The organism is Nonomuraea sp. NPDC050451, from assembly GCF_044458585.1.
This window is the reverse complement of the sequence record NZ_JBITHZ010000018.1, coordinates 118,789-176,459: the sequence shown is the minus strand read 5'-3', so window position 1 is coordinate 176,459 and position 57,671 is coordinate 118,789. Positions and strand designations below refer to the sequence as shown.

Genomic DNA, 57,671 nt, shown 5'->3' with positions numbered 1-57,671 from the left:
GGCCGGGCCAACGCCTTCATCGGCGGCACGCCCACCATCACCTACCAGGCCGAGCAGTCCGGTGGCCGGATGAAGCAGGTGGGCGAGCCCTACCGCTTCCTGCCGTACGGGATCCTCGTCAACAAGGAGGACCAGAACCTCTCCAAGGCCGTGCAGCAGGCGCTGCAGAAGCTGATGGAGAACGGCTCCTACGCCAAGATCCTCGACAAGTGGAAGATGTCGTCGGGCGCCCTCGACAAAGCCGTGATCAACGGCGGCGAGTCGTGACCACGACCGGGCAGACCGCTCCCCCGGCTCCCCGGGAGCGGATCCAGGCCGTCCCGCTCCGACATCCGGGGCGTTGGGTGAGCGCGGCCGTCCTCGGCTTCCTGGTGATCTTCCTGCTGCAGGGCTGGCTGGCCAACCCGCGCATGGAGTGGAAGGTGGTCGGCGAGTACCTCTTCTCCCCCGCGGTCCTGAGCGGGCTCGGCACCACGCTGCTGCTCACGCTGCTCGCCATGGTCGTCGGCGTCGCGGGCGGCATCGTGCTGGCCGTGCTGCGCATGTCGCCCAACCCGTTGCTGGCGTCGCTGAGCGCGTTCTACATCTGGATCTTCCGCGGCGTGCCGCTGCTGGTGCAGCTGCTGTTCTGGTACTTCCTGTCCGCGGTGGTGCCGAGGATCGGGCTCGGCGTGCCCTGGGGGCCGACGTTCTTCGAGGTCGACACCAACCTGATCATCACCCAGCTCGCCGCCGCGGTGCTGGGGCTCGGCCTGCACGAGGCGGCCTACATGGCCGAGATCGTGCGGGCCGGCATCACCTCCGTCGACCACGGTCAGACGGAGGCGGCCCACGCGCTGGGCCTGACCCGCTTCCAGACCCTGCGAAAGATCATTCTGCCCCAGGCCATGCGGGTCATCATCCCGCCGACGGGCAACCAGGTGGTCTCGATGCTCAAGACCACCTCCCTCGTCTTCGCCATCGCCGTGCCTGAGCTCCTGACCTCGATCCAGGGCATCTACTCCAGGAACTTCCAGCAGGTCCCGCTGCTCACGGTCGCGTGCTTCTGGTACCTCGTGGCCACGACCGTGCTGAACGCCGGGCAGCACTACATCGAACGCAGGTTCAGCAGATGAAGACCCTCATCCGCGCGGAAGGCGTGCACAAGCGGTTCGGGACGCTCGACGTGCTCAAAGGCATCGATCTGGAGGTCACGGAGGGAGAGGTGCTGGCCGTGATCGGCCCGTCGGGGTCCGGCAAGTCCACCTTCCTGCGCTGCATCAACCACCTCGAACGCATCGACGCCGGCCGCCTCTACTTCCGCGACCACCTGATCGGCTACGAGGAGCGCGACGGGAAGGTCTACGAGCTGCCGGACAAGGCGATCGCCGCCCAGCGGGTGGACATCGGGATGGTCTTCCAGCGCTTCAACCTCTTCCCGCACATGACCGCGCTCGAGAACGTCATGATGGCGCCGATCATGGTCAAGAAGGAGCCTAAGGCCGAGGTACGCGAGCGCGCCCACGCCCTGCTGGCCAGGGTGGGGCTGGCCGACAAGGCGAACAGCCGCCCCGACCAGCTGTCCGGCGGCCAGCAGCAGCGCGTCGCCATCGCCCGCGCCCTGGCGATGCGGCCCGACCTCATGCTGTTCGACGAGCCGACCTCGGCCCTCGACCCGGAGCTCGTGGGCGAGGTCCTGGACGTCATGCGCGACCTCGTACGCCAGGACGGCATGACGATGATCATCGTCACCCACGAGATGGGATTCGCCCGGGAGGTGTGCGACACCATCGTCTTCATGGACGACGGGGTCGTCGTGGAGTCCGGGCCGCCCGGCGCCGTGCTCGGCGAGCCCCGGCACGAGCGCACCCGGGCATTCCTCAGCAAGGTTCTCTGACTCCCGAAGGAAAGATATCCACGTGTCCCGCGTCATCGTTCTCGGCGCCGGAGTGCTCGGTGCCTCCGTCGCCTACCACCTGGCCGTCGCAGGGGCCCAGGTCGTCGTCATCGAGGCCGGCGGCCCCGCCGCGGGAACCTCCAGCGCGACCTTTTCCATGGACGTCACCCATCTGAAGACCCCGCGCGCCTACTACGAACTGAACCGCGCCAGCTCCGCCCTGCACGCCACGCTGGCCGAGGAGCTCGGGGGCGCGTCGTGGCGGCACCCCATGCCCGCCATCCAGTGGGGCGACAGCGAGGAGAGCCGGCGGGGGCTCAGGGAGCGGGCCGAGCGCCTCAGGTCCTGGGGGCACCCCTGCCGCATCGCCGACCCGTCCGAGCTGCGCGAACTCGCCCCCGCCGTCGACCCGGCGGCGTGCACGGCGAGCGAGCTCGTGGTCCACGACCAGAGCGCCTGGTACGACGCCCCGCTCTTCGTCCAGCGCCTGCTCGACCGCGCCGCCACGCTCGGCGCCGACATCAGGTACGGCCTGCGGGCGCAGGCGCTGATCCGCCACGGCGACGCCGTCACCGGTGTCGAGACCGGCACGCGGCGCTGGGAGGCCGACTGGGTGGTCAACTGCACCGGCCCGGACGCCGACCGCATCGCGGCCCTGGCCGGCACCGACCTGCCCATGACCCGGATCCCCGGGCTGGTGGGAGAGAGCACCCCGGTCCCCGGCCTGCGTCTCGACGCCATCCTGGCCACTCCCGAGGTGGACCTGCGCCCCGCCCCCGGAGACCGGATCTGCTCCATCTCCTGGCCCGTGGACGCGCTGCTGCCCGGCCAGAGCGACGACGCCCTGGCCGAACGGTTGCACGCCGGCGGGCAGCGCGTCCTGCCCGCGCTGCGCACCGCCCGGCTGGCCGGTGTGCGCCTCGGCGTCCGGCCCGTGCCGGCGGACGGGCTGCCGCTGGCGGGCACGCACCCCGACGTCCCCGGCCTCTACCACCTCGTCACCCACAGCGGCGTCAACCTGGCGCCCGAGCTCGGCCGGCTCGTGGCTCAGGAGATCATCGACGGCGACGGCCCCGACCTCGCCGGATACCGCATCACCCGCGGCGTCGCGGCGTCCGTACAGGACGAGAGCCTGACCCTCATGACCACCCGCTGACCCCGCCCGAGGCCGCATGCGCAGTGTGCGGCCTCGGGGGCGTCCGTCATCCCCTTGACGGGGCGGACGAACGCTGGCCGGCGGGCAGGCGGACGAACTGATCCTCGGTGCCCGGCACCGCGATGACGTGCGCCGACGCCTCGGCCTCCGGCCGGTCGACGGAGATGCTCGCGACGTAGAACGGGGCCAGCACGGCTTGCGACCGGCGCCGGCCGAGCGCCAGGTAGCCGAACCGGAACCACTCCGGCACCAGCCGGACGTCCTTCAGCTCCTCCAGGTCGCCGAACGCCTTGACGATCCGGCCCGCGACCTCTTTCGCGGCGGCGGCCGGCCGCCGCGACTCGGGCGTCGCCACCGTCCGCCCGCCTCCGTCGTCCACGAACCGGCGGGCCGAGACGCTGACCGACGCCAGCCGGCCGGCGGCGGCCAGCTCGACCGTGGCCGAGGCCCGGCCGTACACGGGGAGGCCGCGCGTGACGTGGCGGAACGCGCCGATCGCGCGGCACAGGACGGCGCCGGACACCTTGCCGGACCGGTCACCGCCCGCCGCCTTGATCCGCCAGAGGCGTTCGAACTCGAGGTCGTCCTCGGCGGGCAGCAGGCCGGCGATCCCGAGACGCCCGCTGCTGTGCCCGAGCAGCGCGACCAGGTCTTCATCGCCGGGGTCGTCCTTGAAGACGTCCTCGAAGGGCGCCAGATTGAGGCGGACGGACATCGAGCCCGAGGCGTGGAACCCCGTGGCCAGCAGGCGGCCCGGCACGCGCATCGTCGTCCGTATGTCCTTGGTGACCACCTCGGGGCGCTGACGCTCGATGCCGGCGACGTCCGCCACCGTCCCCACGAGCTTCGCCAGGCGCTCCTGGATCACGCCCGGGTCGGGCTGGGCCAGCGCGACCACCTCTACGGTGTCGGGCACGTCCCCCGCCATGGAGGTGAGCTGCTCGGCCAGCTTGTCCGCGTATGCAGGCATGTCTACTCCTACCCTTCGGCCCAGCGCCAGAGCAGGCACGCCTGCTGCGCGGGAGGCAGATCAGGGGACACCGTGCCGTGACCCCACAGGTGGTCGCGGTTGTGCGGGCTGAGCTCCCAGCGGATGTCCCCGCCGTTCCAGGTGCTCGCGTCGCCGGGGCCGACCACCACCGGGTGGTTGTCCACCCACCAGTCGGACACCCCGTCGATCCACGAATCGGCCACGGTGTCGCCGTCCGTGAGGTTGTCGCCGACGTCTTCACCGCACTCGTCCGTCGTGCTGCCGTCGTACATGTTGTCGAAGGCGCCGCAGTAGAGGTGGAGGCCGTCGAAGATGTTCCAGAGCCCGGTGATCGTGGACAGCGGCGCGGTGTCGCACGAGTACGCCATGATCCATTCGGCGTTCCAGTTCTCCCCCAGCTGCCAGGTGCCGGAGAAGGTGCGCCACTGGTCGCGGGGCACGTCGTAGAGCAGCCGCGCCTGGCCGTCGCCGGTGTGGTTGCCGTGCGTCTCGATCCAGAAGATGTCGACGTTGTCGACCCAGTTGCGGTCGTCGCCGCCTGTGTCGGTGTCCTGGATGTCGTTCTCCCAGGCGTTCTGGTTGGCCCAGTAGAACGCCTGGGTGTGACCCGCCGCGGACAGTTCCCGGGCGAAGCCGTTGCTGCGGTTGAAGGTGTAAGTGAGGTCCTCCGCGGTGCTGATGCCGTTCGCGCGGGCGTTCCCGAAGTTCCTGATCGCCTCGATGCCGTACGTCGCCATGGCACTCCCTCGTCCGATTCGACGACGCTATGCGCGGCGGCCGGCCGTACGCGTCGGGGAGGCACCTAGGGATTACCCCAGCACGGCCTCCTCCTCGCAGCGGACCGTGACCACCGACTCGAACACGTCGCACACCGTGAACCCGTGGTCGAGCGCGTTCATCCCGTTCCACGTGCAATGAGGACCGGTCCTGTCCTCCTTGGCTGGCAGAGTATTCATCACCAGGGCAGCGGATAACCGGTCCCGCCCTTCGTACATCTGTGGAGTGAGCATGTTTCTGGTCACCGGCGCCACCGGCAACGTCGGACGCAACGTCGTCGAGCGGCTCCTCGACCGTGGTGAGAAGGTGCGCGCGCTGGTGCGGGATCCGCGGCGGGCGAACCTGCCGGCCGGCGTCGAGCCGGTGGAGGGCGACCTGTCGCGCCCGGACACCCTGGCCGCGGCGCTCGACGGCGTCACCGCGGTGTTCCTGTTCGCGGTGCCCGGCAGCGGGCCGGCCTTCGTCGAAGCGGCGCAGCGGGCCGGCGTGGAGCGCGTGGTCCTGCTGTCGTCCAACGGAGTCGACGACACCGCCGCCGAGCAGGCCAACCCGATCGCGGCCTACCACGCCGAGATCGAGCAGGCGCTGCGCGCCGCTGACCTGAACTGGACGTTCCTGCGTTCGGCGCACATGGCCACCAACGCCCTGCCCTGGGCGGGGCAGACCCGCGCCGGCGACGTGGTGCGCGCCCCCTACGCCGGCGCCACCAGCGCGCCGATCCACGAGGCCGACCTGGCCGAGGTCGCCGTCGTCGCGCTGACCGAGGACGGCCATGCCGGTCAGGTGTACGCGCTCAGCGGCCCGCAGTCCCTGACCGCCGCCGAGCAGGTCACGCTGATCGGCCAGGCGCTCGGCCGCCCGCTGGTCTACCAGGAGCTGACCCCCGAGGTCGCCCGGGAGCAGATGAGCCGGTTCATGCCGCCGTTCGTCCTGGACACCCTGTTCGAGCAGTGGGAGCAGTCGGTCGGCCGGCCCGCGCAGGTGTACGACACCGTCCAGCGGCTCACCGGCCGCCCGGCCCGTACGTTCGCCCAGTGGGCCCTCGACCGGGCCGCCGACTTCTCCTGAGCGGTCCCGTCAGTCCTCTCGAAGGGCTTGGCCGATGCGGGCGTGCAGCATCCTGAAGCGCTCGACGAGCTCGGCCGGTTCGTGGACGGTGAAGTCGAAGCCGAGCAGGGTCACGTGCAGGGCCAGCCCGTCGAGGGAGTTGGAGCCGGCGCGCAGGGTGCAGGTGCGCTCGTCGACGGCTTCGACCACCCCGGCGTCGGCCGGCACCCGCTCGGCGACCTGGGCCGCGGGGGCGTGCATGGTGAACCGCGCCTGGTAGCGGTACCGGTCCACGCCCACCTTCCAGGACGCGTACCCGCCGATGTCGTCGGCGGGCGGCTCGCGCGGCGTGAACCGCGGACCGGACGGGGTGCGCGGCCGCAGCCGGTCGAGGCGGAAGGTCCGCCAGTCGGCCCGGTCGAGGTCGTAGGCGACCAGGTACCAGCGGCGGCCGGCGTGGACCAGCTTGTGCGGCTCGACCGTACGGGTGGTCTCGGTGCCGTCGTGACTGCGGTAGTCCACCCGCAGCCGCTGGTGATCGCGGCAGGCGGCGGCGATCGTGGTCAGCAGCTCCGTCGAGACCACCGCGACCGGCCGGTGCTGGGCCACGGTGGCGGCGTCCAGCGCCGAGACCTGGTAGCGCAGCCGCGGCGGCAGGATCTGCTCCAGTTTCGCCAGGGCCCGCACCGACGTCTCCTCGATCCCGGCCACCGTGCCGTTCGCCGCGGTACGCAACCCCACCGCGACCGCCACGGCCTCCTCGTCGTCGAGCAGCAGCGGCGGCATGGCGGCCCCGGCGCCCAGCCGGTAACCGCCGATGTTCCCGATCGTGGCGTGCACCGGGTAACCGAGCTCGCGCAGCCGGTCGACGTCACGGCGCACGGTGCGCACCGTCACCCCCAACCGGTCGGCCAGCTGCGGGCCGGACCAGTCGCGGTGCTGCTGCAACAACGACAACAAACGAAGCAACCGAGCGGACGTTTCCAGCATGCCTGCATTGTGCCTCGCAACGAGGACCGTTTTCGTCCTCCTTTGACGCGCCTGTGGTGAATGCTCGTACGATCACTGGGCATGAAGATCCCCGACTCGCCCGAGACCGGACCCGAGGCGTTCGAGGCGGCGCTGCGGGCCGCGGACTGGACCGCGTTCGCCCCGGAACGCGACCTTGTCCCGCTGCGCGCCGCACTCGCCGAGCTGGAGCGACGCCACGGTGTCGTCGACGCGCACCGGTACGCGACCGAGCGGATCCGGGAGCACGGTGCGCTGCTGCGCCATCCGGACGTCCACCAGGTCGAGATCACCGCACAGGCGCTCAGCCCGTCCGGCCGGTATCTGGCCGTGGGCGACTTCGGCGGCGACGACTACGACCGTGGAGCCACCCTGCAGATCTGGGAGGTGACCACCGGGCGATGCGTCAACGTCATCGACTGGATCGAGGGCGGGATCGGGTGGCCCGGCTACGGCGAGGTCATCCAGTGGTCGGCGGACGAGTCGCGCCTCGCCCTGGCCTACCGGTCGAACAACGTGGGCGTCTGGGATCCGTTCGGCGAGGAGAACCAACCCGTCGGGACCGCTCGCCTCACCTACTCGGGACGTCCGGATCCGTTCGCCCTCGCGCCCGACGGCGTGCGCGCCTACGTGCTCCAGGAGGCCGACGCGAGCGCTCACGGCGCCGTCGTCCCGCTGGACGGCGGGGAGGTCTGGCCGGACGACCCCAGGATCGAGCCGCTGTCGGACGGCGACCGGTTCGTCCTCGATCGGGTCGTCTGGTCGCGGGACGGCCGGCGGCTCTACGGAAACCTGCACGACGGGCGGGTCTGCTCGATCGACGCCGCGTCGGGCCGCGTCACCTGGACGGCCGAGGGCGACCGGAACTACAAGTGGCCGACCGCCGAGTGGAGCCGTGACGAAAGCCTCCTCGCCTTCCACCACGACGGCCGCCTGGTGATCGCGGACGCGCTCACCGGCCGGCGGGTGTCCGAGGGACCCGGGTGCGCCAAGGTGACGTTCATGTCGTGGGGGACGCGCCTGGCGATCGTCGAATGCGGTTCGCGCGTCGCGGTCGTGGACAGGACCGGACAGCACCGCTACGACCTCGACGTCGCACCGCGGTCGCCGAGTTACGACCTGGACGTACGGTCCTGGGCCTGGGAGCCGGACGGCGAGCGTGCCGCGTGCCTGACCGTCGACGGCCGCGTCGAGATCTGGTCGCTCGGTGATGAAGGAGGCGAACGGCTGCGCTCCTTCGACGCGCCCGCCGAGGCCACGGGGGTGCACTGGGGCGCCGACGACGTGCTCGTGCTGCTGGGTGCGGCGGTGCTGCGCTTTCTGCGCGCGGACTCCGGCGAGGTGATCGGCGACTTCAGGCTACTGCGGCAGCCGTCCGCGCCACGTCCCCTCGCGCTCGACGACGAGGACTTCGGGGCGGACATGTACCCCGAGCCGAACCCCACGTTCGCGCTGGACGACGAGACCTGGGCCGCCGCCCTGCTGCCCGGGATCGTGATCGCCCCTCCCGGACGGGACGACGACCTGGCCGCGGCCCTCGCGTGGGCGGTCGCCGGGCGATTCGCCTGGCCCGTGCACTGGGGCGAGCTGGAGGTCGTCCCCGACGCGCCCGCCGCGGCCGAACGCGTGCCCGAGCCGCTGTTCGAATACCTGGAGCCGTTCCGGGGCCGGACGATGCCGGACCCGGGTCCTCAGGAGTGGCCGCCGCCCGACACCGCCACCGTCGACGACCTTTTCCGGGCCTTCCAGGAGGCGGTCGTGGCGTACGGGGTTGACCGCCGCAACACCTGGGCCGGTGAGGCGCTCCACGCCGCGGCCGTGATCAGGGCGCTGCGTGGGGAGACGGCCGGGGCGCTGGAGCTGATCGGGACGTTGCCCGAACATCGCCGGCCGCGTGTCGCCGCCGAGGTGGCGATGCTGCTCGCGGCCTCGGGGCTGGAGGACGACGCACGTTCTGTCTTCAGCCGTACCGACGGAATGTGGGGTGAGTCCGCCTCGACGGCGGGCTCCATGGGCGCCGTCCATGCGCTGCTGGGCGACGGCGCACAGGCCGACGCGTGGTTCGACCGGGCCCGGGAGAAGCTCCGCGAGAAGGGCGGCGGCTGGGACCACCGCCTCCCGGTCGTCCGGGCACTGATGGAATGCGGCCGTGGCGACGAGGCGCGCGCGCTGCTCGCCGAGGGCACCGGCGCTGCCGGCGACGACGTCGGCATCCCGTTCCTCGGCTACCTGCTGCGCAAGGGCAGGGTGGAGCTCGCCGAAGAGTTGCTCCGGTCCGGTGACGGCTGGTTCCGGGGCTGGGGCGCGCAGCGGCTCTTCGTCGAGCACGGCCTGCCGCGAATGCTCGTGGACTGGGGTGAGCGCCACAACTGCTGGGTGGAGGAGGCTGTGCCGATCGCGGAACGCAACGCCGCCCACGGCCGCCCGGCCGGGCCCGGCGACGCGGACATCGAGGCCCTCGCGCAGGCGCGTGCCGAGCTGCTCCGCATGCCTCTGGGACGCCGCCACAGCCCGACGGTCAAGCTCGCCGTCCAAGCCGCCGAATGCCGCCACCTGAGCGCCGTGCTCGCCCTGCTCCCCGAGCTGCCGATGCCGTCGTACGGTGGCATCAGCTCGCACGACCGCCCGTGGGTCGCCTCCACGGCCCTGCGAATCGTCACCACCGGCGTCGACGTCGACCCCTGGTGACGGGAAGGGCGTACCAAGGCTTCTTGAACAAAGCCGCTCCCGGCAGCGTCAAACGCTTCATGATCAGCGTGACACTCTCCTTCCTGCTGGCCCTCTCCCCGGCGGCCGTGACCGATATCCCGAAGAACTTCCTGCTCACCGAGAGCGAGGCGCGCAAGCCCCAGCCCGCCAATGTGGCGTCCGAACAGGGCTACAAGATCAGCGACAAGCTCACCGACCCATTGGAGCTGAACCCGTGCTGGCACCGGAACGCCGCTGACCGCGGCAGGGTGGCGGCCCGCACGATCACCCTCTGGACCAGCGCCCCCAGCAACTCCTCCGAACAGCTCGTCCTCTACAAGACCCCCCGTGCCGCCCATGCCGCGCTCACCCGCCTGCGCACCGAGGTCAAGCGGTGCGCGCGCAAGGGCGACCCGTCGTCGCCCGAGCTCGAGATCAGGTGGCGGACGAGCAAGGTCAAGGTGGGCGATGAGGCCATGGGGATGGGGTTCGAGACCGTGCAGGACGGGAGCGTGAACGACACGATCAGCGGTGTCGTGGCGCGCCGAGGCAGCGCCCTGATGATCTACACGACCACCTTGGGAGGCTACGAGCCCGGCGGGCTGACCAAGGCGGCCAAGAAGATGGCCGCCAAGGTGTGCAAGCTGCCTGGCGTCTGCTGACGGCTGCGGGGCCTACTCGGCGTCGGCCGGTGAGCCGTTCTCGGCGGGCGCCGGCCGGACGGCGAGCTCTCCGTAGGCCCTGATCCGGACCGGCGGAAGCGACCGTAGCCGGGCAGGTGTGATGCGGGAGGCATCGAAGCCGTCGGGCCAAACGGTGGTCTCGTCGAAGACCACGCGTTTCAGCGAAGCACCGGTCAGGACGGCGCCGGTCAGCGTGGCTCCACGCAGGTCGCCGTAGTCCAGGCGAGCGCCGCGCAGGTTCGCGTTGCGCAGATCGGCCTTGGTCAGGTCGGTGCCCCGCAGGTCGATGCCCTCGGCGATGACTCCGGTCAGGACCGCGTCGCGCAGGTCGGCCTGATAGAGGATCGCGTCGGCAAGGACCGCCCCGGCCAGTCGTACTCCGGTGAGATCCGCGCGAGTCAGGTCGGCTCCGACGAAAGAGGCTCCGGTCAGATCGCTGAAATGGAAGTCCGCGTCGCGCAGCCGTGCGGAGGCGAGGTTGGCCTTGGGTAGGACCAGGCGGTCGAGGCGGAGCACCTGGCCCCGGACCGTGTCCCGGCGGCCGAGGACGGTCAGTGCCGCGTGGATGTCAGGGGCGCGGAGGGAGAGGTTGACAGAGCTGCCCGCCGCTGTGGTGGCGTGACGCGCGTGCTGGGTGCCGCGTTGTGGCTCGCAGGCTCGGTTGCCGATGAACGCGGAGAGGATCTCCCCGATGGTCCGGCGGTCGGCCGTGGAGGAGCGGGAGATGCGTTCCAGGGCATAGATGCCACCCGCGGACGTCCACGCTCGGGTCACCCAGGTGTGCTATGGCGGCGGCGAAGGACTCGGTGGCCTGCCCGTGACGGCTGAGCTGTAGCTGGCGCCAGGTGAGATAGGGGGCGCCGTCCAAATGGCTTCTTCATCTGTCCGGCGGCTCTCCGATCGTCACCGACTTCTGCGGACCGTGGCGCCGTTCGGAGGGGAACGGCGCCACCCGCGCCTGGTACTTGCCTACTGCTCGTCCTGGGGCAGGTGGGCCTTGGCGTCGTCGTAAGAGGCGGCACCGCTCGCCCCGGCGGGCCGGTAGACCAGGTACAGCACACCCGTCGTGAACGTCTCGGACTTGATCAGCTCCAGAGGGATGGAGTCGTCCCCCTCGTCGAACAGGCGCTCGCCCTTGCGGACGGCGATCGGGTGCACCAGCAGGTGCAGTTCGTCCAGCAGCCCCGCGGCCAGCAGCTGGCGGACCACCGAGACCGAACCGCTGATGGCGATGCGGCCGCCCGGCTCGTTCTTCAACGCGGTCACGGCCTCGACCAGGTCGCCCTGGAGCAACTCGGAGTTCCGCCAGCTGAACTCCAGGGGCTGGCGCGACACGACGATCTTCCGCGCGTCACCGAGCGTCTTGGCGAAGCCGGCGTCTTCGCCGCCCTCCGCCTCCCGCTCCGGCCACGCTCCGGCGAAGCTGTCGTAGGTCTTGCGCCCGAGGAGCAGGGTGTCGGCCATCTGGCTGCCCACGGCGGCGCCCATCTCGTCGTTGAAGTACGGGAAATGCCACTGCGCCGGCTCCTCGACGACCCCGTCGAGCGAGATGAACAGGCTGGCAGCGATCGTCCTCATGATGGTCCTCCAAGGAAGGGGGCGGGGCCGTCCGCCCCGGCCGCTCTGATGTTCTGTAGCCTCGCGGAACAACCTTACGGATCTCTTAAGGTCTCCCTTCGGGACGCACAGCGACAAGACATCACAAACCCATGTTTTGCCGCCTGTACTCGGCAGCGCGAGGGACCAAAGCCGTGTAGACCAAGGCAGAAATGTCCTCGCCCAAGGCTTTTGACCCCTGTACGGTCACCCGCATGAACTGGCAGCACGACTCGGTAGCCGCGGCGAATGCGCTGACCACCCGATGGGTGAAGAACTGTTCGGGTGAGTCGGTCGTGATGGCCGGCGCAGGAGCCTGGCCACTGCTGGCCCACCTGGCATCGGCCGCCGAGGGACGAGGGCGCGCAGAACTGCAGGAAGCCGTCGGGACGGACGCCGCCACCGCGTCCCAGGCGGCCCGAGCCGTACTGTCGATCATGGACGGGTCCACGGCGATCCGGTCGGCGCTGGGCTTGTGGACCCGGCCGAACCTGCCGCTGCATCCGGCCTGGATCACCACGCTTCCCGCAGGCATGCACGGCGAACTGACCGCGGACACCACCGCGGACCAGCTCCGGCTCGACGCCTGGGCCAAGGAGCAGACCGGTGGGCTCATCCCCGACATGCCCCTCCAGCTGACCGACCACGTGCTCCTCGTCCTGGCCATGGCGCTGACCGTTCGCACCACGTGGCTACGCCCGTTCACCGACGGCATCGACCTGTTCGAGACCGGCCCGTGGGCCGGCCTCGAGATCCACGTCCTACGCCGCAGGACCCGCATACTCGACCGGGCCAGGGTCGCCGACACCCCCGCCGGCCCGCTGACCGTGCTTCGCGTCATGGGCACGGGTGGAATCGACGTTCATCTCGTTCTCGGTGACGAATCGATGAAACCCGGCCACGTCCTCACCGCGGGTATCGACGTACTGGCCGGACGCCACCCCGCCACCCCGGCCGGCCTCCTGCCTGCGGGCAGCCCCGGCCCCGGAATGACTGTCCGTCACGTCCGCGACCACGCCCCTGGCGACGTACTGAACGTCACGGTCCCCCGCTTCACCGTCACCTCCACGCACGACCTCCTGGACCTGCCCGAAGTCTTCGGCCTGGCAACGGTGACCGACGTAACCCGCGGGCACTTCCCCGGCATCAGCGCCCTGCCCCTCGCCGTCACCCACGCCCGGCAGAACGCCATCGCCAGCTTCCAGGCCACCGGCTTCGAGGCCGCCGCGATAACCGCCCTCGGCGCCGTCGCAGCCGGAATAGCCCCACCACCGCCCTACCGCGTCAGGCGCATCGACCTCGACTTCAGCCATCCCTTCGGATTCCTCACGGTCGACCGCCGAAGCCGCCTCATTCTGACCGCCGGCTGGATCGCCGAACCCGAAATCCAGCCCGAGGACCCCGGCAACTGAGCTCCGCACTGAGTCATCGGCCCGACGGTGAAGTCATTCGGAGACCGCGAACCCACATCCGCCCCGGACGTGGGAACAAAGGCAATCGGGTGACGGAAAGCCACTACCCGGACGCTACAACCTCGCCGGCCGTGACTTGAGGAGGGTTCGGATACAGGGAGGCAAGGCGGTCCCGCACGAAGTCCGCAGCCATCTTGGTTGATTCTTCGGCTCCAGCTTGATCTTCGAAGACGCTGGTGGAGACCATCACCCCATCCCCAGCGTCAACCCAGTAGTAAGCCACGAACCCGGGGACCGGGCGAATGAGCGGGACGAACTCTTCACTCACTCGGCGTCCGGCCTCAGCGGGATCGGTTATCCCCTCATATCGCCGCACCACTGCGTACATAGCCGATCTCCTCCCGGGGGCCCAAGATCGCCCCATAAGGGAGGAGGTACCCCCACCGTGGGCCCCATGAAGTCAAGGGTCTGTAATGAATGAACACGCTCAGGACCACCCGGCTGGCGGCGCGCGACGACGCTCGGTCGCCTGCTCTCGTGCGATCGACGGGTGTCACCTCACTCAGTACAGTGTCGGGATGTCAGGTGAGCAGGTGAGTGCGCGGGTGGACAGCTGGATCTGGTCGGTGCGGCTGACCAGGACTCGTTCGATCGCGTCCGACGCCTGCCGGGGCGGTCACGTCCGGGTCAACGGGGTGCGGGTCAAGCCCGCGCACGTCGTCCGGGTCGGTGACGAGGTCCGGCTGCGGCACGAGGGGCGTGAGCGCATCGTGGTCGTCTCCCGGATCATCACCAAGCGCGTCGGCGCCGCCGTGGCCGCCGAGTGCTACGTCGACAAGAGCCCTCCGCCCCCTCCGCGCGAGGAGGCCGTGACGGTGGCCGTTCGGGATCGCGGCGCGGGACGTCCCACCAAACGCGAACGCCGCAGCATCGACAAGCTGCTCGGGCGCCCGACGGTGGAGGAGCGGGGCCGCCGGACACGCCCGGAGTGATCGGTCCGCTCCGCCCGGGTCAAACGGAGGCTACCATCTAAATAACTTTTATAGGTAGCATAGCTTCATGGATGTGTCCGAGCTGCCGCTGGTGGGCGGTCACCCGGCCCTGGATCTGGTCAACACCGTGGAGCGGGGCGTCCCGGCCCCCGGCTCGGAGCCGCGCGACTACGTGGCGGAGCCGGCCACGCTGCTGCTCTGGGCGGGCCGCGCCGGTTTGATCGACGACCCGGACGCCCGGACGGTGGCCGAGACATGGGATCGCGACCCCGGCGCGGCGGCGGCCGCGCTGGACGCCGTCAGGGACATCCGGGAGGCGCTGCACACCGCGCTCCTGGCGGCGATCGACGGCGCGGACCCCGGCGCCGCGCTCGATCGGCTGCACGGCAGGTGGCTCTCCGCGGTGGGCCGGTCCAGGCTGGCGCCTGATCCTGGGGGCACGTACGCGGCGCGGCTCGTGGCCGGGATCGTCCCGGCCTCGCTCGTGCCGGACCGCGCCGCGCACGCCGCGCTCGACCTCCTGCGCACCGCCGATCTCGGCCGCGTACGCCGCTGCCCGACCGAGAGCGGCGGCTGCGGGTGGATCTTTCTCGACCGCAGCCGCAACGGCTCCCGCAGATGGTGCCGGATGGCCGACTGCGGAACGGACGCCAAGTCACGCCGCCTCACCGAACGCCGCCGGGCCGCCCGGCAGGGCACCACCACCCCCTAGCGCATCCGCTACCGGCAAAAGCCGATACAGGAGAAGCAGGATGGACAGACCCAGCACCGCACGGTCGATCGGCGCGCTGGTCGCGCTGTCGGTGTCGACCTTCATCTACGTCACCACGGAAACGCTCCCCATCGGCCTCCTCCCGCTGATCGCGGACGACCTCTCGACCTCGCCCTCGGCCGTCGGCCTGCTGGTGACCGGTTACGGGCTGATGGTCGTCTTCGCCTCCGTCCCGCTGACCCGGTTGACGTACCGGATGCCGCGCCGTCTCGTCCTGACGAGCCTGCTCGCCGTGTTCATCGCGGCCAACGCGCTCTCGGCCGCCGCGACGACCTACGGGGTCCTCCTCGGCGCCCGGGTGGTGATCGCGCTCAGCCAGGCGCTGTTCTGGGCCATCGTCGTCTCCACCGCCACCGGCCTGTTCCCGCCACGCGTGCACGGCCGCGTGGTCGCCGTGGTGTTCGCGGGGAACTCGATCGCCGCCGTGCTGGGCGTGCCCGCCGGGACCTGGCTCGGCCAGCAGGCCGGCTGGCGGGCGTCGTTCCTCGCGCTCGGTGCGGTCGGCCTGCTCGCCCTGGTCGCGATCGCGTCGCTGTTACCGGCCGCCCCGGCCGGGGCCGATCCCGTCACCAAGGGCACCGCTCCTGACGCCCGGGCGTACTGGCGGCTGATGGCGATGGCCACCCTCGCGGTCACCGGAGCGTTCACCGGGTTCACCTACGTTGCCCCGTTCCTGACCGACGTGAGCGATTTCCCCGCCGCGGCGATCGGGCCGCTCCTGCTGGTACGGGGCATCGCCAGTTTGCTGGGCGTCGCCGTCGGCGGGCACCTGGCCGACCGCGACGCCCGGGCGGCGATGGTCGTCCCCGTGGCCGCCCAGAGCGTGGCGCTGCTCGGGCTGTACGTGCTCGGTGACGTGCCGATAGTGGCGGCCGGGCTGGTCGCGCTGACCGGGCTGGCGTTCTCCGCCATGTGCACCGCCGCGGCCAGCCGGATCCTGCAGGTCGCCCCGGGCAGCGTGGAGCTCGCCTCGGCGGGCGTGAGCACCGCGTTCAACGTCGGGATCACCGCCGGGGCGTTCATCGGCAGTGTCCTGCTGCCCGGCTTCGGCGTCCGGAGCACCGCGCTGGTGGGCGGGGTGCTGAGCCTGGCCGCGCTCGCCCTGACGATCACTCCTCTTTACGCCAGCGGGCGCGCAGGTGGAAGGCGGCGGTCTTGGGACGGCGGTCGCGCGTGAAGACACCCTTCTTGTTGCCGTCGACGCGGAAGACGCCCGGCGTGGTGGCGAAGTCGGCGAAGTTCCAGACCTGCTCCCCCACCACCGCGTCGACCCGGTCGAAGACCCGGTGATACACGTCGAGCAGGTCGGTCTGGTACTCCTCGGTCCAGGGGGCGGGCACGATGCTGCGCAGGCCGGGGTAGGTGTCGGCGCCGTACTCGGTGATGACGATCGGCTTGTCGTGCGTCTCCGCCCACTGCCGCAGTTCGGCCTCCAGCGCGGTCTCGGCCGCCGCCAGGTCGCCGGGGCCGAAGTACCAGCCGTAGTAACGGTTGAGCAGGACGACGTCGAACAGGTCGGTGACCACGCACTGGTCCGGCGTCGCGAGCAGCGCGTTGACGTAGGCCACGGGCCGGGTCGGGTCGAGGCGGCGGGCTTCTGCGGCGAGCGGGGCGAAGTAGTCGCGCGCTTCGGGCTGGACGTGGTCGGGTTCGTTGGCCACGGACCACAGCACGACGCTGGGACGGTTCTTGTCGCGGGTCACCAGCTCCCGGATCGCCTGCAGGTGGATGTGCCGGGTGTCTTCGCTGATCGTGTCCGGGGAGAAGGTGGACACCCGTTCGCCGGAGTTGAAGACACCGCCGCCGATGTTGAGGTTGAGCCCGACGGCCGCGGTCTCGCCGATGACGACCACGCCGTGCCGGTCGGCGTAGTCGAGCACCTCCTCCGCGTACGGGTAGTGCGAGGTGCGGAAGGAGTTCGCGCCGATCCACTCCATCAGGGCGAAGTCATGCACCATCAGCACGTCGTCGTGCCCCTTGCCGCGCACCGCCGCGTCCTCGTGCTTGCCGAACCCCCTGAAGTAGAAAGGGGTTCCGTTGATCAGGAACTGCTTCCCGCGTACCTCCACCGTGCGCACGCCCACCGGCTGGCGGTAGCTGTCGGCGACCTCCCCCGATGTGCTGAGCAGCGTGGCCTCGAGTTCGTAGAGGTAGCCGTCGCCGGGCGCCCAGGGATGTACGTCGGGCACCCGCAGGGTGCCGGCCGCGCCGGTGGCGGCGGCCACCTCGGCGCCCGAAGCGTCGCGCAGCGACACGCGGAGGGAGCCCGTCTCCCCGATGCTGTCCACCCGGTAGCCGATCACGCCGGTGGTGTCGTCGAAGGCCGTGGTCACGGTGATGTCGCCGATGTACGCCTGGGGCGTGGTGTAGAGCCAGACCGGCCGGTGCAGGCCCGCGTAGTTGAAGAAGTCGTGGAAGTAGCGCTGCACCCGGCGGCCGTCGGGACGCTCCTCGATGGTGCCCGGCGGGATCGACGCCCAGCTCAGTTCGTTGTTGACCACGACGGTGACGCGGTTCTCGGCTCCCGGTCGCACGTATGCGGTGACCTCCGCCTCGAACGGGGTGTAGCCGCCTTCGTGCCGGGCGACCTCGGTGTCATTGACCCAGACGGTCGCGCGGTGGGTCGCGGCGTCGAAGCGCAGGACGATGCGCTGCCCGGCCCACGTGGCCGGCACCCACACATTCGCCTGGTACCAGGCGTCGCCCACGTGGTCACGGACCGTCGCGTCGGGGTAGATGTCGTTGTAGCTGGCCGGTACGGGGATGTCCACGGCCCCCGCGAGGGGCGAGCGCCACCAGCCTTCGGTGCGGCCGGCTCCCTCCGCGTCCAGCCGGAACCTCCACAAGCCGGCCAGAGAGCGGCGTTCGCGGGTGGGACCGTCCTGCGGGCGAAGCATGGTCGGTTCTCCTTTCCTGTTCGAGGCCTGCTATTTGAGGCCGGTGTTGGCGATGCCCTGGATGAACTGTTTCTGGAGGAACAGGAACAGCAGCACGATCGGGGTGACGACGGTGACCGCACCGGCGAGCAGCAGACCGTAGTTGGTGCCGTTGGCGCCCACCGAGAACAGGGCGAGCGCGACCGGCAGAGTGTAACGATCTTCGGTCTGGGCGATCACCAGCGGCCACAGGAAGTTGTTCCACTGGGCGAGGAAGGTCAGGATCGCCAGGGTCGCCAGAGCCGGTCGGCAGAGCGGAACGATGACCCTGAGAAAGATGTGTGTCTCGCCGGCGCCGTCGAGGCGGGCCGCTTCGACGAGAGAATCCGGGATGTCCCTGATGAATTGCCGCATGAGAAACACGCCGAGCGGTGTCACGAGGAAGGGCAGGATCAACCCGAGATAGGAGTTGCTCAGTCCCAGGTTGCTGACGAGGACGAAGAGCGGCACGAAGGTCGTGACGCCAGGAATGATCAGCATCGTGAGGACGAGGCCGAACAGCAGGCGTTTCCCGGCAAAGTCCATCTTCGCGAAGGCGTACCCCGCCATGGAGCAGAAGAGCAGGTTTCCCGCGACGCACGTCACGGCGACCAGCGTGCTGTTGAAGAAGTACACCGCGAAGTTCTGCTTCGACAGCAACTCCTCGAAGTTGCCGAGCGTCGGGGAGCGGGGAAGCCAGTCGCTCGGATGCGCGACGATCTCCCCCGTCGGCTTGACCGCCCCCAGGAACATCCACGCGAACGGTGCCAGCGTCGCGATGAGGCCCACGATGAGGGCGCCGTAGAGCATGATGCGGGCGTACCGGACGGGCCGGGGCGCGCTGAGGCCGGACGCGGCCGCAGCGGTGCTCGCGGTCGTGGTGGTCATGTCATGCCTTCGCTCGGAAGATGCGGAACTGCAGGATGCTGAGCAGCGCGATCGCGACCACCAGTACGTACGAGGCGGCCGAGGCCATGCCGTAATTGCCGAAGCCGAATTGCTCGTAGGCGTAGTAACTGATCGATGTGGTGCTGTCCAGCGGGCCGCCGCTCGTCATCACGAACGGCTCCTCGAAGAACTGCAGGTAACCGATGCTCAGCAGCACGGCGACCACCAGCGTGGCCGGCCTGAGCAGCGGCAGGGTGATGCTGCGGAAGGCCCGCCGGCGGGTGGCGCCGTCAACGCGGGCCGCCTCGCGCAGGTCCTCGGGGATGGACTGCAGTCCGGCCAGGAAGATCACCATCGGGATGCCGAAGTGGCGCCAGACGGCCATCAGGATGAGTGCGGGCATCGACCAGTTGGGGTCGTTCAGCCAGTCCGGCCCGTGGATGCCCACGACGGCGAGGATGGAGTTGATCATGCCATCCGGCTGGTAGAGGTACCTCCACACCACCGCTATCGCCACGACGCTGGTCACCACGGGCGCGAAGTACGAGACCCTGAAGAGTCCCTTCGCGCGCCGGATCCCGGAATTGAGTGCGACGGCGAGGGCCAGGGCGATGATCATCGTCAGCGGGATTCCCACGGCGACGAAGTAGAGCGTGTTGAGGGCCGCCCGCAGGAAGGTCGGATCCCCGAAGAGCTCGGCGTAGTGCGCAAGCCCCACGAAGTCGACGCTGAAGGGGGTCCGGATGTCCCGGCTCGTGATGTCCGTGACGCTCATCGACAGGGAGGAGAAGACCGGCCATACGCCGAAGGTGGCGAAGAGCGCGATGAAGGGTGCGCAGAAGCCCCACGCGACCAGGGTGCGCCGGGCGCGTTCCGGCACCGCCCGCGGTGGCCTCGTGCGCCGCGGTCCGGCAGCCCGGCCGGGTGCGGATTTCACGGAGGCGAGAGAGGTCATCCCTACGCTCCGGTCCCGATCGCCGACGCCTTCTTCTGGATCTCCCGCAGAGCCGCTTCCGGTGAGCTGACGCCCTTGGCGACCTTTTCGATCTCGCCGTCCAGCACCGCGGTGACCTGCCGCCAGGTCGTGGTGTTCGGTCCTGGCTGTGCCGTCGTCAGCTGGGTGCGGAACACGGCCAACGTCGCGTCGGTCGCGAGCTTGCCCTCGTTCCAGGCCGACTGGACGGCGGGCAGGTCTCCGGACAGGTCGTACCAGATCTTCTGGACCTCAGGACCGGCCAGCCACCGGATGAACTTCCATGCGCCCTCCCGGTTCTTGGCATCCTTGAACACCGCCCATTGGCCGCCGCCGATGTAGCCGGCGTTGGACTTCGGTCCCGACGGGAGCGGTGCGATGCCCACCTTGTCGTCGACGAAGGACGGGCCGCCGGCGGATTTCAGCAGGTTCACCTCCCAGGGGCCGGAGATCAGCGCGGCAGTGGACCCGGCGACGAACTGCGGCTCGATCTCCCCCAGGCTCACCGGGCCGTTCGGGCTGGTGATCTTCGAGGCGATGAGCGAACGGTAGAACTCCAGCCCCTTGAGCGCCTCCGGCGTGTCGAAGGTGAACGTGCTCCCGTCCTCGCTCGCGATCCGGGCTCCGGCCTGCCACATGAACGGCACGACGCTCTGCCAGGTCCCCGTGGCGCCGGTGGGCAGTGACAGCCCCCACTTGGCCCCTTGCTTCTGGAGGGCCTTGAGGAACGGGCCGTACTCGTCCCAGGTCTTGGGTGCGGAGACCCCGGCCGCCTGCGCGAGGTCCTTGCGGTAGAACAACGAGCGGGTTTCCACGTACCAGGGGACGCCGTACTCGGCTCCCTCGAAGGTGGTGCTCTGGACGGCGCCGCGGTAGAAGGCGCTGTAGTCGACGAGCTCGGACGGGACCTTGTCCAGCCCGCCCGTGGACGCGAACGCCGCGAGGTCCACAGCACCCACCATGGTGGCGTCAGGAGTGTCTCCGGAGGCGATCGCCGTCTGCACCTTCTTGGCGTAGTCCTGCCAGGGAACCGCTGTCACCTCCACCTTCGCGCCGGGGTTCGCCGTGCTGAACCGGGCGGCCAGCTTGGGCAGAAGCTCGCCCTCCGTTCCCATCGCCCACACGGTGATGGTGCCGGCGGCGGGTTCGGTGTCGATCAGGGCGCCCGCCGCGGCCTGCTCCGGCCGGGCGTCGGACCGGCCGCAGCCGGTCAGGAGTAGTGCGACGGCCAGACCGCCGACGAGTGTCTTGGCAACATTCGGGGTGAACATCGATGTCCCGTTCCTCTCCACCCGATTCGCTTCTTCCGCACGTCGTGGTGTGGGTGAGCGAGACGCTACCTCAAAAACCGAACAGTTGCTACATTTTCCTTGTCCCGAATTCACCGGCGGTAGCCGCGAGGGCCCATAGGGTTGATGCCATGACCGATGAGACGGTGAGCCGACCAGGCGCTCGGCGGGGCCCCTACGCCAAGAGCGCGCGCCGCCGAGCCGAGATCGTCGCCTCCGCGACCTCCGTCTTCTCGGCACGCGGATACCGGGGCGGGTCGCTGCGGGAGATCGCGAAGCAGCTCGACCTCAGCCTGACCAGCGTCGTCCATCACTTCCCCAGCAAGAGCGAGCTCCTCGTGGCCGTCCTCGAGAACGCCGACTCCGCGCACGCCGGCTCCTTCGATTCGGACAGCCGGAAGGAGGGGGTGGCGTACGCCGTGCTGCAGTACGTCCGCCGGAACCTCGAACGGCCCGAGATGCTGAGGCTGCTCGCCCTCATGGCCGCCGAGTCGTCGGCGCCGGACCATCCGGCGCATGAGTGGTTCCGTGACAGGTACGACAGGACGATCGGCCTGCTCGCGATCGCCGTCCGCCGGGACCAGGGCGAGGGCCGCATCTCCAACGCCAGGGACCCCAAGGGCCTCGCCGAGTCCCTCGTGGCCCTGTGGGACGGACTTCAGCTCCAGTGGCTCATCGACCCGCGCCGCGACCTCGTCGCGGCGATGACGGCGGCGTTGAAGGACCTGCTGGGACCGCACGTTCCCCTCAGCACGTAGGCACCTCGTCCGGGGCGCAGCCGTGCCGTGACGGGCGTCGCCGCCGGCACGCGAGAAGGCCGACAGCTCACCGGCCCGGCACACGCCGCCGCGTACCGGATTCGGCGGCACCGCCGCGCCGAGGGAGAAGGCGGCGCTGTACCCTGCCCGCCTCCGCGCAACATGACATCGCCAACGCGCTCGCCGAGGGCGATCCCAGCCTCTGAGCGCTGGTCAGACGGAGGTTTCCGCTGGTCATCGGCTGCGCGCCCCGCAGGATTCGAAGCTGTGACGCCTGGCGGGATGTTCCGAGGCGTGCGAGCATGCACCGTGCAGGGCGGCATCCGCGCCCCACCCCGAGATCCGCCCCTGAGCAGGGATATGGGGCACTTGTAACGTAGTGGGGCATGGGAACGTGGAACGGCATGAGCCCTGATCTCATGGCGAGACAGGGCGCGTCCAACGAGAGGAAAGCGGCGGCACCCGTCCCTGCTTGGCACGCGCCCACCGACATCGAACGCGGTCTGTACGAAGCCAAGATGCGGGGCGACTGGGCTGCGTACTTCGACGTCCTCGCCACCGCGAACCTCTATCACGCGATGTCGCGCGCCCATGCGGATTCCCGACCCGGCTGGGTCAGCTACACCCCCACATACTGGGGCACGCCGCCTGGTACCAAGTCTCTTGCGTTCTTCACCGACGGGATGCTTCCGGCGCCGGCGTCCGACCCGGTCTTCTTCCAAGACGACCTGGGCGAACTCGCCCAGAATTGGCCTCAGGACGACGAGTGGCTGGCCATCAACCCCGGCAGCCCTTGCGAAGCGTTCTTCCCCGCGACGGCCGCCCATCGGCTGGTGTGGCGTCGGCATGCCGAACGGATGCCCCACCCGCGCCGAAACGAACTGCGCACGCTGTGGGCCGGGGGCCCGCTGCACGGTCCGGTCGCCCATGGCCTCGCCTGCGGGGCGCTTCTCTGCGTGAGCAATGCCTCGCTCTGGAACGCGATGGGCTGGCATGGCACCGGCTACGTTCGCGAGCGGAAACGCCTCAAGGAGTGGTGGGAGATCACCAGCCGCGAAGGGTGGCTGCGTGCTGAGGAGAGGCTTCTCAACGGCCAGATGAGCAGCCCGTTCTGGGGATTGGTCCTGAACGTGCGCAGCGTCCTGGCCCGCGATTTCGGCGGCATGGTCGAGATCGACCACTGGCGCCAGGTTACCTCGCGAGTCATCCGGAACCGCGCGGCAGACAGGGACACCGCCTCCGACGGCGACTCCGAGACGGAGGCCCAAGTCGCCGGAGCGCAACGGCTCATCGGACGAATCACACGATACGAGGCGCGATTCCGTGCAGACGGGCTACTCGCCAAAGGGCAGATTCGTCCACACGGTGGAGGCGTGGGACTACGGGCGGGCTTCGAAGATGGCCCGCTGGGGACTCGGTGCCCGCTACTGCGACCTGGCGGAGGCCGAACGGGCGGTTCTCCGCGCCGGACGCCTCAGCCGGATCAACTACCGTTCATGGGAAGAGTTCTCAGCCGCCTACATCCTGGGACGTTGCCTCCATTTCGATGAGGAGGAATTCGGTGACTGGTACGGGGAAATGCTCAACGCACACAGAATCCTGACGACCGACCGGAACAGCCCGTGGCTCAACATCCCCTTCAGATGACCAAGCCACCCCGGCAAGGTACCGGGAGACCCGGGATCCGGAGCGACGCCCTGCTCGTACCACTTGACCTGCATGGACGGAGCCTTCGGCAGCCCAGGTGGCGCTGCAGAACCCGCCGTACCATCTGGGCTGGAAGCTGCTGGTCGCGCGCAACACGATCGCGCAGGCCTCCCGCTTCACGGTCTCCCTGGACATCGGCCCGGACGACATCCCGGCGAACGAGTGGCTGATCGGGCGTTACGGCGCGGTCGCGGAGACCGTGCTGGAGTGGTGGAAGAACGACATTGACGACGAAGGGCGCGCCTGGCTCACCAAGCGCACCCCGCTGATGGTCACTCAGGTTCCACGCGCACCGTGCCCGCCGTACCGTCGATCGTTATCAGCTGCCCGGTCCTGATCTCGCGTGTGGCACCGCGGACGCAGATGACGGCGGGGATACCGTACTCGCGGGCCACGGTGGGCCCGTGTGCCACCGGCGAGCCGGTCTCGGTCACCAGGCCGGCCGCGGTCATGAACAGCGGTGTCCAGCCCGGGTCCGTGGTCGGCGCCACCAGGATCTCGCCCGGTTCGAGATGCGCGCCGACAGGGTCGTGGATCACCCGCGCCCTGCCGGTTGCCTGCCCGGCGGCTCCGGACATCCCGGTCAGCGTGCCGTCCTGCACCGGCTGAGCGGGGGCGAGCGTCTCCACGTCGGTCCCGTCCGACAACAGGGCGCCGGGAACGGTGGGCCGCCGCAGCTCCCGCTCGTATTCCGCGCGCCGCGTCGCGGCCGGTTCCCGATGGTCGATCCCGTGGTGTACGGCCGCCCAGGCTTCGCCGAGATTCAGGAACATGATGTCGTCGGCGCGCTCCAGCCGACCGCGGCCGGCCAGGTCCGCGCCGACCAGGAGGAGTTGCCGCCGGGCCGCCTGGATCGCCGGCAACCAGGCGAACTTCCCGATCTCGCGCAGCCCGGTGAGCTCGCGCGAGCGGCGCATGAAGAACACCGCCAGCCGGCCACGTACCGGCCGCCTGCGCCGCGCCCGCCGCGACAGCGTCTCGATCATCCGCTCCGCCCTCGCCGCCGCGGCCTTGAACCGCGCGTCGGGCGCCTGATCGGGATCGTCGACCTGGAGGTAGTTGGCGATGGTCGAGAACAGCGGTGCCGGGTCATCGTCCCAGTGGGGCACGCCGACGTCGATCTCGGCCGCCGCGCGCATGCCGTACCTCTCCAGGAAGTCCGCCATCCCGATGTCCGGGAGCTCACCGGCTAAGTACTCGGCGGCAAGGTCCTCCGGTGGCGTGTTGAGGAACAGGTCACGGTGCTCGCGGGCCTTCACGGCGAGATCCCAGAGCTTGAGGTCCATCTCCGTGGTCACGTTGTACGGCATGCCGCCGAGGACGGTGTCGAGTTCCTCGTCCGTGGCGACGCCCTTGAGCAACGCGGCCGGGATCATGCCGCTGATCATCCCGGCCACCAGGGGCCCGAAGATCCCATGCATGTCGGGGCTCATGATCCCCTTGTGGGAATCCTCGATCACCCAGCGCAGCCGCTCGGCGGACGTGGCGGACTCGCCCGGTGGAGTGATCAGCCGCTTGATCTCCGCAACGCCACGATGGGCGCGAGCGCGAGCGCGAACCGGGTGGGCCAGGCTCGACACCACTCCGGCGATCGCCGCGGGCAACAGCCGAAAAGTGCCCTTGAGCGCGGTGCCGGCATGGAACGGCAGGCCGGGTCGCGGCGCGAACCGCGGATCGTCCAGCATGCGCAGCACGGCACCCTGCACCCTCGGCCCGTAGACCTCCAGGGAGGTTCCTATCCGCTTCCGCATGGCCTTGCTGCGCATGAAATCGGTCACATCGAAGAAGAGCCGGCCACCGACGGGGACCAGCCGGGGCAGCGGGTCACGCCGATCGATCTTGGCCCCTACGGCCTCGAACCACAGGGCCGCACCCGTCTTGAGCAGGGAGACACCCATCGGGGTGCACGGGCGAAGCATGCCCTGCGTGTGGCCGAACTCCAGGTAGAGCCGCGTATCACCGGTGTCGGGCGGCAGCGGGAAGAGGGTGGTGATCGGCCGCGACTGGAGCAGCCAGAGTGTGCCCTCGGCGTCGATCGCCCACTCGATGTCCTGCGGCGAGCCGAAATGCTCCTGCAGGCGGGATCCCGCCGCGCGCAGCTGTTCGAGCTGCTCTTCGTCGAGGCACCCGTCAGGGTTCGGTACGGCCGGCGCCCGCCGATCGAGAACGTGATGGTCCGGCACGACCGTGCCCTCGACGATGGCGGTGCCCAGGCCCGGGGCGGCGTCGACGACCATTTCCGCGCGGCAGCCGGTGATCGGGTTGGCGGTGAAGAGCACGCCGGCGGTCGTCGGGTCGATCATGCGTTGCACCACCACGGCCATGGCCGCCTCGTCGATGCCGGCGGCGGCGCGGTAGGCGACGGCGCGCTCGGTGTACAAGGAGTCCCAGCAGCGGCGGACCGCGTCGATCAGTTCGCCGGCGCCTTCGACGTTGAGGTACGTATCCTGCTGGCCGGCGAAACTGGCGTCCGGCAGGTCCTCGGCGGTGGCGCTGGAGCGAACCGCCACCCGCCCGCCGCCGAGCTGCTCGTAGGCCTCGACCAGGTCCTTCTCCGGGAGCTCCCTCGACCGGTAGGACTCGACGGTCAGGCAGAAGCCGTCCGGGACACGCTCGCCCGCCTTGATCATCTCCCCGAGCCCGGCGCCCTTACCGCCCACGAGGTCGAGCATGGAGGAATCCACGTCGGACAACCGGATCAGTTTCATCGCGCCTGCTCTCATGGCCGACACCAGAACGACATTGCCGACCAGGCTTCCCGGCGCTCCACCTTCGACGCTAACACCGTCAAGGTGCGCGCACCAGGCCACGCCTTCGCCGCTTCCACTGATGTCCCGCAGAGCCTGCACGTATAGGTGCCGCGGATTGGGTAGTGGCACTGCGCAACGTCTGCCCTCGGTCACGCAGCGGCCGGCAGCGCAGCGAACGATCGCCAACGGGCCTCGACGGCCCGATGCCTAGAAGAGATTGCCGGGGAGCACCCATGACGCTCACCGATCAGATCAAGAAGATCACCAAGTCCAAGCCGTTTTACGCAGTCGCGGGCGCGGGCGGCTACGCCGTCGACAACGTGCGCACGTTGCGTGGTCGGCTGAGGACCAAGCTCAGGGCCCGCCGGGACGAGGTCCGCAAGCACGCGGGCACCACATCGACCAGGGCGAGCAGGGTCTACGACGATCTCGCCGCCCGCGGGCGCAAGATGGTCACCCGTGCAAGCCACGAACCCGCTCAAGGGCGCGATGAGGTCTCCGGGACGGCCGAACCGGAGCCCGTATCGAGGGAGAGCAGGGTACCGTCCAGAAGGATCACACCACGCCCGAAGAAACCCACGAGCGCGTGACCCCAGGCCATGCGGCCCCGTACCCGATGCTCGGAGTGCGGGGCCGCTCGCGTTCGACCAGCACCCGCGCCACCCACGGGACGGCCGCAAACCGGCCACGGCGGAGGTCACCGGCCCCTGACGTCGGGCATGCGCAGGAGGACGGCCGCAAGAGCGGTTCGGGAGGAGACCTCCAGTTTGCGGTAGACGCTGGCGAGATGGGCCTCCACCGTCCTGGGACTCAGGAAGAGCCGGTCCGCGATCTCGCGGGAGCGCTTCCCCTCGGCCGCGAGCTCCGCGATCTCCCGTTCGCGTTCGGTGAGCAGGCCCAGCCGTCGTGGCGGTGCGACGGCCGCCTCCGCGTCGTCGGCGGAGCGGCCGGCAGTGTCGCGGTCTCCGCACCGCAGCGCCGCCGTGGAGAGCAGGGCCAGCAGCTCCGCACGGAACTGCGGCTCGGCCAGCGGCAACCACGTGCCGCCTCCTGCCTCCAGCAAGATCTGGACGCAGCCCCGCGCGTCCCCGCTCATCAGCCGGATCTGGGCGAACTGCGCTCGCACAGCCGGCCCCGTTACCCGGCCAAGGGTGCGTGACAGGCCACTAGCGGTCCCTGGCCGCGCGGCGGGCTGTGTCGATGGCCTCGGCGGGCACCGACCGGGCCGGGCGGGTGAGGATGCGGCGGATGGTCTCCGCGGGCACCTTGGGCTCGCGGTCCTCGGTCAACAGCCCGTTCCGCTCCTGCTCGGTGTCCGTCAGCTGGGTCCAGCACAGACCGGCCAGCTCCGGGTTGTCCAGCACCGCGTCCACGAGCTGCCGGAACTCCTCGGCCAGCTCCTCGGTGGAGCCGACGGTGCCGTACCCGTACCAGGGCGCGTCCTGTGCCGGGCGGAGGCTGGTCCCGCCGATCTCGGACAGCACCACCGGCTGCCCGCGCCGGACCGGGTCGCCGAGCAGGGCGACGTGCCGCGCGGGCGGGCGGTCGCCGAGGATGCGCGCGAGTGCTTCGGGACCGGCGTAGCGCTCTCGGATCGACTCGCCGGTCGGCGCGTAGTCGTGCAGTCCCCAGATGTCGCTCTCCGTGTGCTCCCACCCGTCGTTGGAGATCACCGGCCGGGTGCCGTCGAGCGCCTTGGTGAGGTGGTAGAACGCGGTGGTGGCGTGCCGCTGCTCGGGTACGTCCGCCGCGTGCCAGACGCCCCAGCTCTCGTTGAACGGCACCCACGTCACCACGCACGGATGGCTGCGGTCGCGGGCCACGACCTCCAGCCATTCACGGGTCAGCCGCTCGACGGTGCGGGGCGCGTACTCGTACGCGCTGGGCATCTCGCTCCACACCAGCAGGCCGAGCCGGTCGCACCAGGCCAGGAAACGCGGGTCCTCGACCTTCTGGTGGATCCTGACGCCGTTGAACCCCAGCTCCTTGGCCAGCTCGACCTCCCGGCGCAGCGCGGCGGCGTCCGGCGCGGCCAGGTGCGAGCGGGGCCAGTAGTTCTGGGCCAGGACCAAACGCAGGAAGCGGGGCTGGCCGTTGAGAAGGAAACGGCCGTCCCTGACGTCGGCGCTGCGCAGGCCGACGTACGAGGTGACCGCGTCGATCGGCGCGCCGTCGCCCTCGGTCACCTCGACCCTGGCGGCCAGCAGGGTCGGCCGCTCCGGCGTCCACAGCAGGCGGCCCTGCTCCATCTGGTGCCGGGCTGCCGGGACGGCGATCGCCCACCGGCCGTCCCGCCGGTCGGCGCGGCACGTCTGCTCCGCCAGGACCTCCTCACCCAGGCTGAGGACCACGCGGACGTCCACGGCGGGGTCCGGCCGGCGGGACAGCTCGACCTCGACGGTGACGGACGCGCCGGGGACGTCGGGGGTCCAGTGCAGGCCGCGGACGTGTAGGTCGGGCACGACCTCCGCCCAGACGGGCTGCCAGATGCCGGTAGTGCGGTGGTACCAGATGTCATGGGGCTCCCCGCGCCAGTCCTGCTTGCCGCGCGGCTGGGTCGCGTCGTCCCACTCGTCCTGCGAGCGGATCACCACGACCTGTTCCTCGCCGGGGACGATGGCCTCGGTGACGTCGAAGGTGAAGGGCGTGTGGCCGCCCTCGTGCTCGCCGACGTACTCGCCGTTGAACCACACCCGCGCCCGGTAGTCCACCGCGCCGAAGTGCAGCAGGAGCCGCTCGCCCGGCCCCGGCTCGTGCTCAAGACGCAGCGTGCGGCGGTACCACACGATCGGGTGGGGCTCAGGGTCGTGGATGCCCGACAGCTCGCTCTCGGGCGGGTACGGCACGGTGATCGCGCGGGTGAAGGCCCCGGCATCGCGGTGCCAGCCCTCGGCCAGGCCGCGATCGCGGTCGTCGGTCGCGTAGCCCCACTGGCCGCACAGGTCCTGCCAGTGCGGGCGGACGAGGAGGGGACGGGGGTAGTCAGGATCGTGGGTCACGCAAGTTCCTCAAGAAGGGTCAGTACGGTCACCGAATGTGGCGCGACCTCCCACGCCCCGCCGCTCGCCTCGACCTCGCCCAGGTCCCGCACGGCGATCGTGTCCTGCGCGCCGAGCGTGTTGACCGCGCCGAGGCCGGGGGCGTCGCCGCCGACGGTGCGCACCCGCGCACGGGCGGGGGTGGCGCCGGCGCTGCCGTCGAGGACGAGCCGCACACGGATGGTCTCGTCGCGGTGCCGGTTCACGACGGCCACCCGCACCGAGCCGTCGTCGGCACGGGTGGCCGACACGTCGATGTACGGGACGGTCATGGGCGCGGTGAGCAGCCGGCCGTCCGGGCCCCAGCTGTCGCCGAGCCGTACCGCTGCTGTCCTGGCCGGGCCGTCCACCTCGGACGGCAGCACGATCCTGCCGGTGTGATGCCGGTAGAGGTGCCAGACGTGGTAGATCGCCGAGCGCAGGGCGCCACCGGGGCGGGCTACCACCAGGCCGTTGGCATTGACCAGGTTGACCGGGTTGGCCATGGCCACGGGCGCGGGCAGGCCGGCGGAGCGGTGGACGGCGTGAAACACTCCGGCGCAGAAGACCAGGTCGGCGACCGTGCGAGGGCTCCACCGGTTCACCCGCACCCGGCGTCCTGGGCCGTCGCCTGCCTCGGGCAGCTCGCGCTCGGCGACGCCGCCGTCGTCGCCGGGCAGCGACTGCGGCCAGTCCTCGGGTTCGAGGTGGCGCATGGTCCACTCGTCGAGCGCGAGCGCGGGCGGGCGCTCCAGGCCCACCTCTGCGGCGAGCTCGGTGACGAGCTGGGAGTAGGCGTGGATCTCCCGCTCGAAGTACAGCGCCTGGGCGACGACGGCGTCGTAGTCGTCGCCGGTCCACAGGTGAGTGCTGGCGCCGTACAGGTGCAGGGACAGGTAGTCCAGCAGCTTGCCCGCGCGGGCCAGTACCGGGCGCGTCCACTGCTCCTGCTGCCAGGGGATGCCGACGCCGACCAGGCGGATCTCGGGGTCGACCAGGCGCATGAACAGGGCATGCTCGCGGGCGGCGGCGGCGTACTCCTCGGCCGTGCGGTGGCCCATCTGCCACGGGCCGTAAACCTCGTTGCCCACGCCCCAGTAGCGCACCTTCCACGGCTCGGCCCGCCCGTTCCCGGCGCGGCGGCCGGTGAGCGTGGTCGCGCGGGCGGAGTTGGTGTACTCGACCCAGCGCACCGCCTCGTCCACGTTCCGGCAGGAGTGCACCAGGTACGGCTCCGCACCCGCCGCCTCGCACCAGGCCAGGAACTCGTCGGTGCCGAAGCGGTTGGACTCCTGCCCGCCCCAGGCCAGCTCCAGCCGGCTCGGCCGCGTCTTGCGCGGGCCGATGCCGTCCTCCCAGTGGTAGGCCGAGGTGAAGTTGCCACCCGGCCAGCGGACCGGCCCGGGGCCCAGCTCGCGGACCAGGGCGAGCACGTCGGCGCGGATGCCGTTGAGCAGGCCGGGCTCGGCGACGGACAGCGGTGAGCCCTCGTCGAACACGCCGCCCTCGATGTTGCCGAAGAACGCCGATTCCAGGAAATGCCCGTAGACGTCGTCATCGATCCGGCCCGCCGGGTGGCGGGTGTCGATCGTCACGAGTGCCTCACGGCCATGGACAGACATGTGGTTCAAAACTCCGTTCCTGTCACTGCTTCACCGCTCCCGCGATGCTGTCGACGAACTTCCGCTGGAGGACGACGAACACGGCGATCACCGGGATCAGCGAGATCACGGCGGCCGCGGCCATCCCCGACCAGTCCGTTTCCCGCTCGCCCACGAAGACCGTCATGCCCACGGCCAGCGTCCGCAGGTCGGGCTCGCTGAGCGTGAACACCAGCGGAAGCAGGTAGACGTTCCAGGCGAACAGGTACGTGAGGATGACCACCGTGGCGGTGATCGGCCAGGCCAGCGGGAGCATCACGCGGAAGAAGACGGTGAAGTGGCCCGCGCCGTCCAGGCGGGCGCACTCCTCCAGCTCCTTCGGCAGCTTCCTGAAGAACCCGGCGTAGAGGAGGGTCGAGGCGATCTGCCCACCCGCGCCCAGACCGAGTATTACGCCGGCGTGGGTGTTGAGCAGCCCGAGCTGGTCGGTGAGCTGGGTGATCGGGATGATCGTGTACCCCTCGGGCAGGAAGAACGTGACCAGGAACAGGCCGATGATGAACTTCTTGCCGGCGAAGTCGTAGCGGCCCAGCACATAGCCCGCCAGGGCGCTGCGCACGACGACGAGCACCACCGTGCCGACGGTGATGACGAGGGTGTTGACCAAATACCTGGCGAAGCCGACCTCACTCCAGGCGCGGGCATAGTTCTCCCAGACCGGCTCCTCGGGCAGCAGACCGAGCCCCGCGCCGAAGATCTCGGGTGAGGTCTTCAGCGACGCCGAGACCAGCCAGACGAACGGGTAGACCCACAGGCCGCCGAGCACGAGCAGCAGGACGGCAGTCACCACCTGCCCGGCGCTCGGACGGCGGCGCGCGCGGCGGCCGGGCCGCGGGGCCGCCTGGCCGGTGAGCGGGCGGGCGGGCTGGGTGTCCGCGAGCGCGGTCATGCCGAGCCCATCCGGCTCCTGGCCCAGCGCATGCCCAGCGCCTGGGCGATCGCGAGGACCATGGTGAGCAGCCCGAACAGCACCGCCGCGGCCGAGGCGTACCCGAGCTGGGGGACGGTGGCCTGGAAAGCCGTGCGGAAGATGAAGATCTCGATCACCTCGGAAGAGAAGGACGGACCCCCGCCGGTAAGGGTCTGCATCAGGTCGAAGACGTTGAACGCCGCCACGGTGTCGATCAACGTGATGATCACCAGGAACGGCACCAGCAGCGGCAGCGTGACGCGCCGGAACTCCGCCCAGGGGCCCGCGCCGTCGATCATCGCGGCCTCGTGGACGCCCGGGGGGATCGTCTGCAGCGCGGCCAGCCAGTAGATGAGGGTGATGCCCAGCCACTTCCACACCCAGACGGCGATCCCGGCGTAGAGCGAGGTGCCGGCGTCGGCGGCGAAGTTCGCCGGCGACTCGATCAGGCCCGCCCAGACCAGCGACATGCTCACCGGGCCGCCGGCATCCAGCAGCAGCGTGAACACGATGCCGACGATGGCGCCCGTGGTGACGACCGGCAGGAAGAACAGCGTGCGGAAGAAACCCTTGAACGGCGTCTTCCTCCGGTTGAGCACGATCGCCAGCGCGAGCGCCAGCCCGACCCGCAGCGGCACGGCGATCACGAGGAACACGATCGAGTTCCAGAACGCGTTCCAGAACAGCTCGTCCTCGATCAGCCGCGCGAAGTTCTCGACGCCGATGAACGTCCCGGCGTCGGCGAAGCCCGGCCAGTCGAGGAACGCGAACCACCACGACGCCAGCAGGGGATAGATGGTGTACGCGCCGTACCCGACGAGGGTCGGCAGCAGGAAGAGGTAGATCCACCAGTCCTTGCGCAGGCGGCTCAGCCGTCCGGGCCGGGGGCGCGCGAAGGTCTGCCCTTGGGTTGTCGTCATGGCGCTCCTGTTCGGCCGCCCCTCAGCGGTCGGCGTAATCCTGCTGCTCGTAGTCCTTCTTGCGGCCCCAGTTGGCGAAGACCCAGGCGTCGAGGCCGACCTCGACCCCCTTCTCCTCCTTGACAGCCTTGATGGCGCGCTCGCGCTCGGCGCTGAGCTGGTCCTTGTAGCGCCGGAGTTGGCCGCCCACGTCGGAGTCGGAGCCGGTCAGCACCGACTGGACGACGTCGCCGAGGTCGGGATGGATGTCGCGCATCTCGGCGAGCACCTGCCACACGCCCGGCGTGCCGGCCTCGGGCACCGGTCCGATGCGCACGTCGTCCTGGAAGTTCGCGACGCACTGCCGGTAGGCGGGGTGCACCTCCGCCTCCTGCACCACCTCGGCCAGCGCGGGCGGCTGGTCCATGGCGGCGGCCAGCTTGAGCTGGAACTCCTTGGTGGTCATCTGCAACAGCACTTCGGCCGCGGTCCGGGCCTTCTTCGACTGGCTCGACACCCAGAACGTGCCGGGCGCCGGAGGGCTGTAGACGAAGTTCCTGGTGGTCTCGGGGCACGGGATGTGCCACACGCCGACCCCGCGCTCGACCGCCTCGGGCTCGTCCACGCGCAGGCCGCCGACGAACCACGCGCCCCACGGGTAGATGGCCGCCTGCCCGGCGGCCCAGCGGGCGCGGGCGTCACGGGGCCCCATCGACGCGGACGCCGGGTGGACGACCTTGTCCTTCTGCAGCGAGACGAGGAATTCGACGGCGTCGATGTACGGCTGGGAGTCATGGACGTACTCGCCCGTCGCCCAGTCGATGGCGCCGGGCCCGGGGGCGCCCGCGGTCATGGCGAGCCGGTGCACCAGCGTGGCCAGGTACGCGGGGTCCTTGAGCGGGATCACCATGCCGTACACGTCCCCCTTGGTCAGGCGGCGGGCGACGGCGCGCAGGTCGTCCCAGGTGGCCGGCTCGTCCTCGGGGTCCACCTTGGCCTCCTTGAGCAGCGCCGTGTTGAACCACGGCACCGCCTCGTGATTCCGGCCGGAGAACGGCGGGAAGGAGTAGATCTCGCCGTTGAAGCGGTGGATGCCGTCGTAGAGCTGGTCGGCGACCGGGCTGCCGGCGAAGTCGGCGAGCTTGCCGACCGGCTGGAACCAGCCCTCGCTGACCAGGGCGGCCGGAGAGACAGCGCCCAGGCCCGCCAGCGAGTGCACGTCCGGCATCTGGTTGCTGCGCCGGGCCACCTGCAGCGCCTGGCCCAGGTCGGGCGCGTCCATCTGGCGCCGTTCGATCGTGACGCCCGCGTGGCCCTGCTCGTAGGGGGTGAACAGGTCGCTCTCCAACATCCTGGTCAGCGGCCTGAACTGGTCCCACCACTGCAGCGCGTTACTGGCGGCCTGGCTCTGGCGGCTCATCTGTCCGCCGCCGGTACACGCGGTCAGCGCCGCCGCCAGAACGGCGGCACTTGTGCCGCCGAGGAACTGACGGCGGCTGACGTCACGGCGCCCGGCACCTGCCACGCCGGGCAGGGTTCCAGGGATTCGGCGATGCGACCCCATGGCGACTCCTCTTCGTCGTCGACTCGGTCACGATCCCGCCCAGCCCTGAACCTTCAGGGACCCCCGGTGAAGCGGTTCCATGTTTGCGCAAACCTAAGCCCGTCCCCTATCAGCGTCAAGGTCATGGCTGTGAGCTTCTCTGAAATGCAGCTCAACGCCATGACTTCACCCGCCGATGGCGCATCCGATGTTTGCGGAAACAGGCATGGAGACCGGTGAGCCGGCCCACGAACGTGCTCTTCCTGATGACCGACCAGCACCGCGTCGACACTCGATCTGGCGGGAGCCGACGGCCGCGGCCTGGTGCCGCACGCGCCCGTTCAAGCTGGTGGTCAACCCGGAGAGCGTCAACGAACTCCACGATCTGGAAGAAGATCCGTCCGAGCTGACCGACCGCTACGGCGACCCGGCGCTCGGCGAGATCCAGTCGGCGCTGATGCACCGTCTCTACCAGCGGCTTCGGGCCTCCGGCGACAATTTCCACCACTGGATGACGTCGATGTACGCTGTCGGCGGCAAGGACTATGACACGTCCTTGAGCGACTTCGAAGGGGCCGATCACCAGGGCCTGGCCTGACCCTTTTCAGCGCCGCTGCTACGAGGAAGGGAGAGCACGCCGCGTGGCTCGGCAACCAGGTACGGGGGCGTCCGGCGGCCCATCGATGGCGGACGTCGCCAAGCTCGCCGGTGTGTCAGGACAGACCGTGTCGAGGGTCGTGAACGGCAACGACCGGGTGACCGCCGCCACGCGGCTCAAGGTCGAGACGGCCATGAAACAACTCGGCTATCGCGCCAACATCGCCGCGCGGGCGCTGGCCACCGGACGGTTCCGCACGATCGGCATCGTCATGTTCAACCTCAGCGCCGTGCTCAACGTCCGCATCCTCGAGGCCGTCGTGACCGGCGCCCAGGCCCGCGGCTACTCGGTGAGCGTCGCGATGGTCAACGGCCCGACCGAGAAGGACATCCGCGCCGCCGTCCGCGGCCTCACCGACCGCGCGGTGGACGGCGTGATCGTGATCGAGGCCAGGGTGCTCGACACCCCGCACCTGCAGCTGCCCGAGGAGGTGCCGGTGGTGATCGCCGACAGCAGGGCGGCGCACCGACACCCCACCTTCGGTATGGACGAGGCCGCCGGCGTCCGCGCCGCCGTGGATCACCTGCTCGGGCTCGGCCACGCCACCGTCCACCACGTGGCCGGGCCGACCGGCTCGAATCCGGCGCAGCGGCGCCGGGCCGCATGGCAGCGGCTGCTGAAGCGGTCGGGCCGCGCCGTCCCGCCGCCCGCCGTCGGCGACTGGTCGCCGCAGTCGGGGTACGACGCCGCCCGCCGCCTGCTGGCCGGCGACGACGTGACCGCCGTCTTCGCCGCCAACGATCAGATGGCCGTGGGCGTCCTGCGGGCGGCGGCCGAGCTGGGCCGCAAAGTGCCGGACGACCTGAGCGTCGTCGGCTTCGACGACCTCGACTTCGCGCCGTTCCTCATCCCGCCGCTGACCACCGTCCGCCAGGACCTCGCCGCGGTGGGCCGCCGCTGCCTGGAGCACCTGATCGCGCAGATCGAGGCCCCGCAGGGGGCCGAGGCGTCCCCTCCCCCCAGCAGGTTCGTCCGGCCGGAGCTGGTGTTGCGGGCCTCCACCGCGCCGCCGCGCCGCTGACCTCAACGCCACCGCCCGAGCCGTTGACAGGCCATTCGAGTTAGCGCAAACATGAATGCTCCGAACCGAACCATGCATCGGCCTTCACTTCCGAGAAAGCAGGTCACATGCTGCGCCGACTGTCGAGCATCGCCTTAACAGCGGTTCTCGCCTTCTCGACCGTCACCCACGCCGCCGCCGCGGAAGGAGTCGAATCCGTGACCGACGACAAGCCGCTCGCCCTCGCGTACGGCGCCCTGGGAGCCAACTTCAACCAGAACCTCGACGCCCTCGACTACCGGGAACTGCGCGAGGCCCGCGCCCGGTGGGTCCGCGGGTTCTACCCGATGCCCGCCGCCGACCAGGGCGACCCCGCCGAACACTTCGCGATCAGCACCATCACCGAGGCGGCCGCGCGCGGCTACGACACCGTCTTCAGCTTGAAGTTCCCTTACGACGCGGCGTCCTTCCCCGCGCCCGGCAGCGCCAGGATGGCCGCGGAGCTGGCCCGGCTGGACAAGGTGCTGCCCGCGGTGATGGGCAAGGTGGACATCCTCACGATTGGCAACGAGCCCTTCATCGAGAGCCTGCCCGCCCAGCGTGACCAGCGGCTCAACGTGTTCTACGAGACCGTCGCCCGGCACGTGATCGACTACCGGCGTGAGCGGTGCGGCGCGAACTGCGGCACCGTGCTCTACATGGGCGCGCTGAACCGGCTCGACCTGGCGGACCGTCGCACGCCGGCGGCCGAGCGCTGGATGTCCTTCGTGCGCGAGACGCCGGAGATCGAGGGCGTGGACATCCACCCGCACATCCCCTCGCCGGAGAGCGCGCAGCCGTTCCTGGACTACATCCTGCCGAGGATGCGCCCCGACCAGACGTTCCTGGTCACCGAGTTCTCTCTCGTCTGGCACTGGAAGAAGCACCTGGAGGACCCCGTCTCGGCCACGTTCGCCCAGAAGTACGGCTTCGCCCCCGGCACCCTGGGGTGGCAGGTCATCAAGGCCGCCATCGACAAGCCGTTCAGCGAGCGGAAGTGGGATGACTTCCTGACCAGCAGCCCGTGGTTCACCAGCCAGGCGGGCTTCTTGCGCGACCAGATGGAGCTGTACCGGGGCACCGGGCGGCTGGCGGTCGCCACGTACGGCTTCAAGCAGGACGACCTGATGGTCTCGAACTTCGGCCCCGACAAGACCCCGTGGCTGCTCAACAGCGTGTACGCCCCCTACACCGTGCAGCCCCGCGGCGACCTGTCAGGGCGCGGCTACTGGCTCGACGACTTCCGCGCGCTGCAGCGGCGCTGACCGGCTCGGCCTGGCCACCGGGATGGCGCCGCCGTTCCGTGGTGTACGCGGGATCGCGCGTACACCACGGCGCACCGGCGGGGAAATGACCTGCTGGTTTAGTCCACAACGGTTTCACCTGCGTTTTTCGCGCAGTGACCTACCTGCGCGATCGCCGACTATTTTTTCCGAGTTATTGACGAAAAACGAGCAACTAGGCACACTCTCCGCAAGCTACGCACCGGGCGAACCGCTCAGCAGCAGCGAGCGCGGCAGGCACTGACCTGGAGGACATGACTGATGGCCGATTCCGACTACGGGTCGAACCTCGACCGACGATCCCTGCTGGCGGGCGCCGCCGGCCTTCTGGGAGCGGCAGCGCTGCCCGCGACCGCCGCGCAGGCGACGCCGCAGGAGGCCGCGTCCATGAACCCGTCCATGAACCCGTCCATGAACGCCGCCATGAAGCGATACCCCTCGAACTGGCCCGACCTCGAGCCCTACGGCCTCGCCGACACCCGGCTCGACCTGTGGCCGCGCGAGGACAACTCCTACATCCTCCCGCTCGAACTCCGCCCCCGCGACAAGGAGCTCGGCCGGGTCTGGATGCGCGACACCTACGTCAACTGCTTCGTCGTAAAGGGACGGCCGATCTACGTCGCCACCGGCACCACCCGGGCACCCGGGATCGCAGGGGCCGCCCCGTGGAACGACGGCATCTTCGTGTGGGTGTCCCCATCCCTGCACGGACCGTGGAGCCTGGCCGACACCACCGGCATCCGCCCCGGCGCCGAGAAAGGCAAGGTCTGGTCGCCCGAGTTCGCCGACGAGAACCGGCCCGAACGCATGGTGGTCGCTCCATGGCAGGAGTACTGGCACGACGACCAGTTCGGCAAGCGCGGCGATGTCTGGGCCCCGGAGGTGCACTACTTCCGCGGCAAGTGGTACATCGTCGCCTGCATGGGCGACCACTCCCGGAAGGTCGGCTCGTTCATGCTCGTGAGCGAGGGCGGCCTTGAAGGCCCGTACCGGCTCGTCCAGGGCAACTACGACAAGCCCTTCGGCGACTCCTTCATCGGCGGGCCCAGTTTCATCCTGCCCGGCGCCTACCACCACATCGACGGCAGCCTCTACACCGAAGGCAATGACGCCTGGCTGGTGCTGCACAACCACCTGTACGCGAAGTTCCGAGACGACATGGAAGACATCGTCCCGACCACCGACCTCCCGACGTTCCAGCAGGTGCCCTACACGCCCGAGCCATATCTCGAAGGCGCGTACGTCTTCAAGTACGGCGGCAAGTACTACCTCCTCCACGCCGCCTGGAACCGATCCTCGACCAACGCCGACGGCAGCACCCGGTACGCCTACGACCCACCCGGCGCCGGCCGCGAGCAGTACCACTACGACGCGGTCGTCGCCGTCTCGGACACGTTCGAGGGACCGTACTCGAAGCGGTGGACCATGGGTGTCGGCGCCGGCCACAACAACTTCTTCGTGGATCGCAGCGGCAACCTGTGGGCGACGTTCTTCCGCAACCCCAGATTCGGCTACTGGTCCGACCCGTCACGCATCGGCGACACGGCGGTGCCCGGGATCGTGCGGGTGGAATGGACAGGGCCGAAGGGCAACCGCCTGTACGTCCAGCGCCGGAACCACGGGCACACGATCAGCGACTGACCCGCACGGCCGTTGTCCGCGCTTCCCACCGCGGAGATCCATTTGCCGCACCGCTCGGGAACGCCGTCCCGTGCTACGAAACTCAGGTCACCAAACCCCTGCGGTGGGATTGCAGCAGCAGTACTTCGACTCATCGGTCACCCGCCACCGCGCCGCGCACCCCGGCTGGGACGAGAACCGCGTTCGCGTCGAGGCCAGCAGATACGTCTCCCCGCCCAACGTGGCCCCTCACGTCACCGGCGGCGCGGTCGACCTGACCCTGTGCACCACCACCGGCGCCGAACTGCCGATGGGCACGCCGGTCAACGCCACCCCGCCGGAGGACGGCGAGGCCTGCTACACCGCCTCGACCGCCATCTCCGCGGAGGCCAAGGCGAACCGGCACATCCTGGGCACCGCCATGACCTCCACCGGCTTCGTCAACTACCCGACCGAGTGGTGGCATTGGTCCTACGGCGAGCGCTATTGGGCCTTCACCACGAACCCTCACCACGCGCTGTACGGCCCCTGGGAGTTGCCGTCCTGAATCGGGACGCGGCCGATGTCGTTGCCGTCGCCGTTCAGGTTCGGGCCACGGGAGCCGGTTCCTGCGGCGGAACCCCGCAGCCGGGTCGGGTCGCTCGGGCTTCCCGAAACAGCGGACGCCACCCGACGTAGATGAGGTGGAACGCGGGGTCGTACGCGGACATCACCACCTCCCCGTTGACATCGATGTGATTTTCCGATCACACTTGGTTTCGGATCGTACATTAAAACGATTCAATGCACCCCGAAACCCCCCGAGCACAACCCGAATGGACGCCCATGCGCAAGACCGCGGCCATTGCCCTCATTCTGGGCTTGTTAACGTTAACACCGACTCAGGCCCAGGCCGGGGAGGCCGACCGTGCCTTCGACTTCGGCACCTCCGACAGCGCGCTCCAGGAGGGCTACACGCGCGTCTCCGAGACCACCGGCTACAGCTCCGCCCAGGGATACGGCTTCGCCGACACCTCAGGTGTGACCTCGGCCGACAGAGCCACGGGCGACGCGCTCCGATCCGACTTCGTCGCCACCGGGGGCGCCACCTTCAGCGTCGACCTGCCCAACGGCGACTACACCGTCTCGCTCATCGCCGGTGACGCCACCGAGGCAACCGACATCGCCATCACGGTCGAGTCGATGACCAAGGTGCAGCAGACCGCCAAGGCGGGCGGCCAGTACCTGGAAATGTCCTTCGGCATCGCCCTGGTGGACGGGAAGATGGACTTCGTCTTCTCCGGAACGGCCCCAAAGATCAACTCGCTGGTGATCACGCGGCAGGCCGACCGCACCCCGGGCACGATCCCGACCGCCTACATCGCGGGCGACTCGACCGTCCAGACCTATGACCCGTTCTGGGCGCCCGAGGCCGGGTGGGGCCAGATGATCGAGCAATTCCTCACCACCGGCGTCGCCTTCGACAACCACGCCATCGGCGGCCGCAGTTCCAAGAACTTCATCACTCAGGGCCGCCTCGACACGGTCCTGCGCGCCATCAGGCCCGGCGACTACTTCTTCGTCCAGTTCGGGCACAACGACGCGACGGTCGGCATCCCCGACAGGTACGCCTCCCCCGCGGACTACAAGGAGTACCTGAAGGTCTACGTCAACGGCGCCCGGCAGCGGGGCGCGACCCCGATCCTCGTCACGCCCGTCTCCCGGCTCGACTACAACGCCACGACCGGCAAGTTCAACGTCTCCTTCCCGGAGTACGTGGCGAAGATGAAGGAGCTGGCCCAGGAGGACAACGTCGCCCTGGTCGACCTGTCCACTCTGAGCAGGGAATACCTGGACGGCATCGGGCCCGAGGCGGCCAGGTCGGTGTTCCTGCACGTCCCCGCGGGGGTCTACGGTGCCTGGCCGAACGGCGCCACGGACAACACGCACTTCCAGGAGTACGGCGCCATCCAGATGGCGCGCCTGGTCGCGGGCGGCGTGAAGGCGCTGGGCCTGCCGCTGTCGGGACTGGTGCGGGAGATCGAGCCGCCGGCCGCCGTCCCCGCCAGGCCCACCGGACTGGTGGCGGGCGGCATCTCGAACGCGGGCGCCGTGCTGAAGTGGGACGCCACCGAGTCCGCCGACGTCTACAGGGTGCTCCGCGACGGCACCCTGGCCACCACCTCGGCGATCCCGCAGGCCGCGGTCTCGGGACTGGCGGAGGGCAAGACCTACGAGTTCCGCGTGGTGGCGGTGAACGGGCGCGGCGACTCCGAGCCGTCCGCCCCCGTGACGATCACCACCAAACGCGCTCTCTACAAGTACGACTTCGGTCCCGCCACCGGGCCGGTCGCCGCCGGGTACACCCAGGTCACGCGGGCGACGATCTACACGCCCGAGAAGGGCTTCGGCCTCACCGACTCCGCGGGCATGATCGACCGGGACCGCGGCAGCGCGCTGGACGACCTCGGCAGGGACTTCCTGGCCTACTTCGGCGGCTCCTACGAGTTCAAGGTGGACGTTCCGAACGGCTTGTACGGCCTGAAGGCATACGTGGGCGACCTGCTGGGCACCGCGCGGACCAACATCTCCGCGGAGGGCGGCAGCGCCGTCGCCGTCTCCAGTAGCAGAAGCGTCGCCACGACCGCCGTCTCCGGGATCAAGGTCACCGACGGGCAGCTGAACGTCGTGGTTTCGGGCACCACCGCCCACCTCAACGGCCTGGAGATCACCCCGATCCTGACGGCTCCCGAGGGACTGGCCGCCGGTACGGTCTCCTTCGACGGCATCGCCGCCAGCGTCCCGTTGACCTGGTCCGCGACGGACGGGGCTGCGGCCTACCGGGTCTTCAGGGCCGAGGAGGGCGAGGCGGAGCCCACCCTGCTCGGCAAGGCGACCGAGGCCTCCTACACCGACAAGACCGCCCAAATCGGTTCCCACTACGACTACACGGTGACCGCTGTCGACCCCGCCGGAGACGAGTCGGTGTCCTCGGCCGCGGTCAAGGTCGCCACCGTGGACGACTCGGTGACGCCGCCGACCGCGCCTGCCGCACCCGGCCTCGGCCGGGTCGCGAAGAAGAGCGTGGACCTGCGCTGGAGCGAGGTCGAGGGCACGCTGCTGTACCGGGTCCAGCGGGCCGAGAAGGCGGACGGGCCCTACAAGCTGATCGGGACCACGCAGGAGCCGTCGTTCACCGACGACAAGGTCCTCACGACGGTGCCCTTCCATTACCGGATCGTGGCCGTCAACAGGGGCGGCGCCTCCGAGCCCTCGCCGTCGACCGCCTCGCGGGCGACCACCGAGCTGAAACGACAGATGGAGCGCCTGAACCGGGCGCCGGTCGCCATCGCCACCGGCTCGGGTGTCTACCTGGGCTGGCGCCTGCTCGGGCTGGACGACCCCGGCCAGGCGTTCGAGATCTGGCGCGATGGAAAGAAGATCAAGGAGATCACAGGCGCCACGAACCATCTCGACCCTGACGGAACAGCACAATCCCGCTATCGGGTGGTCCCCGTGGGCGGCGACTCCACGGCCGAGTTCGGCGTGTGGAGCCAGCCGTACACAGAGATCCCGCTGGACAAACCGGCCGACGACTACACCAAGGATGGCCAGCCGCACACCTACAGCGCGGGCGACGCCTCGGTCGGCGACCTGGACGGCGACGGCGAGCTCGACCTGGTTCTCATCTGGAACCCGAGCAACGCCAAGGACAACTCCCAGTCCGGCTACACAGGGCTCGTCTACGTGGACGCGTACACGATGGCGGGCAAGCGGAAGTGGCGGATCTCGCTCGGCAAGAACATCCGCGCGGGAGCCCACTACACCCAGCTGATGGTCTACGACCTCGACGGCGACGGCAGGTCGGAGGTGGTCATGAAGACCGCCGACGGCACCGTCGACGGCGCGGGCACCGTCCTGGGCAACCCCAGCAGGGACTACCGCAACTCCAGCGGATACGTGCTGTCGGGTCCCGAGTACCTGACGGTCTTCGAAGGGAACACAGGCAAGGCGGTCGACACCGTCGACTACACCCCGCCACGCGGCGACGTGGCGGCGTGGGGCGACGGGTACGGCAACCGCGTGGACCGGTTCCTCGCGACCGTCGCCTACCTCGACGGCGAGCACCCGTCGGTCGTCTTCAGCCGCGGTTACTACACGCGCACCGTCCTGGCCGCCTACGACTTCGACGGCAAGGACCTGAAGCAGAGGTGGGTCTTCGACTCCAACGCCCCCGGCAACGGCGCCTTCGCGGGACAGGGCAACCACAACCTGTCCGTCCTGGACCTCGACGGCGACCAGAAGGACGAGATCGTGTTCGGCTCGATGGCCGTCGACGACGACGGCGAGGGCCTGTACAGCACCCGTCTTGGTCACGGCGACGCGTTGCACGTCACCGACCTGGACCCGAGCCGGCCCGGCTACGAGGTGTTCGCGGCGCACGAGGACATGGGCTCCAGCGGCAACCGCGGCGCCACCTTCAGGGACGCCGCCACGGGCGAGGTGCTGTGGTCGATGCCCGCCACGAAGGACACGGGCCGCGCAGCCGCCGCCGACATCGACCCCAAGCACCCGGGCGCCGAGGCGTGGGCGGTGACCGCGACGGGCGAGTGGAACTCCACGCAGGGTGAGCTGCGTTCCGCCTCCGGCGAGCTGCTCGGGCAGTCGATCCCGGCGGCGAACTTCCTCGCCTGGTGGGACGGTGACCCGCTCCGCGAGATCGTCGACCACGCCTACGACCAGGCCAAGGGCGTCGGCGCCGGCACGATCTCCAAGTGGGACGGCACGGCGAGCAAGGAGATCCTCCGCGCGGAGGGCACCTACTCGAACAACTCCACCAAGGGGACGCCGACGCTCCAGGCCGACCTGGTCGGGGACTGGCGGGAGGAGATCATCTGGCGGTCCCAGGACAGCACCAAGCTGCGCCTCTACACGACCGTCGACGTGACCGACCTCAGAATCCCCACGCTGATGCACGACCCGGTCTACCGGCTCTCGGTGGCGTGGCAGAACGTCGGCTACAACCAGCCTCCGCAGGCGGGCTTCTTCATCGGGAACGGCATGACCGCTCCGGAGGCACCGCGCATCTTCTACACGCGGGCGCGCTAGCCCGTACCCGGAGGACCTCCGCTGTGATGTCGGACCCTGGTTCCGCACCACGCGGGGGTCCTCCCCTGCGTCTTGTCTTACCCGCCGGTTCATCTCACACTGCGACATCTGGTGTGCGACGCTGCTCATCGGCCCGCCACAGCGGCAAGTGCGTCGACGTCAGCACCATCTCGACCGCGCCCACGGCCCCTATCCACCAATGGACCTGCAACACGGCAGCCCCGATGAGTCCTTCGTGGTCGAGGTCACCCAGATGGTGCCGCGCCAGTAGCCGTCGTCCAGGCAGTGCGGCGAGCCGGGCAGCTCGGTCGCGGGCCCGAACGCGGTCAGATGTCGCTCGATCCGGGCGGCCGGCGCCGCGCGGACCGGGTGCGCCGAGTCATGATCGCCGGCGTGGACGGCCCACGCGGCACGTGTACATCGCAGCGTCCTCGGGCTGAGTCAGAGGCCGCCTCAGCTGGAGGTCGTCCACCGGGTCCGCCCCCTTCGACGGCCGACGAACGGGAGGCGGCGCGCACGCCCGGTCGGCGGCGGCCTGGCCACGGCGGGAAGATCGACATGCATGAGATCATTTTCCTAGAATCGCTCCGGCGGCGTCGACGCGGGCGGGATCCGTCTCGGCGTGAGATCGAAGGAAGGTCGTGGACATGCTCCGTACGCAACTGGCCGTCCTGGCCGCGGGAATCGTCGGAGCGTCTCTGGTCTCCACGCTCAATCCGCGACCGGCCGTGGCCGCCTCCGCCCTGACCTGCTCGGCGGTCGTACCGGTGTACGGCATCGATGGTGAGGGCAAACTGCGCTGGTACGGCCACCGCGCCGGCGCCTCCGGCGAGGATTCCTGGGCCGACGGCAGCGGCAAGGAGATCGGCTACGGCTGGAACACGCTGGCCAAGGTGTTCTCCGGCGGCAACGGCGTGATCTATGCGGTCGACGGCGACGGGGACCTGAAATGGTACCGTCACCTGGATCCGGCGACCGGTGAGCGCGGCTGGGCTCCCGGCGAGCGGACGGTCATCGGCCAAGGCTGGGGCGACTTCGTGGACATCGTGTCGGCCGGCTCCGGGGTCATCTACGCCCTCGACAAAGCAGGCGACCTGCACTGGTACCGTCACCTTTCGCCGACAACCGGCGAGGCCCAGTGGGCGCCGGGGAGCGGCAAGGTCATCCGCTCCGGCTGGACAGCGATCACCACCTTGATGACCGGGCGCGACGGCACCCTGTACGGCGTGAACACCAAGGGACACGTCCGCTGGTATGACCACACCGACCCGGCCGCAGGCGGCACCGCCTTCGGCCCGGGCACGGGACTGGTAACCGGCGAGGGCTGGGAGGATCACCGTAGCCCGTCCGGCGCCGGAGCGGGAGTCGTCTACGCGCTCGACGCGTCCGGCCGGATGTGGTGGCACCGCCATGCCGACCCCCTGGCCGGGGCACCCGTCTGGCAGGACCGCCGCCTCCTGAAAGAAGGATTCGCCTCCTTCACCACCCTGTTCGCCGACGCCGCCGCCTGCTCGCCGAGCCAGTCCTTCACTGGTTACACCCCCGGCAAATCCGGCCAGAACCTCTACTACAGCCAAGGCCGGGTCGGAGCTGTCCTGACAGAAGGCGCCCGAACCGCCGTCATCTACGGCCAGCAACGTAAGTTCGCCGAGACGACGACCGAGGCGACCGTCTCGACCCGGGCCTGGGCCCGCCTGCTGCCCGGCCCGTGGTCACCCTCGGCGCCATGGGCAGCCTCGTGGCCGGCGGCCAACATCGCCAGGACCGACGAGGATCTGCTGGATATCGCCACGCAGTACCTCGCGGACGCGCCCTCCAAGGTCCGCGATGGCCTGCGCTACGCGGGCGACGCCCACTACGGTCCCTTACTTCCGGACGGCACCCGGGAAGAGGGCTCGGACTTCAACGACTACCTCGGCCTCGCATGGACCTACGACGACAAGATCGACCCCCCGGAAGCCCGGCAGAAGGAATCGCTGGACTGTTCCGGTTTCGTCAGAATGGTCCTTGGCTACCGCGGGGGCTACCCCCTGGGCATCGGCGACACGCTGAGCAAGTCCGCCCTTCCGCGCCGAGCCGTACAGATGGCCGACGAGAACGCCCCGGGGATCACCGTGATCGACGGTGGCACGGCCAAACCCACGTCCTACGCGGACCTGCAGGCGGGCGACCTGCTGTTCTGGGACGCCAGCACTGACGACGGCACAGCCCTCGACCACGTCGGCATTTATCTGGGAATCGACTCCACCGGCAAACACCGGTTCCTCTCCAGCCGCAAAACGGTCGACGGTCCTACGCTGGGCGACGAGGGCGGCCCCTCGACCCTCGACAGCGCCACGCTCTACGACCGCTCATGGCGCAAGGCCAAACGCGCCTGACTTCCCCTCATCGCCATGAGCGCGGCCATCACCACCGTGATACTGAGCCACGTGGCTGCCAAGCAAGGCGACCTGCGACACGCAGCCGTCTCGCTGTGGCTGAATGCCAGGGTCCACGCACCGGAAGGGGCCGGCCACGGACTGGATGTCAACGGCAACGCGAGGTGGCCAACCAGCGGATCACGGATGCCGTTCCTCGCAGTCACTGACCACTTCCCGTGCCGTGACCGAGGCGGTCAGGGCGGTGCCAGGCGGCGCACCATCACGCCGACGAACTCGTCGCCTCGCACGAAACCGAAGTCCCGGGAGTCCCAGCTGGCGTCCGGATTGTCGCCCAGCACGACCAGGGCATGCCGGGGCACGACGGTCTCGGGCGCGTCGCGAAACGCCGGAAAGCCCTGCCTCGGTACGGGGTCTCCGGGAACCGCGACCGCCCGTTTCACGAGCAACCGCCAACCGGGATGATCCGGCTTCTCCGGCAACTCGTCCTCGCCACCCGGTTCGAGACCCGGCGGCAGCCCGTCGATGGGCGGTGGATCCTCGATCCGGACGACCACGATCTGACCCGCGTGGACCAGCTTCGTCCTGCGGACGAGCAGCATGTCCCCGGAGCGCAGGGTGGGTTCCATGCTCGGCCCGTCGACGGTGGCGACCAGGTAGCGTCGGCGGATCCACCACAGCGAGGCTCCCAGCGCCAGCACGCCGCCTGCCAAAGGGAACAGCCTGCTCCACCTCATCGCACCTCCTGATATCCCGCGGCTTGGAGCCGGAACAGGCGGGCGTAGTGGCCGTCCGCGGAGAGCAGTGCCTCGTGCGGCCCCGACTCGGCGATCCGCCCATCGTGGAGTACGGCGATGAGGTCGGCATCCCGAACGGCGCTGAGCCGGTGGGAGATCAGCAGGCTCGTACGACCCTGCCGGTACTCCCGAATACGGGTGTGGACCTCGTACTCGGCCTCCGGGTCGAGGCCGGAGCTGGGCTCGTCGAGGATCATCAGATCCCTGCCATCGCGGACAAGGGCCCTGGCCAGTGCCAGTCGCTGCCACTGCCCGCCCGAAAGCACCACCCCCGTTTCCGGATCGCCCTTGTCCGCCTCGGAGAAGAACATGCGCGTGAGCAGCGTGTCGTAGCCGCGCGGCAGCCCCGAGAGCGTGTCGTGCACTCCTGCGCGGACGGCCGCGTCTCTGATTCGGGCCGGCTCGCCCAGGGCGGACAGGTCGCCGAGCCCGATGTTCTCGGCGGCGGACATGTCGAAGTTCATGTGGTCCTGGAACACGGCGCTGATCCGCTCGCGGAGCGCGGGAGGCGGGATGTCCCGCAGATCCACGCCGTCCCACAGGATCTGGCCGCGCGTCGGATCGTACATCCTGCACAGAAGCTTGATGAGGGTGCTCTTGCCCGCGCCGTTCAACCCGACGAGGGCGACCGAACGGCCGTGTGGAATCGCCAGATCGACGCCGCGCAGCACCCACGGATGATCGTCGTCGTAGCGGAACCAGACGTCTCGCAGCTCCAGGCCCCGACGCAGCACGTGAGCCGTCCCCTCCGACACGCTCGGCAGATCAGGCTCGGCCCTGATCACCGCGACGTAATGAGAGAAGGTGAGGAGCTGCTGGTGGAAGGACGCGATCGAGGAGACCAGCGTGTCCAGCGCGGCCTGCACACCACCGACGGCCGCGACGAACATGGCGACGTCGCCGACACTGAGCGAGCCCTGGCGGGCGGCCATGATCGCCCACCACAGCCCGGCGCCCGCGACGGCCGCGCTCAGTACCGTCAGTCCGCCCTGGGTGAGCAGTTCCCGGCGGTCCATCCGGCTCTCGGCGGCGTCGGCCTCGCACCGCTCGGTCATCATCCGTGCGCGAAGGAACGCGCCGATGCCGAACAGCCGGATCTCCACGGCGGCCTGCACGCCGGTGAGCAGCCGACTGTAGAAGAACTCGCGGCGGTGGATCTGCTCCGTGTCCCACTGCACGGCGGCCCGCCTGCGCGACAGGAGCAGTTCGGCGACGAGCGCCGGGATGGCGGCCAGCAACACCAGCGCGGTCATGACGGGGCTGAGGATCAGCAGGGACCCCACGAACCCGATGAGGGACAAGATGCCGTGCAGGCTTCCGCACAATCCGCTGACGAGATCGGCCGTGGTCCCGGCGCCCTCTTGTGCCAGGCGCAGCCGGTCGAGGAACACCGGATCCTCGAAACGCCGGAGGCCGACCTGCCGCTCGGCCGCCGCGAAGAGCCGGTCGGTCGCGACGGCTCCCGCACGGCGGCCGGTCTGAGCGCGCAGGTAGCGGCTGATCCCCGGAAGCGCGGCGGCGGACAGCCCCGCCGCCGCGAGCCCGAGCGCGAGCCCCGCGACCGTGCCTTCGGAGGTGGCCAGCCGGTCGATGACCGATTTGGTCAGCCAGGCGGTGACAATCGGGGCCGCCGCTCCAGCGAGCGTGACGAAGACGTAGCCGGTCACCCCTCCTGAGGCTGAGCGCCAGGTCAGAGACACGGCCTCCACCGCGGCCGAGACCAGCTCCCGCAGTCCGACCGGGCTGCGCGCCCCGGGCACGTCGACCTGGCCGCCGCTCATGCCGACGACACGACGGGGAGGTCCTCCAGGCGACCGCCTGCAGCGACGACGCGGTGATCGGAGCCGAGAAGGTACACCGCCGGCGTCCATGTGTTCTGGAACGCGCCGGCTACCGGGCCGTCGAAGTCCTCCTTGAGCACCCGGGCCACCGGCGTGAGTGCTGCCACCATTTCGGCCTCGTCCCCGGCGACCACCGCCAGCACGTTCTGCCGTCCGAGGGCGCGGGCGTGTGCCACGAACTGGGGAAGGAGCTTGTGGCAGGGTTCGCATCCGGCGGAGAAGAACCCGACCAGTCCGGCGATCGAGTCGTGGGACACCGGTTCGCCGTCGACGGTGACGGCGGCGAACTCTCCGATGGGTGAGCCGGGACCCAGTGCGAGGGGAGGTCCGGCATGCTTTACGTTTCCCTCGCCCAGCTGTCGTATCCGGCGGACGAGGCCCAGCGTGAGCAGCAGGTTCAACACGCACAGCACGCCGATGAGCACGACAGCGGCGGTCAGGTAGGGCATCAGGGGTTCCTCACGAAGAGATCGACGATGTCGTCGAAGGGCGCGGCGATGATCAGCAGACTGTTGCGAACCAGGCGACGTGTTCCGAGAGGGCGGCAGGCATATCCGATCCGCGCGTGCCCCATCCGCGTGCCTCAACCGGTGCGCGGGCGGCGGCCGACCGCCGCCCGCGGATGCTACGCCGACCGCGTCAGCAGGTGCCGACCCTGACCGTCTGGCACCCCTGGTCGAGGCAGCAAGAGCGGAGGTACTTGACCCCGTCCTTGCAGTAGTAGGTGTTGGTGCAGGCGGCTTCCACGGTCACCTTGTGGGCGACGCGTGCAAGCAGGCGATCTACGAGACCCATCATGATGTCTCCTCTCCGGCCCTGCGGCCGAAACGATGATGATCACGATGATCTGGTCTTCCGAATTACGGCGCAACGGTCGAAATTAAATCCTCACCCCACGATAAAAGGGGCCAGGTTTCTGATATTTCGGACAAAAAGTAATGTCCTATGTATGGACCAAAAAGGGCGTACATGCGGATCGGGAGCATGATCGGGGGGACGTTCTGGCTTCGAGCGGCGTACGCGAGCTCCTACTCTGAGGGAGGCTGCTTCAGAGGGCCTCGGGCGCTTGACCCAGCAGCGCCGCGGACGTCGACCGCTCCGGTGCGCCGATGGCCGTGAACAACGCATGGGCCTGTCCCCAAAGGCGTAGGGACTCCTCGCGCCCCCTGCCCTTCACGGCATGGCCGAGTGTCATCAGGGCGCGTGCGTAGTCCAGCCGCTGTCCGGATCGCCGTGCCTGCTTCAGGGCTTGCTCGCACGCCTCGACGCACTGCTCGACGTCGCCCGCCGCCAGGTGGATGGCGGCGAGCAGGCCGTGCAGCCGTGGCAGATTCAGCAGATTGGACGTGAGCGCCAGCGTCAGCGACCGGTCCGCCTCGTCCCACGCGGTCGCGTACCTGCCTTGGCGGTAATGGAACTCCGCGCGGCCGAGCAACACCTCGTCCAGGTCGATGCCCGTGTGCTCGGCGAGGTCCAGCGCGGCGTCGAGGCGGGCGAGCGCGCTGTCCGCGCTGCCGAGCTCCACTTCCGCTCCCGCCATGCCGGTCAGCGAGGCGATCTGGCACCGGCGGTTCTCGACTTCCTCGGCGATGGCCAGACTCCGGCCGAAGACGTCGATCGCCCGCTCGTAGTGGCCGGCGTCGCGGTGCACCAAGCCGAACGTCTCGTACGTCACCGCCTCGGCGTACCGCAATCCGTCGGCCTCGGCCAGGGCCAGCGCTTCCTCCAGGGATTCCAGCGCCTCGGGGAACCGGGCCTGCCTCTTGCGCACCAGAGCCAGATTGACCAGTGTCAGCGTCTGGAGATGCCGGTCGCCGGACTCCCTGGTCAGGGGAAGGGAAGCCCGCAGGCATTCCTCGGCGCGGTCCAGCCGGGCGAGTATGAGGTAGGCCGAGGCCAGGTTGTTCAGCCCGCCCGCCTCGCCGCGCACCGACCCGAGCGCGTGATGGATCTCCACCGACCGCCGGTACCGCGGGATGGCCTGGTGCGGCTCTCCCTGCTGTTTCAGCACCACGCCGCAGCCTTGGAGCGCCCTGGCCTCGCCCAGCGGCCAGCCCGCCCGGCGCGACAGCGCCAGCGCGCGCTCGTAGTGATCCATGGCGTTCTTGAGGTCGGCCATGCGCCATCGGGCGAGTCCGAGCGAGTGATGCATCGTGGCCTGCCCTCTGAAGTCCCGCTCGTCCTCGGCGGCGGCCAGCGCGATCTCCGCGAGACGCAGCCACTCCCCACGGGTCCGCCGGTGGTGCAGGATGTCCGTCAGTGCCTCGACCAGCAACCACGCGTACGGCCGCGGCCCGTGCGCGGCGGCGTACGACACGGCGGCCACGAGGTTGTCCCACTCGGTGTCGAGCCAGTCGAGGGCGTCGGCCGCGGCGTCGAAGGTCGTCAGCGTGGCCTCCGGCTGAGCCCCGTCGTAGGCGAGCTCCGCGACTTCGAAGCCGGCCGCCGCAGTGGCGCCGATGACCGTGCTCAGGTAGTAGTCGAGCAGCCGCTGGACGGCGGCCCGCCGCTCGCTCGCGGAGTCCTCGGCGAGGCTGCGCTGTGCGGCGTACTCCAGCACCAGGTCATGAGCGGCGAAACGGTGCGGCCCCGTTTCCTTGATCAGGTGGATCCGCGCCATCGTACTGAGCAGGTCCTCCGCGCGCTCGCGGCTGGTCCTCGTCAGAGCGGCCGCCGCCGCAGGGGAGATGCCGCTCCCCCGCGCCAGTCCGAGCAGGCGGAACATCCGCCGCGCCGCCGGCGGCAGCGCGTTGTGGGACAGGTCGAGGGCCGCCTGTACGGCCACGCTCTCGTCGCCCTCCACGCGCAACCTCACCAGCCGCCCCCGGTCCGCGAGCTGATGGACGTAATGGCCGATCATCCGGTGCCCGTGGTCGCCGATCCAGGACACGGCTATGGACAGCGCCAGTGGCAGCCGGCCGCAGAGCGCCACGAGCTCTTCGGCGGCGTCCGGCTCCCGGAGCAGGCGGTCCTCGCCTATGCCTTGGGCGAGCAGTTGGTGCGCCTCCCCATGGTCCAGCACGTCCAGTGTGAGGCGCTCGATCCCGTCCACGGCCACCAGGCCGCCCAGCCGGTTGCGGCTCGTGATGACGGCCCGGCATCCAGGATCCCCGGGCAGCAACGCGCGTACCTGCTCCGGGTCGGCCACGTCGTCCAGGACCACCAGCACGCGCCGTCCCGCCAGAAGCGAGCGGTAGAGCGCGATCTGAGCGTCCAGCTCGACCGGTATGTCCTTCGCCGCCGCGCCGAGCCCCTGCAGGAGCAGCTGCAGCGCCTCGGGTAAGGACATCGGCTCCCGCTGGTCGAAGCCCCGCAGGTCGAGGAACAACTGTCCGTCGGGGAAGAGATCGCTCGCGCGGTGCGCCCACCGGATCGCCAGCGCGGTCTTCCCCACTCCCGCGGGGCCGACCACGAGCGTCACCCGGCCGGCGTCCATGCGCTGGAGCTCCGCGGAGCGGCCCACGAAGCGGCTGGTCACGGGCGGCAGCTGGCGTGGCACGGGCGCCGACCTGGACGCCTCGGTCGCCGGCGCCTCCTCGAGCAGGCGCTGGTGAAGCCGCTGCAGCTCTCCGCTCGGTTCCACCCCGACCTCGTGTACGAGCCTCGTCCGGAAGTCCCGGTAGACCGCCAGAGCGTCGGGGAGCCGTCCGTCGTCGCGGAGTGCCTGCATGAGCAGCGCGTGGGGCCGCTCGCGGAGCGGCTGTTCGGCGAGGAGCCGCGTCAGGCCGGGAACGGCCGCCCGGCTTCGCCCCATCCCGAGCAGCGCGGCGGCGTGGCCCTCGGCCGCCTCGCATCTGAGCTCCTCGAGCCGGTGTCGCTCCGCATGGGCGGCAGGGTCGGCCAGCTCGGCGAAGGGGTCGCCGCGCCACAGTGCGAGAGCTCGGTCGTACAGATCCAGCGCGGCCTGGTGCCGGTCGTCCCCGGCGGCGTGCCGTGCGTTCTCCACCAGGGAGGCGAACTCCGCGGCGTCCACCGCGGCCGCTCCGGCGGGGATCATGTATCCCGGGCTCCGGGTGAGGACGACGTCCCGTCCGTGGGGACTGAGCGCCCGCCGGAGCTCCGCGATCAGCGCGCGCAGCCGTGCCGGGGCGGAGGGCGGCAGATCGTCGCCCCAGAGGCGGTCGGCCAGCCGTTCCACGGACACCACACCGCCGGCGTCCAGGAGCAGGGCCGAGAGCAGCGCCCGCTGCCTGCCGGTCAGGTGGACGGGCCGGCCCTCGACGATGATCTCCAGGGGGCCGAGGAGGAGGAATCGGACACCGGGGAAGATCACGGTTCGAGGCTAGTCCACCCCTCCGACAGGAGCAATTTGCTCCCGTGCGAGATCCATGCGGCGTCCATGCGTGCGGCTGCCATGGTGTTGCCAAATCCCATCTCAGAGATTGGCTGATGCGCTGGTGAGGCCACAACTCAAGGGCATCTCCTGGGAGCGGGTCGGGGATGAGCTGCGGCTGGTCTATGACCCGCGCTACCAGCTGCTCCTGGCCGACCCCGACGGGACGGTGGAAAAGCTCGTGGGCCTCCTCAGCGAGGGCGGCAGGACCGTCGCCGAGATCGCGGACGAGCTGTCGCTGGACGTGGCCGACGTACGGGACGCCGTCGCGGCGTTCGACGCCGAGCGGCTGCTGGAGGACGGTGACCGCCTCGACCGGCTGGAGCCCTCCGACGCCGAGCGGTACTTCAGCAACCTGGCCTTCTTCGAGTCGTTCAGCACCCTCGACCGCAGCCGGGAGGACCTGCAGCGTCGCCTGCGCGAGTCGCACGTCCTGGTGCTCGGCACCGGCGGTCTCAACTCCAACACCATCCCGCACCTCGCCGGGCTCGGCGTCGGCGCGATGACGCTGCTCGACCGGGACACCGTGGAACCGCGCAACTTCGCCCGGCAGTACCTCTACCGCACGGAGGACATCGGCGCGCGCAAGGTCGAGCGCGCCGCGGCGTGGGTGCGGGCCTTCGACCCCGCCATCCAGGTCGAGTGGGTCGAGGCCGACATCACCGGACCGGAGCAGCTCGCCGAGCTCATCCGCCGGGTCCGGCCCGACGTGGTGGCCTCGGGCATCGACCGGCCGAAGGGGATCGACCTCTGGGTCAACGAGGCGTGCGTCCGCAACGGCGTGCCCTTCGTCCGCGGCGGCATATATGTCACCACCGGCACGGTCTGGTCGGTGAACCCGGGCGTCAGCGCGTGCCGTGCCTGCATACCGGCCGACCCCTCGAACCCGGCCGACTTCCCCGACCCCGACGACCCGGCCATCGCCGGCGCCATCGCCTCCAGTCGCCTGTTCGCCGGCCGGCCACAGCCCAACCGCGGGATCGGGCCGGTCGCCGGCCTGCTGGGGGCATTCGGCGCCTTCGAGGTGCTGCGCTATCTGACCGGTTTCGAGCCACCGGCGTACGCCGGTCGGCCACTCACCATCGACTTCGCGCACGGCTGCGCGACGAGTCAGGACGAGTGGCCGCGCGACCCCAACTGTGCGATATGCGGAGGGAGGTGATCAACGTGAAGATCGAGATCGTGCGAGTCGAGAACACCCGGCTCACGGGAGAGCCCGCCGATTCCTGAGAATCGGCCGCACTCCCGCCGACAGGAGTGAGGTTTCAGGGACCGCACTCCTGTCAGCGGGATGAGGTTTGAAGGGCCGCACTCCTGCCTGATCGGAGTGCGGCCTCTTCCCGTTTCCTGCCGACCGTGGAGACAAGACCCAGGAGAGAACAATGGCCACGTCCCTGGATGAGGGGCTGCGCGAGCGGGCCGCCCGGCTGACCGTCGCCTTCGACGGCGAGGCATGGATTCTCGGCCGCCCCGAGCTGGGCGTTTTCGTCGCGGTGCCGGAGCCGGGCGCGGTCTTCGTCACCGTGCTCCAGGAGACCGGCTCGCTCGACGAGGCCACCGCGCGGGCCGGCGAGGTCGCGGGCGAGCAGGTGGACGGCACGGACTTCGTCGAGGGGCTCACCGCCGCGGGACTGCTCGACCCGCCGGCTGAGGCGGGTGGCACGCGCGGGCAGATCAAGTGGATCGAAGGGGTCAGTGCCCGATCGGCGGCCCGGCTGTTCGGGCCCGTCGCCTGGTCGTGTTACGCGGCCGCCGCGGTCTTCGCCGGATCCCTCCTGGTGATCCGGCCCGATTTGCGCCCCTCCTGGGAGGACGCCTGGCTCCTGCCCAGCCCCGGCCTGTCCGCGTTCAGCTGGCTGCTGTTCAGCATCGCGTTCGGCGCCCTGCACGAGGCGTGGCACTGGCTCGCCGGACGGGCGATCGGTGTGCCGGCGATCTTCCGGGTCAGCTATCGGGGCATCTACGTCGTCTTCGAGACCGATCTCACCCAGATCGTCACGGTGCCGCGCCACCGCCGCCACGGGGTCTACCTGGCCGGAATGGCCATCGACACCGTGGTCCTGGCCGCCGCGCTGGGACTGCGGCTGCTCACCCCGCCCGGCCTCCTCGACGATCTCCTCGCGGGCCTGGTGCTCTCCAGGATCTTCGGCATCGTCTGGCAGTGGGCCGCCCTGCCGCTGCGCAGCGACTCGTACGCCCTGCTCGCGAACGCGCTGCGCTGCCACAACCTCTACCGGACGACCTGGCTGACCGCCAAGGCCACGCTGTTCCGGCTCACTCAGGCCGAGACGGCCGAGCTGTCGGAGATGAGCGCGCGTGATCGCCGGGTCGCCCGGTGGTTCGTGGTGCCGTACGTCGCGGGGATCGCGGGCATGGTCTGGATGTTCGTCACGGGCGTGCTGCCGCTGGCCCTGTCTCTCGGGCGCTGGGCACTGACGCAGTTCGATGGCAGCGCGATCGGCTCGGCGGGGTTCTGGGAGGCCCTCGCCGTGGCCGCGTACATAGCCGTGCAGGTGGGTCTGCCGCCGCTGCTGGCCCTTCGCGAGCGCCGTCTGCGCCGGGCCGGCGAACTCCTCTGAGGGGCCGTCACGTAGTGGCGTGACGGCATTCGTACGGGACGTCGCGAGTATGGGGCGCGAGACCATCGAGGTGGTGGGGGCCTTCCATCAACACCACGCCATGCTCATTATGATCGGGTGGCCGTTGCCTACGAGCCTGATGCGCTCGGTGTCCGCGGTGGCGTCTTCAGCACCGTGACGCCCACGGCAGCGAACTTAGTGTTCCGATCGCGGAGGAGGAAGCGAAACGACCCTGCCCGCTCGCCGAGGTCTGTCAGAGCGGCTGCGTGTCACAGCCGCTCTTTCGCGCGTAGCGTGCCAGGAAGCCGGGAGGAGCGCCGTCACCGGCTCATGTTCTTCAGGTCTTTGCTAGAGCTTCTCGGGACGGATTGCCACATCATCGATCTGGAACGCGGGTCCGGCGGTGCTCGCGTTCCAGACAAAAGTCCAGTCGACGCGGGTCGTGCCTGCGGGCGCGGTGAACGTGCCGGCTGCTTCGGTCCAAGCCGTCTTCTGGGCCAGGGAGATGGCGTCGGTACGCAGCACCGTGCCGGACTCGTCGCGCCACCGCACATTCCACGTGACGGCAGGCATGGTCGCCACGGCCTCCCGGTACCACAGCGACACCTGGTAGCTCGTACCGGCGACCACACCGCTGTATCCGGGGAAGTTGTCAAGCGCCACCGCGCTGCCGGACCCCTGGGCGCTGGTCATCTGCAGCGAGCCCGTGCCACCATGCGCTCCGCCGGTCTGGTGCGCCAGGCTGGCCCCGTACCACGGGGTGTAGGGCGAGGTCGAGCCGGACTCGAAGTCCTGCTCGGCGATCGCCGGCGGGACGGGCGTGCCGCCGTCGAACGTGCTGCCGGCGTCCTGGCCGTACTGGGGGCCGACCCACAGCCCGGGCACGATGCGATTGCCCATGTCGGTGACCCTGAACTGCCACGGTCCCGTGTAGGTGTTGTCGTGCCAGGAGTTGTTCGACTCGTGGACGATCGACTGCTGGATCACGGCGCCCTTGTACGGGGACCAGTCCGGGTACGTACCCCAGTTGGACAGCAGGGCCATGTGCCCGCAGTACTGCGTCGGGCAGCCGCCGTTGACGGCGCTGGGGTCAAAGGCGAACGTGTTGTGGTGGATGTCGACGTTCTTCGTCCACCAACGGCAGTTGGTGTAGAGCGGCTCGCCGGCGATGGCAGGAGCCGAGCACTGTGAGGTGTTGGTCGGTCCGACGATCAGCGTGCAGTCGCCGGTCGTCGAGGCCGGGCTGTTGCAGAACCGGTCGGCGTTCGCCCACGCGGTGATCCCGCCCCAGTTGTTCTCGAGCCGGTTGCCGGTGATCTCGATCTTGCTGGTCCGCGCATTCACGCGGGGCTCACCATCCGCCTCGGACAGGTAGATCGCCGCTTCGGGGAACGGGTCGCCCTTCGCTGCCCGCTCGGCACCGGAGGCCCAGGCGTTGCCGCGGATGGTGTTGTTCCGGATCACGACGTTGTAGCTGATCTCGTAGAAGATCGCGATCGACTCGTTGTCCTCGATGAGGTTGTCCTCGATGAGGAAGTCGTTGTTGTTGGTGTCCGCCCAGACCCCCGGCCCGTGGTTGCCGTGGACCCAGTTGCCGGTCACGTCGGCACCGTTCACCGCCCAGAACTTCATGCCACCGGTACATCCGCACCCAGGTTCCTGGTGCTCCCAGTCGTCGGTGTTGTTGCCGGTGAACTCGTTGTCCGCCACAACCAGGCCGGTGATGGTGTTGCCGGCCTTGTACGCG

The 57,671-nt window shown here is 69.8% G+C and carries 47 protein-coding genes (2 of these 47 only partly in view); 24 read left to right on the top strand and 23 right to left on the bottom strand.

The window, feature by feature from the left end; translation table 11 throughout:
* The 4 genes in view from ACIBI9_RS40600 to ACIBI9_RS40585 are tightly spaced (at most 22 nt apart) and all read left to right on the top strand, a layout consistent with a single transcriptional unit that may run on beyond the window.
* Positions 1-267 carry the 3' portion of an ABC transporter substrate-binding protein gene (locus ACIBI9_RS40600; RefSeq protein ID WP_397230542.1) on the top strand. Its footprint begins 621 nt before the window's first position, so 267 of the gene's 888 nt are visible here — the last part of the coding sequence; its start codon lies beyond the left edge, outside the window; it ends in the stop codon at positions 265-267.
* Complete coding sequence (locus ACIBI9_RS40595) at positions 264-1,115, top strand: amino acid ABC transporter permease (RefSeq protein WP_397230540.1); 852 nt, start codon at positions 264-266, stop codon at positions 1,113-1,115. The genes ACIBI9_RS40600 and ACIBI9_RS40595 overlap by 4 nt, the downstream gene beginning before the upstream one ends.
* Positions 1,112-1,876 carry an amino acid ABC transporter ATP-binding protein gene (locus ACIBI9_RS40590; protein WP_397230538.1) on the top strand — a complete coding sequence of 255 codons (765 nt, stop codon included), beginning with the start codon at positions 1,112-1,114 and terminating at the stop codon, positions 1,874-1,876. The genes ACIBI9_RS40595 and ACIBI9_RS40590 overlap by 4 nt, the downstream gene beginning before the upstream one ends.
* A 22-nt stretch (positions 1,877-1,898) precedes the next feature.
* Positions 1,899-3,032, top strand: a complete 1,134-nt coding sequence (locus ACIBI9_RS40585) for an NAD(P)/FAD-dependent oxidoreductase (RefSeq protein ID WP_397230536.1) — start codon at positions 1,899-1,901, stop codon at positions 3,030-3,032.
* A 46-nt stretch (positions 3,033-3,078) separates the two neighbouring features.
* On the opposite strand, the gene ACIBI9_RS40580 is transcribed toward ACIBI9_RS40585, so the two are convergent.
* The gene (locus ACIBI9_RS40580) at positions 3,079-4,002 is read right to left on the bottom strand and encodes a hypothetical protein (protein ID WP_397230534.1); all 924 of its coding nucleotides are present in this window, start codon (positions 4,000-4,002) and stop codon (positions 3,079-3,081) included.
* An 8-nt stretch (positions 4,003-4,010) separates the two neighbouring features.
* The gene (locus tag ACIBI9_RS40575; protein WP_397230532.1) at positions 4,011-4,760 is read right to left on the bottom strand and encodes a DUF6345 domain-containing protein; all 750 of its coding nucleotides are present in this window, start codon (positions 4,758-4,760) and stop codon (positions 4,011-4,013) included.
* A gap of 271 nt (positions 4,761-5,031) precedes the next feature.
* Between ACIBI9_RS40575 and ACIBI9_RS40570 the strand changes: the two genes are divergently transcribed.
* Positions 5,032-5,868: an NAD(P)H-binding protein gene (locus ACIBI9_RS40570; RefSeq protein WP_397230530.1), complete on the top strand. Its 837-nt coding sequence runs from the start codon at positions 5,032-5,034 to the stop codon at positions 5,866-5,868.
* A gap of 9 nt (positions 5,869-5,877) precedes the next feature.
* On the opposite strand, the gene ACIBI9_RS40565 is transcribed toward ACIBI9_RS40570, so the two are convergent.
* Positions 5,878-6,837: a helix-turn-helix transcriptional regulator gene (locus tag ACIBI9_RS40565; RefSeq protein WP_397230528.1), complete on the bottom strand. Its 960-nt coding sequence runs from the start codon at positions 6,835-6,837 to the stop codon at positions 5,878-5,880.
* An 81-nt stretch (positions 6,838-6,918) separates the two neighbouring features.
* On the opposite strand from ACIBI9_RS40565, the gene ACIBI9_RS40560 reads away from it, so the two are divergent.
* Positions 6,919-9,543: a hypothetical protein gene (locus ACIBI9_RS40560; protein WP_397230526.1), complete on the top strand. Its 2,625-nt coding sequence runs from the start codon at positions 6,919-6,921 to the stop codon at positions 9,541-9,543.
* A gap of 23 nt (positions 9,544-9,566) precedes the next feature.
* On the top strand, positions 9,567-10,205 hold the full coding sequence (locus tag ACIBI9_RS40555; protein ID WP_397230524.1) for a hypothetical protein: 639 nt from the start codon (positions 9,567-9,569) through the stop codon (positions 10,203-10,205).
* 12 nt (positions 10,206-10,217) lie between these two features.
* Here the strand turns inward: ACIBI9_RS40555 and ACIBI9_RS40550 are convergent, their stop codons facing one another.
* Positions 10,218-11,000: a pentapeptide repeat-containing protein gene (locus ACIBI9_RS40550; RefSeq protein ID WP_397230522.1), complete on the bottom strand. Its 783-nt coding sequence runs from the start codon at positions 10,998-11,000 to the stop codon at positions 10,218-10,220.
* A 195-nt stretch (positions 11,001-11,195) separates the two neighbouring features.
* Complete coding sequence (locus tag ACIBI9_RS40545) at positions 11,196-11,804, bottom strand: dihydrofolate reductase family protein (protein WP_397230520.1); 609 nt, start codon at positions 11,802-11,804, stop codon at positions 11,196-11,198.
* Between the two features lie 233 nt (positions 11,805-12,037).
* Here ACIBI9_RS40545 and ACIBI9_RS40540 point away from each other — a divergent pair, with 233 nt between their 5' ends.
* Positions 12,038-13,234 carry a serpin family protein gene (locus ACIBI9_RS40540; RefSeq protein WP_397230518.1) on the top strand — a complete coding sequence of 399 codons (1,197 nt, stop codon included), beginning with the start codon at positions 12,038-12,040 and terminating at the stop codon, positions 13,232-13,234.
* A gap of 103 nt (positions 13,235-13,337) precedes the next feature.
* Here the strand turns inward: ACIBI9_RS40540 and ACIBI9_RS40535 are convergent, their stop codons facing one another.
* Complete coding sequence (locus ACIBI9_RS40535) at positions 13,338-13,622, bottom strand: hypothetical protein (RefSeq protein WP_397230516.1); 285 nt, start codon at positions 13,620-13,622, stop codon at positions 13,338-13,340.
* A 190-nt stretch (positions 13,623-13,812) separates the two neighbouring features.
* On the opposite strand from ACIBI9_RS40535, the gene ACIBI9_RS40530 reads away from it, so the two are divergent.
* The 3 genes from ACIBI9_RS40530 to ACIBI9_RS40520 all read left to right on the top strand — a co-directional run bounded on the left by ACIBI9_RS40530 (position 13,813) and on the right by ACIBI9_RS40520 (position 16,175).
* Positions 13,813-14,226 carry an RNA-binding S4 domain-containing protein gene (locus ACIBI9_RS40530; RefSeq protein WP_397230514.1) on the top strand — a complete coding sequence of 138 codons (414 nt, stop codon included), beginning with the start codon at positions 13,813-13,815 and terminating at the stop codon, positions 14,224-14,226.
* A gap of 67 nt (positions 14,227-14,293) precedes the next feature.
* Positions 14,294-14,938 carry a CGNR zinc finger domain-containing protein gene (locus ACIBI9_RS40525; protein WP_397230512.1) on the top strand — a complete coding sequence of 215 codons (645 nt, stop codon included), beginning with the start codon at positions 14,294-14,296 and terminating at the stop codon, positions 14,936-14,938.
* 40 nt (positions 14,939-14,978) lie between these two features.
* Positions 14,979-16,175 (top strand): MFS transporter, encoded by a 1,197-nt coding sequence (locus ACIBI9_RS40520; protein ID WP_397230510.1) that lies wholly within the window; start codon positions 14,979-14,981, stop codon positions 16,173-16,175.
* On the opposite strand, the gene uidA is transcribed toward ACIBI9_RS40520, so the two are convergent.
* The 4 genes from uidA to ACIBI9_RS40500 form a co-directional block, all read right to left on the bottom strand.
* Complete coding sequence (uidA, locus tag ACIBI9_RS40515) at positions 16,108-17,895, bottom strand: beta-glucuronidase (protein ID WP_397230508.1); 1,788 nt, start codon at positions 17,893-17,895, stop codon at positions 16,108-16,110. The genes ACIBI9_RS40520 and uidA overlap by 68 nt on opposite strands.
* 30 nt (positions 17,896-17,925) lie before the next feature.
* Complete coding sequence (locus tag ACIBI9_RS40510) at positions 17,926-18,723, bottom strand: carbohydrate ABC transporter permease (RefSeq protein ID WP_397230506.1); 798 nt, start codon at positions 18,721-18,723, stop codon at positions 17,926-17,928.
* A gap of 79 nt (positions 18,724-18,802) precedes the next feature.
* Positions 18,803-19,681 carry a carbohydrate ABC transporter permease gene (locus ACIBI9_RS40505; RefSeq protein ID WP_397230504.1) on the bottom strand — a complete coding sequence of 293 codons (879 nt, stop codon included), beginning with the start codon at positions 19,679-19,681 and terminating at the stop codon, positions 18,803-18,805.
* Positions 19,682-19,758: 77 nt separating this feature from the next.
* Positions 19,759-21,045: a sugar ABC transporter substrate-binding protein gene (locus tag ACIBI9_RS40500; RefSeq protein WP_397230502.1), complete on the bottom strand. Its 1,287-nt coding sequence runs from the start codon at positions 21,043-21,045 to the stop codon at positions 19,759-19,761.
* Positions 21,046-21,194: 149 nt separating this feature from the next.
* Between ACIBI9_RS40500 and ACIBI9_RS40495 the strand changes: the two genes are divergently transcribed.
* From ACIBI9_RS40495 to ACIBI9_RS40485, 3 genes are all read left to right on the top strand, one after another.
* The gene (locus ACIBI9_RS40495) at positions 21,195-21,821 is read left to right on the top strand and encodes a TetR/AcrR family transcriptional regulator (protein WP_397230500.1); all 627 of its coding nucleotides are present in this window, start codon (positions 21,195-21,197) and stop codon (positions 21,819-21,821) included.
* 1,398 nt (positions 21,822-23,219) lie between these two features.
* Entirely contained in the window at positions 23,220-23,468 is a 249-nt protein-coding gene (locus ACIBI9_RS40490; protein ID WP_397230638.1) for a DUF1266 domain-containing protein, read from the top strand.
* A 97-nt stretch (positions 23,469-23,565) separates the two neighbouring features.
* Positions 23,566-23,865, top strand: coding sequence for a hypothetical protein (locus ACIBI9_RS40485; RefSeq protein ID WP_397230498.1), 300 nt, complete (start codon positions 23,566-23,568; stop codon positions 23,863-23,865).
* Here ACIBI9_RS40485 and ACIBI9_RS40480 read toward each other — a convergent pair.
* Complete coding sequence (locus tag ACIBI9_RS40480) at positions 23,801-26,377, bottom strand: PEP/pyruvate-binding domain-containing protein (protein ID WP_397230496.1); 2,577 nt, start codon at positions 26,375-26,377, stop codon at positions 23,801-23,803. The genes ACIBI9_RS40485 and ACIBI9_RS40480 overlap by 65 nt on opposite strands.
* A gap of 134 nt (positions 26,378-26,511) precedes the next feature.
* Here ACIBI9_RS40480 and ACIBI9_RS40475 point away from each other — a divergent pair, with 134 nt between their 5' ends.
* Positions 26,512-26,868: a hypothetical protein gene (locus tag ACIBI9_RS40475; protein ID WP_397230494.1), complete on the top strand. Its 357-nt coding sequence runs from the start codon at positions 26,512-26,514 to the stop codon at positions 26,866-26,868.
* Between the two features lie 107 nt (positions 26,869-26,975).
* On the opposite strand, the gene ACIBI9_RS40470 is transcribed toward ACIBI9_RS40475, so the two are convergent.
* From ACIBI9_RS40470 to ACIBI9_RS40445, 6 genes are read right to left on the bottom strand one after another with little or no spacing between them, the layout of a single operon-like run.
* The gene (locus ACIBI9_RS40470; protein WP_397230492.1) at positions 26,976-27,404 is read right to left on the bottom strand and encodes a response regulator transcription factor; all 429 of its coding nucleotides are present in this window, start codon (positions 27,402-27,404) and stop codon (positions 26,976-26,978) included.
* A 40-nt stretch (positions 27,405-27,444) separates the two neighbouring features.
* Positions 27,445-29,277, bottom strand: a complete 1,833-nt coding sequence (locus ACIBI9_RS40465; protein WP_397230490.1) for a glycoside hydrolase family 2 protein — start codon at positions 29,275-29,277, stop codon at positions 27,445-27,447.
* Entirely contained in the window at positions 29,274-30,890 is a 1,617-nt protein-coding gene (locus ACIBI9_RS40460; protein ID WP_397230488.1) for an alpha-L-arabinofuranosidase C-terminal domain-containing protein, read from the bottom strand. Before ACIBI9_RS40460 ends, ACIBI9_RS40465 begins: the two co-directional genes overlap by 4 nt.
* A 49-nt stretch (positions 30,891-30,939) precedes the next feature.
* Positions 30,940-31,845, bottom strand: coding sequence for a carbohydrate ABC transporter permease (locus tag ACIBI9_RS40455; RefSeq protein ID WP_397230486.1), 906 nt, complete (start codon positions 31,843-31,845; stop codon positions 30,940-30,942).
* Positions 31,842-32,786 (bottom strand): carbohydrate ABC transporter permease, encoded by a 945-nt coding sequence (locus ACIBI9_RS40450; protein ID WP_397230485.1) that lies wholly within the window; start codon positions 32,784-32,786, stop codon positions 31,842-31,844. Before ACIBI9_RS40450 ends, ACIBI9_RS40455 begins: the two co-directional genes overlap by 4 nt.
* Positions 32,787-32,808: 22 nt before the next feature.
* Complete coding sequence (locus tag ACIBI9_RS40445; RefSeq protein ID WP_397230483.1) at positions 32,809-34,290, bottom strand: ABC transporter substrate-binding protein; 1,482 nt, start codon at positions 34,288-34,290, stop codon at positions 32,809-32,811.
* Positions 34,291-34,504: 214 nt separating this feature from the next.
* Between ACIBI9_RS40445 and ACIBI9_RS40440 the strand changes: the two genes are divergently transcribed.
* The 7 genes from ACIBI9_RS40440 to ACIBI9_RS40410 all read left to right on the top strand — a co-directional run bounded on the left by ACIBI9_RS40440 (position 34,505) and on the right by ACIBI9_RS40410 (position 46,374).
* Positions 34,505-34,906, top strand: coding sequence for a hypothetical protein (locus tag ACIBI9_RS40440; protein WP_397230481.1), 402 nt, complete (start codon positions 34,505-34,507; stop codon positions 34,904-34,906).
* 85 nt (positions 34,907-34,991) lie between these two features.
* Entirely contained in the window at positions 34,992-35,987 is a 996-nt protein-coding gene (locus ACIBI9_RS40435) for a LacI family DNA-binding transcriptional regulator (RefSeq protein ID WP_397230636.1), read from the top strand.
* A 107-nt stretch (positions 35,988-36,094) separates the two neighbouring features.
* Positions 36,095-37,270 carry a hypothetical protein gene (locus tag ACIBI9_RS40430; protein WP_397230479.1) on the top strand — a complete coding sequence of 392 codons (1,176 nt, stop codon included), beginning with the start codon at positions 36,095-36,097 and terminating at the stop codon, positions 37,268-37,270.
* Positions 37,271-37,549: 279 nt separating this feature from the next.
* Positions 37,550-38,929, top strand: coding sequence for a family 43 glycosylhydrolase (locus ACIBI9_RS40425; RefSeq protein WP_397230477.1), 1,380 nt, complete (start codon positions 37,550-37,552; stop codon positions 38,927-38,929).
* Between the two features lie 103 nt (positions 38,930-39,032).
* Positions 39,033-39,455 carry a M15 family metallopeptidase gene (locus ACIBI9_RS40420; protein ID WP_397230475.1) on the top strand — a complete coding sequence of 141 codons (423 nt, stop codon included), beginning with the start codon at positions 39,033-39,035 and terminating at the stop codon, positions 39,453-39,455.
* Between the two features lie 314 nt (positions 39,456-39,769).
* Positions 39,770-43,996 (top strand): SGNH/GDSL hydrolase family protein, encoded by a 4,227-nt coding sequence (locus tag ACIBI9_RS40415; RefSeq protein WP_397230473.1) that lies wholly within the window; start codon positions 39,770-39,772, stop codon positions 43,994-43,996.
* 647 nt (positions 43,997-44,643) lie between these two features.
* Positions 44,644-46,374: a tachylectin-related carbohydrate-binding protein gene (locus ACIBI9_RS40410; protein WP_397230471.1), complete on the top strand. Its 1,731-nt coding sequence runs from the start codon at positions 44,644-44,646 to the stop codon at positions 46,372-46,374.
* 236 nt (positions 46,375-46,610) lie between these two features.
* Here ACIBI9_RS40410 and ACIBI9_RS40405 read toward each other — a convergent pair whose 3' ends face one another.
* From ACIBI9_RS40405 to ACIBI9_RS40385, 5 genes are all read right to left on the bottom strand, one after another.
* On the bottom strand, positions 46,611-47,111 hold the full coding sequence (locus ACIBI9_RS40405) for a S26 family signal peptidase (RefSeq protein ID WP_397230469.1): 501 nt from the start codon (positions 47,109-47,111) through the stop codon (positions 46,611-46,613).
* On the bottom strand, positions 47,108-48,952 hold the full coding sequence (locus ACIBI9_RS40400) for an ABC transporter ATP-binding protein (protein ID WP_397230467.1): 1,845 nt from the start codon (positions 48,950-48,952) through the stop codon (positions 47,108-47,110). The genes ACIBI9_RS40405 and ACIBI9_RS40400 overlap by 4 nt, the downstream gene beginning before the upstream one ends.
* Positions 48,949-49,461 carry a peroxiredoxin family protein gene (locus ACIBI9_RS40395; protein ID WP_397230465.1) on the bottom strand — a complete coding sequence of 171 codons (513 nt, stop codon included), beginning with the start codon at positions 49,459-49,461 and terminating at the stop codon, positions 48,949-48,951. Before ACIBI9_RS40395 ends, ACIBI9_RS40400 begins: the two co-directional genes overlap by 4 nt.
* Positions 49,462-49,651: 190 nt before the next feature.
* Positions 49,652-49,810: a hypothetical protein gene (locus ACIBI9_RS40390; protein WP_185067519.1), complete on the bottom strand. Its 159-nt coding sequence runs from the start codon at positions 49,808-49,810 to the stop codon at positions 49,652-49,654.
* Between the two features lie 250 nt (positions 49,811-50,060).
* Complete coding sequence (locus tag ACIBI9_RS40385; RefSeq protein WP_397230463.1) at positions 50,061-53,285, bottom strand: BTAD domain-containing putative transcriptional regulator; 3,225 nt, start codon at positions 53,283-53,285, stop codon at positions 50,061-50,063.
* Positions 53,286-53,409: 124 nt separating this feature from the next.
* Between ACIBI9_RS40385 and ACIBI9_RS40380 the strand changes: the two genes are divergently transcribed.
* Together ACIBI9_RS40380 and ACIBI9_RS40375 are read left to right on the top strand one after the other, a co-directional pair.
* Positions 53,410-54,507: a HesA/MoeB/ThiF family protein gene (locus ACIBI9_RS40380; protein ID WP_397230461.1), complete on the top strand. Its 1,098-nt coding sequence runs from the start codon at positions 53,410-53,412 to the stop codon at positions 54,505-54,507.
* A 220-nt stretch (positions 54,508-54,727) separates the two neighbouring features.
* On the top strand, positions 54,728-55,924 hold the full coding sequence (locus ACIBI9_RS40375; RefSeq protein ID WP_397230459.1) for a hypothetical protein: 1,197 nt from the start codon (positions 54,728-54,730) through the stop codon (positions 55,922-55,924).
* Positions 55,925-56,272: 348 nt separating this feature from the next.
* Here the strand turns inward: ACIBI9_RS40375 and ACIBI9_RS40370 are convergent, their stop codons facing one another.
* Positions 56,273-57,671, bottom strand: the 3' portion of a protein-coding gene (locus ACIBI9_RS40370) for a right-handed parallel beta-helix repeat-containing protein (protein WP_397230457.1). 572 nt of this gene lie beyond the right edge of the window; 1,399 of the gene's 1,971 nt are visible here — the last part of the coding sequence; its start codon lies off the right edge, out of view; it ends in the stop codon at positions 56,273-56,275.

Excerpts from the sequence above, each read along its gene's own strand:
- ACIBI9_RS40590 (WP_397230538.1), top strand. The coding sequence starts at position 1,112 with ATGAAGACCCTCATCCGCGCGGAAGGCGTGCACAAGCGGTTCGGGACG.
- ACIBI9_RS40580 (WP_397230534.1), bottom strand. The coding sequence starts at position 4,002 with ATGCCTGCATACGCGGACAAGCTGGCCGAGCAGCTCACCTCCATGGCG.
- ACIBI9_RS40575 (WP_397230532.1), bottom strand. The coding sequence starts at position 4,760 with ATGGCGACGTACGGCATCGAGGCGATCAGGAACTTCGGGAACGCCCGC.
- ACIBI9_RS40570 (WP_397230530.1), top strand. The coding sequence starts at position 5,032 with ATGTTTCTGGTCACCGGCGCCACCGGCAACGTCGGACGCAACGTCGTC.
- ACIBI9_RS40565 (WP_397230528.1), bottom strand. The coding sequence starts at position 6,837 with ATGCTGGAAACGTCCGCTCGGTTGCTTCGTTTGTTGTCGTTGTTGCAG.
- ACIBI9_RS40560 (WP_397230526.1), top strand. The coding sequence starts at position 6,919 with ATGAAGATCCCCGACTCGCCCGAGACCGGACCCGAGGCGTTCGAGGCG.
- ACIBI9_RS40545 (WP_397230520.1), bottom strand. The coding sequence starts at position 11,804 with ATGAGGACGATCGCTGCCAGCCTGTTCATCTCGCTCGACGGGGTCGTC.
- ACIBI9_RS40540 (WP_397230518.1), top strand. The coding sequence starts at position 12,038 with ATGAACTGGCAGCACGACTCGGTAGCCGCGGCGAATGCGCTGACCACC.
- ACIBI9_RS40535 (WP_397230516.1), bottom strand. The coding sequence starts at position 13,622 with ATGTACGCAGTGGTGCGGCGATATGAGGGGATAACCGATCCCGCTGAG.
- ACIBI9_RS40530 (WP_397230514.1), top strand. The coding sequence starts at position 13,813 with ATGTCAGGTGAGCAGGTGAGTGCGCGGGTGGACAGCTGGATCTGGTCG.
- ACIBI9_RS40525 (WP_397230512.1), top strand. The coding sequence starts at position 14,294 with ATGGATGTGTCCGAGCTGCCGCTGGTGGGCGGTCACCCGGCCCTGGAT.
- ACIBI9_RS40520 (WP_397230510.1), top strand. The coding sequence starts at position 14,979 with ATGGACAGACCCAGCACCGCACGGTCGATCGGCGCGCTGGTCGCGCTG.
- uidA (WP_397230508.1), bottom strand. The coding sequence starts at position 17,895 with ATGCTTCGCCCGCAGGACGGTCCCACCCGCGAACGCCGCTCTCTGGCC.
- ACIBI9_RS40510 (WP_397230506.1), bottom strand. The coding sequence starts at position 18,723 with ATGCTCTACGGCGCCCTCATCGTGGGCCTCATCGCGACGCTGGCACCG.
- ACIBI9_RS40500 (WP_397230502.1), bottom strand. The coding sequence starts at position 21,045 with ATGTTCACCCCGAATGTTGCCAAGACACTCGTCGGCGGTCTGGCCGTC.
- ACIBI9_RS40495 (WP_397230500.1), top strand. The coding sequence starts at position 21,195 with ATGACCGATGAGACGGTGAGCCGACCAGGCGCTCGGCGGGGCCCCTAC.
- ACIBI9_RS40490 (WP_397230638.1), top strand. The coding sequence starts at position 23,220 with ATGGCCCGCTGGGGACTCGGTGCCCGCTACTGCGACCTGGCGGAGGCC.
- ACIBI9_RS40475 (WP_397230494.1), top strand. The coding sequence starts at position 26,512 with ATGACGCTCACCGATCAGATCAAGAAGATCACCAAGTCCAAGCCGTTT.
- ACIBI9_RS40455 (WP_397230486.1), bottom strand. The coding sequence starts at position 31,845 with ATGACCGCGCTCGCGGACACCCAGCCCGCCCGCCCGCTCACCGGCCAG.
- ACIBI9_RS40450 (WP_397230485.1), bottom strand. The coding sequence starts at position 32,786 with ATGACGACAACCCAAGGGCAGACCTTCGCGCGCCCCCGGCCCGGACGG.
- ACIBI9_RS40440 (WP_397230481.1), top strand. The coding sequence starts at position 34,505 with ATGGCGCATCCGATGTTTGCGGAAACAGGCATGGAGACCGGTGAGCCG.
- ACIBI9_RS40435 (WP_397230636.1), top strand. The coding sequence starts at position 34,992 with ATGGCGGACGTCGCCAAGCTCGCCGGTGTGTCAGGACAGACCGTGTCG.
- ACIBI9_RS40430 (WP_397230479.1), top strand. The coding sequence starts at position 36,095 with ATGCTGCGCCGACTGTCGAGCATCGCCTTAACAGCGGTTCTCGCCTTC.
- ACIBI9_RS40425 (WP_397230477.1), top strand. The coding sequence starts at position 37,550 with ATGGCCGATTCCGACTACGGGTCGAACCTCGACCGACGATCCCTGCTG.
- ACIBI9_RS40410 (WP_397230471.1), top strand. The coding sequence starts at position 44,644 with ATGCTCCGTACGCAACTGGCCGTCCTGGCCGCGGGAATCGTCGGAGCG.
- ACIBI9_RS40405 (WP_397230469.1), bottom strand. The coding sequence starts at position 47,111 with ATGAGGTGGAGCAGGCTGTTCCCTTTGGCAGGCGGCGTGCTGGCGCTG.
- ACIBI9_RS40400 (WP_397230467.1), bottom strand. The coding sequence starts at position 48,952 with ATGAGCGGCGGCCAGGTCGACGTGCCCGGGGCGCGCAGCCCGGTCGGA.
- ACIBI9_RS40395 (WP_397230465.1), bottom strand. The coding sequence starts at position 49,461 with ATGCCCTACCTGACCGCCGCTGTCGTGCTCATCGGCGTGCTGTGCGTG.
- ACIBI9_RS40390 (WP_185067519.1), bottom strand. The coding sequence starts at position 49,810 with ATGATGGGTCTCGTAGATCGCCTGCTTGCACGCGTCGCCCACAAGGTG.
- ACIBI9_RS40375 (WP_397230459.1), top strand. The coding sequence starts at position 54,728 with ATGGCCACGTCCCTGGATGAGGGGCTGCGCGAGCGGGCCGCCCGGCTG.